The organism is uncultured Ruminococcus sp., assembly GCF_946415235.1.
Taxonomy (GTDB): Bacteria; Bacillota; Clostridia; order Oscillospirales; family Ruminococcaceae; genus Ruminococcus.
In genome coordinates, this window is the sequence record NZ_CAMKRR010000016.1 from 1 (window position 1) to 43,766 (window position 43,766).

General features: G+C 48.8%; 43 protein-coding genes, 3 tRNA genes and 1 pseudogene. 13 read left to right on the plus strand and 34 right to left on the minus strand.

Annotated elements, in window-relative coordinates; translation table 11 throughout:
• Positions 1-80: 80 nt before the first annotated feature.
• From Q0R37_RS05440 to Q0R37_RS05475, 8 genes are all read right to left on the minus strand, one after another.
• A tRNA-Phe gene (locus Q0R37_RS05440) sits at positions 81-156 on the minus strand.
• 3 nt (positions 157-159) lie between these two features.
• Positions 160-236 (minus strand) — tRNA-Asp (locus Q0R37_RS05445).
• Positions 237-239: 3 nt separating this feature from the next.
• Positions 240-315, minus strand: a tRNA-Val gene (locus Q0R37_RS05450).
• Between the two features lie 213 nt (positions 316-528).
• On the minus strand, positions 529-1,398 hold the full coding sequence (locus Q0R37_RS05455) for a type II CAAX endopeptidase family protein (RefSeq protein WP_294752263.1): 870 nt from the start codon (positions 1,396-1,398) through the stop codon (positions 529-531).
• On the minus strand, positions 1,388-2,119 hold the full coding sequence (locus tag Q0R37_RS05460) for an ABC-2 transporter permease (RefSeq protein ID WP_294752265.1): 732 nt from the start codon (positions 2,117-2,119) through the stop codon (positions 1,388-1,390). Before Q0R37_RS05460 ends, Q0R37_RS05455 begins: the two co-directional genes overlap by 11 nt.
• The gene (locus Q0R37_RS05465; RefSeq protein ID WP_294752267.1) at positions 2,119-2,874 is read right to left on the minus strand and encodes an ABC-2 transporter permease; all 756 of its coding nucleotides are present in this window, start codon (positions 2,872-2,874) and stop codon (positions 2,119-2,121) included. Before Q0R37_RS05465 ends, Q0R37_RS05460 begins: the two co-directional genes overlap by 1 nt.
• Complete coding sequence (locus Q0R37_RS05470) at positions 2,875-3,753, minus strand: ABC transporter ATP-binding protein (RefSeq protein ID WP_294752269.1); 879 nt, start codon at positions 3,751-3,753, stop codon at positions 2,875-2,877.
• On the minus strand, positions 3,746-4,129 hold the full coding sequence (locus Q0R37_RS05475; protein WP_294752270.1) for a GntR family transcriptional regulator: 384 nt from the start codon (positions 4,127-4,129) through the stop codon (positions 3,746-3,748). The genes Q0R37_RS05470 and Q0R37_RS05475 overlap by 8 nt, the downstream gene beginning before the upstream one ends.
• A gap of 531 nt (positions 4,130-4,660) precedes the next feature.
• Between Q0R37_RS05475 and rsmD the strand changes: the two genes are divergently transcribed.
• The 3 genes from rsmD to Q0R37_RS05490 are packed head-to-tail and all read left to right on the plus strand — an operon-like array spanning position 4,661 to position 6,203.
• Positions 4,661-5,218, plus strand: coding sequence for a 16S rRNA (guanine(966)-N(2))-methyltransferase RsmD (rsmD, locus tag Q0R37_RS05480; RefSeq protein WP_294752271.1), 558 nt, complete (start codon positions 4,661-4,663; stop codon positions 5,216-5,218).
• The gene (coaD, locus tag Q0R37_RS05485; RefSeq protein ID WP_294752273.1) at positions 5,215-5,706 is read left to right on the plus strand and encodes a pantetheine-phosphate adenylyltransferase; all 492 of its coding nucleotides are present in this window, start codon (positions 5,215-5,217) and stop codon (positions 5,704-5,706) included. Before rsmD ends, coaD begins: the two co-directional genes overlap by 4 nt.
• 5 nt (positions 5,707-5,711) lie before the next feature.
• Entirely contained in the window at positions 5,712-6,203 is a 492-nt protein-coding gene (locus Q0R37_RS05490; protein WP_294752274.1) for a vacuolar-type H+-ATPase subunit H, read from the plus strand.
• 157 nt (positions 6,204-6,360) lie between these two features.
• On the opposite strand, the gene Q0R37_RS05495 is transcribed toward Q0R37_RS05490, so the two are convergent.
• The 3 genes from Q0R37_RS05495 to Q0R37_RS05505 form a co-directional block, all read right to left on the minus strand.
• On the minus strand, positions 6,361-8,016 hold the full coding sequence (locus tag Q0R37_RS05495; RefSeq protein WP_294752275.1) for a DAK2 domain-containing protein: 1,656 nt from the start codon (positions 8,014-8,016) through the stop codon (positions 6,361-6,363).
• A gap of 43 nt (positions 8,017-8,059) precedes the next feature.
• Complete coding sequence (locus Q0R37_RS05500; RefSeq protein WP_294752276.1) at positions 8,060-8,419, minus strand: Asp23/Gls24 family envelope stress response protein; 360 nt, start codon at positions 8,417-8,419, stop codon at positions 8,060-8,062.
• A 166-nt stretch (positions 8,420-8,585) separates the two neighbouring features.
• A complete protein-coding gene (locus Q0R37_RS05505) occupies positions 8,586-10,226 on the minus strand; it encodes a DNA mismatch repair protein MutS (protein ID WP_294752277.1) in 1,641 nt (546 codons plus the stop codon).
• 253 nt (positions 10,227-10,479) lie between these two features.
• Between Q0R37_RS05505 and polA the strand changes: the two genes are divergently transcribed.
• The 7 genes from polA (at position 10,480) to recG (ending at position 18,020) form a co-directional block, all read left to right on the plus strand.
• On the plus strand, positions 10,480-13,017 hold the full coding sequence (polA, locus tag Q0R37_RS05510; protein WP_294752278.1) for a DNA polymerase I: 2,538 nt from the start codon (positions 10,480-10,482) through the stop codon (positions 13,015-13,017).
• 5 nt (positions 13,018-13,022) lie between these two features.
• On the plus strand, positions 13,023-13,481 hold the full coding sequence (locus Q0R37_RS05515; protein ID WP_294752279.1) for a GNAT family N-acetyltransferase: 459 nt from the start codon (positions 13,023-13,025) through the stop codon (positions 13,479-13,481).
• Positions 13,482-13,505: 24 nt separating this feature from the next.
• On the plus strand, positions 13,506-14,516 hold the full coding sequence (tsaD, locus tag Q0R37_RS05520; protein WP_294752281.1) for a tRNA (adenosine(37)-N6)-threonylcarbamoyltransferase complex transferase subunit TsaD: 1,011 nt from the start codon (positions 13,506-13,508) through the stop codon (positions 14,514-14,516).
• 19 nt (positions 14,517-14,535) lie between these two features.
• The gene (locus Q0R37_RS05525) at positions 14,536-14,745 is read left to right on the plus strand and encodes a DUF4236 domain-containing protein (protein ID WP_294752282.1); all 210 of its coding nucleotides are present in this window, start codon (positions 14,536-14,538) and stop codon (positions 14,743-14,745) included.
• A gap of 9 nt (positions 14,746-14,754) precedes the next feature.
• Positions 14,755-15,525, plus strand: a complete 771-nt coding sequence (locus Q0R37_RS05530; RefSeq protein WP_294752283.1) for a TIGR00282 family metallophosphoesterase — start codon at positions 14,755-14,757, stop codon at positions 15,523-15,525.
• Positions 15,526-15,648: 123 nt separating this feature from the next.
• Positions 15,649-15,909: a stage V sporulation protein S gene (locus Q0R37_RS05535; RefSeq protein WP_024861514.1), complete on the plus strand. Its 261-nt coding sequence runs from the start codon at positions 15,649-15,651 to the stop codon at positions 15,907-15,909.
• Positions 15,910-15,983: 74 nt separating this feature from the next.
• Positions 15,984-18,020: an ATP-dependent DNA helicase RecG gene (gene recG / locus Q0R37_RS05540; RefSeq protein WP_294752284.1), complete on the plus strand. Its 2,037-nt coding sequence runs from the start codon at positions 15,984-15,986 to the stop codon at positions 18,018-18,020.
• Here recG and Q0R37_RS05545 read toward each other — a convergent pair.
• From Q0R37_RS05545 to Q0R37_RS05560, 4 genes are read right to left on the minus strand one after another with little or no spacing between them, the layout of a single operon-like run.
• On the minus strand, positions 18,017-18,235 hold the full coding sequence (locus Q0R37_RS05545) for a helix-turn-helix transcriptional regulator (RefSeq protein ID WP_294752285.1): 219 nt from the start codon (positions 18,233-18,235) through the stop codon (positions 18,017-18,019). The two genes, recG and Q0R37_RS05545, sit on opposite strands and share 4 nt — an antisense overlap.
• Positions 18,236-18,242: 7 nt before the next feature.
• A complete protein-coding gene (locus tag Q0R37_RS05550) occupies positions 18,243-18,683 on the minus strand; it encodes a DUF2975 domain-containing protein (protein ID WP_294752287.1) in 441 nt (146 codons plus the stop codon).
• A gap of 30 nt (positions 18,684-18,713) precedes the next feature.
• On the minus strand, positions 18,714-19,172 hold the full coding sequence (locus Q0R37_RS05555; protein ID WP_294752288.1) for a hypothetical protein: 459 nt from the start codon (positions 19,170-19,172) through the stop codon (positions 18,714-18,716).
• A 19-nt stretch (positions 19,173-19,191) separates the two neighbouring features.
• A complete protein-coding gene (locus Q0R37_RS05560; RefSeq protein ID WP_294752290.1) occupies positions 19,192-19,671 on the minus strand; it encodes a DUF2975 domain-containing protein in 480 nt (159 codons plus the stop codon).
• A gap of 447 nt (positions 19,672-20,118) precedes the next feature.
• On the opposite strand from Q0R37_RS05560, the gene Q0R37_RS05565 reads away from it, so the two are divergent.
• Positions 20,119-21,714: an MBL fold metallo-hydrolase gene (locus Q0R37_RS05565; RefSeq protein WP_294752292.1), complete on the plus strand. Its 1,596-nt coding sequence runs from the start codon at positions 20,119-20,121 to the stop codon at positions 21,712-21,714.
• The gene (locus tag Q0R37_RS05570) at positions 21,714-22,439 is read left to right on the plus strand and encodes a zinc ribbon domain-containing protein (protein WP_294752293.1); all 726 of its coding nucleotides are present in this window, start codon (positions 21,714-21,716) and stop codon (positions 22,437-22,439) included. Before Q0R37_RS05565 ends, Q0R37_RS05570 begins: the two co-directional genes overlap by 1 nt.
• Before the next feature lie 119 nt (positions 22,440-22,558).
• Here Q0R37_RS05570 and Q0R37_RS05575 read toward each other — a convergent pair whose 3' ends face one another.
• From Q0R37_RS05575 to Q0R37_RS05665, 19 genes are all read right to left on the minus strand, one after another.
• A complete protein-coding gene (locus tag Q0R37_RS05575) occupies positions 22,559-26,005 on the minus strand; it encodes a glycoside hydrolase N-terminal domain-containing protein (RefSeq protein WP_294752294.1) in 3,447 nt (1,148 codons plus the stop codon).
• Positions 26,006-26,294: 289 nt separating this feature from the next.
• The gene (locus tag Q0R37_RS05580) at positions 26,295-26,576 is read right to left on the minus strand and encodes a hypothetical protein (protein ID WP_294752295.1); all 282 of its coding nucleotides are present in this window, start codon (positions 26,574-26,576) and stop codon (positions 26,295-26,297) included.
• A gap of 17 nt (positions 26,577-26,593) precedes the next feature.
• Entirely contained in the window at positions 26,594-28,108 is a 1,515-nt protein-coding gene (locus Q0R37_RS05585; protein ID WP_294752298.1) for a DUF4340 domain-containing protein, read from the minus strand.
• Positions 28,108-29,751 carry a GldG family protein gene (locus tag Q0R37_RS05590; protein ID WP_294752300.1) on the minus strand — a complete coding sequence of 548 codons (1,644 nt, stop codon included), beginning with the start codon at positions 29,749-29,751 and terminating at the stop codon, positions 28,108-28,110. The genes Q0R37_RS05585 and Q0R37_RS05590 overlap by 1 nt, the downstream gene beginning before the upstream one ends.
• A gap of 28 nt (positions 29,752-29,779) precedes the next feature.
• Positions 29,780-30,499, minus strand: coding sequence for an ABC transporter permease subunit (locus tag Q0R37_RS05595; RefSeq protein ID WP_294752301.1), 720 nt, complete (start codon positions 30,497-30,499; stop codon positions 29,780-29,782).
• On the minus strand, positions 30,499-31,620 hold the full coding sequence (locus tag Q0R37_RS05600) for an ATP-binding cassette domain-containing protein (RefSeq protein WP_294752303.1): 1,122 nt from the start codon (positions 31,618-31,620) through the stop codon (positions 30,499-30,501). Before Q0R37_RS05600 ends, Q0R37_RS05595 begins: the two co-directional genes overlap by 1 nt.
• A 123-nt stretch (positions 31,621-31,743) precedes the next feature.
• Positions 31,744-32,628 (minus strand): bifunctional riboflavin kinase/FAD synthetase, encoded by an 885-nt coding sequence (locus tag Q0R37_RS05605; protein WP_294752305.1) that lies wholly within the window; start codon positions 32,626-32,628, stop codon positions 31,744-31,746.
• A 4-nt stretch (positions 32,629-32,632) separates the two neighbouring features.
• Positions 32,633-33,526 (minus strand): tRNA pseudouridine(55) synthase TruB, encoded by an 894-nt coding sequence (gene truB / locus Q0R37_RS05610; RefSeq protein ID WP_294752307.1) that lies wholly within the window; start codon positions 33,524-33,526, stop codon positions 32,633-32,635.
• A complete protein-coding gene (locus Q0R37_RS05615) occupies positions 33,523-34,476 on the minus strand; it encodes a DHH family phosphoesterase (RefSeq protein WP_294752309.1) in 954 nt (317 codons plus the stop codon). Before Q0R37_RS05615 ends, truB begins: the two co-directional genes overlap by 4 nt.
• A 12-nt stretch (positions 34,477-34,488) precedes the next feature.
• On the minus strand, positions 34,489-34,827 hold the full coding sequence (rbfA, locus tag Q0R37_RS05620) for a 30S ribosome-binding factor RbfA (protein WP_294752312.1): 339 nt from the start codon (positions 34,825-34,827) through the stop codon (positions 34,489-34,491).
• 17 nt (positions 34,828-34,844) lie between these two features.
• Positions 34,845-35,432 carry a hypothetical protein gene (locus tag Q0R37_RS05625; RefSeq protein WP_294752313.1) on the minus strand — a complete coding sequence of 196 codons (588 nt, stop codon included), beginning with the start codon at positions 35,430-35,432 and terminating at the stop codon, positions 34,845-34,847.
• A 31-nt stretch (positions 35,433-35,463) separates the two neighbouring features.
• Positions 35,464-38,160, minus strand: coding sequence for a translation initiation factor IF-2 (gene infB / locus Q0R37_RS05630; RefSeq protein ID WP_294752315.1), 2,697 nt, complete (start codon positions 38,158-38,160; stop codon positions 35,464-35,466).
• Positions 38,161-38,244: 84 nt separating this feature from the next.
• A complete protein-coding gene (locus tag Q0R37_RS05635) occupies positions 38,245-38,568 on the minus strand; it encodes a ribosomal L7Ae/L30e/S12e/Gadd45 family protein (protein WP_294752317.1) in 324 nt (107 codons plus the stop codon).
• Positions 38,537-38,815: a YlxR family protein gene (locus tag Q0R37_RS05640; RefSeq protein ID WP_294752320.1), complete on the minus strand. Its 279-nt coding sequence runs from the start codon at positions 38,813-38,815 to the stop codon at positions 38,537-38,539. The genes Q0R37_RS05635 and Q0R37_RS05640 overlap by 32 nt, the downstream gene beginning before the upstream one ends.
• 2 nt (positions 38,816-38,817) lie before the next feature.
• A complete protein-coding gene (gene nusA / locus Q0R37_RS05645; protein WP_294752322.1) occupies positions 38,818-40,023 on the minus strand; it encodes a transcription termination factor NusA in 1,206 nt (401 codons plus the stop codon).
• Between the two features lie 44 nt (positions 40,024-40,067).
• Positions 40,068-40,541, minus strand: coding sequence for a ribosome maturation factor RimP (gene rimP, locus Q0R37_RS05650; protein ID WP_294752325.1), 474 nt, complete (start codon positions 40,539-40,541; stop codon positions 40,068-40,070).
• Positions 40,542-40,878: 337 nt separating this feature from the next.
• Positions 40,879-41,358 carry a hypothetical protein gene (locus Q0R37_RS05655; RefSeq protein WP_294752327.1) on the minus strand — a complete coding sequence of 160 codons (480 nt, stop codon included), beginning with the start codon at positions 41,356-41,358 and terminating at the stop codon, positions 40,879-40,881.
• Positions 41,359-41,598: 240 nt separating this feature from the next.
• On the minus strand, positions 41,599-42,420 hold the full coding sequence (locus tag Q0R37_RS05660) for a hypothetical protein (RefSeq protein WP_294752329.1): 822 nt from the start codon (positions 42,418-42,420) through the stop codon (positions 41,599-41,601).
• Positions 42,421-42,432: 12 nt separating this feature from the next.
• Positions 42,433-42,879 (minus strand): LytTR family DNA-binding domain-containing protein, encoded by a 447-nt coding sequence (locus Q0R37_RS05665; protein WP_294752331.1) that lies wholly within the window; start codon positions 42,877-42,879, stop codon positions 42,433-42,435.
• A gap of 373 nt (positions 42,880-43,252) precedes the next feature.
• Here Q0R37_RS05665 and Q0R37_RS05670 point away from each other — a divergent pair.
• Positions 43,253-43,766, plus strand: a pseudogene (locus Q0R37_RS05670) (N,N'-diacetylchitobiose phosphorylase); the annotation flags it as partial.

Consider the following 43,766-nt stretch of genomic DNA (forward strand, 5'->3'; position numbering starts at 1 on the left):
GCTACCTCCACCTTGGCAAGGTGGCGCTCTACCAGATGAGCTAAATCCGCATTATATATAGAACGCGGAAGCGTTCTATATGGTGCTTCCGGTCGGAATCGAACCAACGACACGGGGATTTTCAGTCCCCTGCTCTACCGACTGAGCTACAGAAGCGCATGGCGACCCCGAACAGATTCGAACTGTCGACCTCCTGCGTGACAGGCAGGCGTTCTAACCAACTGAACTACGAGGCCATTTGGTGGGGACTACAGGGCTCGAACCTGTGACCCTCTGCTTGTAAGGCAGATGCTCTCCCAGCTGAGCTAAACCCCCACTTCGCAGACGCCGTATCCTCGGCGACGAAAATAATTATATCACAGTATCTCAGGTTTGTCAAGCATTTTTTGAAAATTTTTTTGAGATTTTTTTGACAACTCTCGAAAACCGCTGAAAACAGCCGATAACAGGAAGAAAAAGTGAGCAGACCCGCTGCTCACTTTTTATATCTTTTATTTACCCCGTTTATATTATTTCCTTTGTCCCCTGTCAGGCTTTTGCCGTTTTTTTATTCTTTTTGCAGAGAAGCACCATGCATACAGCTCCGCATACTATTATCATTGGGAATACCGATATTATCAGCGTCCAGAACTCGTTGGTCCTGTACGTGAACTTCTCCCCGTCCGCGTTGTAAGCAAAGGGCAGCAATACACTTGTCGACACCGTATCTATGAGCATATGGCACAGCGCCGCAGGATATACCGAGCCCGTCCGCTTTGTCATCCATGTCAGCACAGCCGACCAGAATATGCACATGACTATCATTGCTATGAAGCCGCCGTAAGGGAAAAAGTCATAGTCCCTGCCGAAGTCGTAGCCGTATGCAAGGAGAGGTCCGTGCCACAGTGCCCATACGATACCCGTTACGACTATCGCCGCAGGAGTTGGCATGAGCTGCTCCAGCTTAGGCGTGAGATAGCCTCTCCAGCCGAGCTCCTCACCGAGTCCGTGAAAGGCAGTTGCGATGCCCGATATCACCGCTATCAGCAAAGTAGCCGCACCCATTACGATATCGCTTCCGAAGGCGCTCTCGGAGATGCTTCCGTTCTCCACTATAAAAAGATGAAGTATCAGAGCGCTCACAAAGGGCAGCAATACAGGATATATGACTGCTGCCGCGTAGTATTTTCCGCTGCCTCTTTTTCCGAAGCCCAGCATTGCGTCACGGAAGCCCTCTTTTGTGACAAGTCTCGTGATAATCGAAGCTATGGCAGGATAGAGCATGAGGGTAGCTCCCCAGAAAGCATTGGTCACGCTGCCCTGCTTGTCCGAGAATATCAGCTCTATCGCAAAAGCAGGAGCGAAAGCCAGTACAAGGTATATGAATATACGAAGGAGAGTTTTTTTCTTACTTGGCATAATTCTCAGCTCCTTTCAGGTACAGCTTCACGGATATCCTGTAGGAAATATAGTACAGCGGCAGTACAGCAAGTGTGCATATGCCTGTCCACAGCAGCAGCTTTTTCAGCTTGTCAGGATCTCCCACGAAGGCAAACATTCTTTCCCAGAAGGTATCCATGCTTGCAAAGGCGGAGGTATCGCCGAAAAGTATATACACTATAAAGCCGAGAATGGCAACGCATACCGCCGTTATCTTTACCATGCTTCCCATTTTCACCCCGAAGCGCACTATCAGCGGATACTCCACGGCTCTCATAAACAGCTGCACATAGAACATCGCCGCAATAAGCACGGAAAGTCCGCTCGTCTGTCCAGTGATCTCCTCAGCAAGTGACAATTTCAGCGTTTCGAGGGTCACGACAAACATGGCAAACAGCATTGTGAACAGGTACTTTGCGCCTATCTGTCCCTTTATCCCCGATGGGGTCGAGGTAACGAAGTAAGCCCACTTCTTTCTGTCGTCGCCGTTGAAAACTCCGCTCTGTATGCAGCCTGCCGTAATAAACACGAAAACGCAGAACACTCCCAGTATCATCGTCACCGCTTTGTCGGTAGTATCCTCATCTCTAGATATTACTACCGCAAAGATCGGGCATGCAGAAAAGAACAGATATGTCAGAAGAAAAAGAAGTACAAGGCGGATATTGAGTTTGAATTCCTTATAAAGATATCCCGTCATCAGTAACGCCTCCTTCTGTACTCCTTAAGCGCCCACACATAGAACAGCGCCACTACGCCGACAACAAAGAACGGTGCGGCGATAAAGCCTATATTTCGTGCTTTTTCAAAATAAGGCTCAAACACCTTCGCCATAGTCACGTCTGTCGCCTCTCCGTAAAGCCTTGTTGCTTCAGCCATACAGAACTTCGTGAATTTCCACGCGAAATATACGAAAGCCGCCAGAATCGGCGCACACGCGAGCAGCGTGATAATCGCTGCCTTGTTCTGATTTTTAAAGCGGAGCATAAGAGGTATCTCCGAAAAGCCCACAGTCATCAAAGCTCCGATGATAAGGATATTCTTGATATGATCCGTACTTACGGGCATTTTCGCCGCAGCAGCTATTATCACCTCTGCCAAAATTGCAAGCACAAGACCTGCAAGCAGCAATATACCGCGCACTATGAACTTTGACGCAATTATCTTCTTATCGCTTACGGGAAGAGTATAGGAAAAGAGCTGCCAGCGTGACTGATAGTCCTTCTGAATGATGTCGTTATGTCCGTAGCCCATACCGACAAGGGCGATACACGCCGCATAGAAGTATGCCTGCGGATAGAATATCTCTATCACGCCCTCTTCGCCTTTGAGATTGCCTGCATAAGTGCTTATGCATACCAAAGACATCATGGCGACAAATACGAAATAGACAAGAAGCGTGGTAACGGTCGTCTTGCGGATAAGGTATAACTCACGATAGATAAGACCTTTCATTCATCTCCACTCCTTTTTCTCCCGATTTACATAATATATCATTATATCCTCAAGAGTTGCGGGATCAATGACAGCTCCCGAGTATTTACGGCTGCATGAAGCCTTGTCGGACACCATTATCTCCGCGCCGAAATCGTTCAGCCTTGCGCTTACTATGTCCTCGGCGTCAATGTCCTTGTAGTCGTCCTTTGTGCATTTGAGTATACCGTGACTGTCAAGGATATCGTCCTTGTAGCCGCTTATGAGCACCTTTCCCTTGTCGATAAAGGTAACGCAGTCCGCTATCTTATCAAGGTCGGATGTGATATGTGAGGACATGAGTATGGAATGTTCCTCGTTTTGCAGATATTCAAGGAATATATCCAGTATCTCGTTCCTTACAACAGGATCAAGTCCCGTCGTAGCCTCGTCCATAATGAGAAGCCTGGCATTATGCGAAAGAGCTGCCGCAATTTGCAGCTTCATTTTCATACCCTTTGAGAACTTGCCGAACTTCTTCTTTCTCGGCAGCGCAAAGCGGTCAAGATAGCCAAAAAAGGTATCCGTGTTCCACTCCTCGTATATCTCCCGGAGTATCTTGTCGATAGCTATGGCATTGAGCCTGTCGTCAAAGGGCAGCTCGTCAAACACCGCGGCTATCTGCTTTTTTGCCTCGTATTGGTCCTTTTCATGGTCAAGTCCGAGGAGACGTATCTCGCCCTCGTCCTTTCGGACGATATTCAGCAGAGCATTGATAGTAGTGGTCTTGCCTGCGCCGTTCTGACCGATAAAGCCCATGATAGAGCCCTTCGGCACGCTGAAGCTCACCTTGTCGAGAGTAAAGCCGTCGTACCTTTTTGTCAGTTCCTTAATTTCAATAGCATTTTCATAGTCATTCATTTTCTTCCCCTCCATAAATCAGCTCGAGCATTTCCCTGAGCTCGTCAAGGCTGAGCTCGCACTGTCTCGCCTTATCGCATACCTGAGCGAGCAGAGCCTCGGTCTGGCGCAGATACTCCTCCCTGAGAAGCTCGGTGTTCTGACCTTTGACAAAGCTGCCCTTGCCCGTATAGGATTCGATAAAGCCGTCCCTTTCGAGGTCCTCATAAGCGCGTTTCGTAGTGATAACGCTTATGCGGAGCTGCTGTGCAAGTGTACGCATGGAAGGCAGAGCGTCCCCTGCTTTCAGCGTACCGTTGAGGATAAGCCCCTTTATCTGAGAAGATATCTGCTGATAGATAGGCTCACCCGATGAGTTGCTGATAATAATATCCATAGTCCACCTCATATTGTATATATACGTTATACACATTATAACATTTATATACACACTTGTCAATACCCCTGCCAAAATTTTTTTCACAAATTTTTTCAGGTATCAGTGCATAGTAGGGGCGGATATTATCTGCCCGCAGGTTTCTACGAAATTAAGATAGGCTGTAGGGGACGGCGTCCTCGCCCCCGTGCCTTTTCGTTAAAATTGTCGGGCTGATGCAGGCATCAGCCCCTGCACATTGCCATTTGATGTTTTACGGGCGCACAATGTGCGTCCCTACATGGGTTCATGTTAATTGTATTGTTAAGCGCGGGCGGCAGAACGCCGCCCCTACTCTCTATTCACTAATAACTTAAATGTGTATATGATAGACAATTAAAAACAGTCTTTTTTAGTAAAAATCGCCTATTTTTAAGAAATAATATAGACAAGCAACGAAAAATAATATATAATATAGTGTATATAATTCGGTATCCGTATACCGTAAATGCGGAAACCGCAGTCATTTCTGCGGCTTCGGAGCACTAAAACATGAGAGTTATCACAGGCATTGCAAGAGGCCGCAGGCTTGTCGCGCCCGAGGGTCTTGATGTAAGGCCTACAGCAGATAAAGTCAAGGAAGGCATCTTTTCAGCCGTTCAGTTCGAGCTTGAGGGAGCTAAAGTTCTCGACCTCTTCGCAGGAAGCGGTCAGATGGGTATAGAAGCCCTCAGCAGAGGCGCAGGACACGCCGTTTTTATAGACAATTCGCTGCGCTCCATAAGATGCGTGAACGAAAACCTGAGAAATACAGGCTTTGAACGTCAGTCAGAGGTCGTAAACCGTGACAGCTACGATTATATCAAGCTCACCGCCCAGACCTTCGACATCATTATCCTCGACCCGCCTTACCGCTATAACCATATCGCAAATATACTCCCCTTTGCAGCAAAAAAGCTCAACGACGGCGGATCTATAATATGCGAGTACGAAAGCGATGCGGAAGAGCCCGCAGCTCCCGAGGGAATGACGCTGAGAAAGACCTACCACTACGGAAAGATCAATGTAACCATATTCTGCAAACCGTCCGAGGAGGTGGCTGAGGAATGAGAAGGATCGCCGTCTGCCCGGGAAGCTTTGACCCCGTAACGCTCGGACATCTTGACATAATCACAAGAGCCTCAAAGCTCTTTGATAAGGTCATAGTCCTTATTTCCAGAAATGCGGGAAAGGCACAGCCAAGCTTCACGGCTACGGAGCGTATGCTTATGATAGAACAGGTCACACGCGACCTTGACAATGTTGTTATAGACATTCTCGACGGTCTCCTTGCGGATTACGTGAGAGACGTAGGCGCTGTCGCCATAGTAAAGGGCCTGAGAGCCGTCAGTGACTTTGAGTATGAATTCCAGATGGCTCTTGCCAATAAAAAACTGTATGCGGGAGCAGAAACAGTATTCCTTACTACAGCTACCGAGAATATGTATCTCAGCTCAAGTCTTGTAAAGCAGATAGCATACTTCGGCGGCGATATAAGTCATTTCGTTCCCAACGAGATACTCGATGATATAAAACAAAGACTAATTAAGGAGAGGTAATTACTATGAGCATTGATGAGATTTTAGAAGAAATGGATGAACTCCTCGATAAGGCAGGTTCAGTTCCGTTTGTAGCACATAAGAAGGTAATAGACGGAGAGCGCATGAGAGAGCTCATCAACGACGTCCGTCTGAATATGCCTCACGAGCTCAAAGAGGCTAAGAAGATCGAATTCGACTGCCAGCGTATCCTCAATGAAGCAAAGCTCAACGCAGAGTCTATAATAAGAAAGGCTGAGGAGCGTGCAGCTCAGATAGTATCAAGAGAGGCTATCGTTACAGAAGCAAAGAAGAAGGCGCTGGATATGCTCAACAAGGCTCAGACAGCCTCAAAGAACCTTCAGCAGAACGCAGCAGCATCAGTTGCAAAGATGCTCAACGATACAGAGAGCTACTACTCAAGAAATCTCCAGAGCATCAAGGTCGTAAAGAGCAAGCTGGGAAGCACTGTGTCATCAGGTCTCGGCATGGACGACAAGAAGAACGGAATTCAGTAAAAGAAGCGGCACTTGCAGTGTCCGCTGCCGATATAAAAGTTCAGCCCCGCGGCTTAGCCGCGGGGCTTGTTCGTTTTCTGATAAAGTAGGGGCGGATATTATCCACCCGGGATATAACGATAAAACCAAAGGGGCGATGCAGCATCGCCCCCTAATTTTATTCTATTGAAATAATGTAGTAGTAAACAGGCTGACCGCCGTTTACGAGCATTACCTCTATCTTGTCGCCCAGCTTGGACTGTATGAACTTCTGGAGCTCCTCGGCGTTTTCCTCAGATACGTCTGCGCCGTGGATAAGGGTTACATAGTTCACATCGCCCTTTGCGAGCTTCTTCACGAGCTTGTATGTAGCCTTGTTTATATCACGCTCGGTGAATGAGAGCTTGCCGTTATCGAGAGCAAGTATCTCGCCCTCTTTTATCTGATGGCCCTCAAATTCCGAATTCCTTGCGGCAAAGGTGATAAGTCCCGTCGAGACCTTCTCAAATGCCTTTGTCATATCCTTGCGGTTATCGTTAAGGCTGCGGCTGTCGTCAAATGCCAGCATTGCTGCTATACCCTGAGGTATAGTCCTTGTCTGGAGCACACAGACCTTTCTGTCCGTGAGCTTTACAGCCTGTTCTGCTGCCATGATTATGTTCTTGTTGTTCGGGAGCACGAATACCGTATTCGCGGGAGTTTTCAGTATAGCGCGGAGTATATCGTCTGTAGAGGGGTTCATGGTCTGACCGCCCTTGACTACAACATCTGCGCCGAGGTCCGTGAACATGGCTTCAAGACCGTGACCTGCCGCAACTGCAACAAAGCCGAATTCCTTCTCGGGCTCTGCGGGAGTAAGTCCCTCCTCGGCAGCTCTTGCGTCCTTGACCTTGTTTTCGTGCTGTATACGCATATTCTCTATCTTCGGGCGCGGATCGTTGGTGAAGTGGCCGAACTCAAGCCCCTTCTGTATAGCCTTGCCCGGATTGTCCGTATGTACGTGGACCTTGATTATCTTTTCATCGTCAACTACCACTACGCAGTCGCCGATAGTCTCAAGGTAAGCCCTGAGAATTGACGCATCGGGGCAGCCGCTCTCCTTTTCGAGCATGAATTCCGTACAGTATGTAAATGTGATATCGTCGTCGTACTCGCTTACGGCTGTTCTGAAGGAATCGGACGAGGTCTCCTGAGCAGCGGGAGCCTCCTCGGGCTCGGCTATCTTTCCGCCTGCGAATACATCGCACATAGCTCTGAATATTATGCACAGACCCTTTCCGCCTGCGTCAACGACTCCTGCCTTTTTGAGCTGCGGGAGCATATCCGTGGTCTTTGCAAGCGTAGCCTCAGCTTCATCGCAGACCTCTTCCCAGAATGCGACTTCATCATTGGTCTCGGCGCATATCTCGTTTGCCTTTGCTGCGGCAGCCTTGACTACCGTGAGGATAGTACCCTCAACAGGCTTCATCACAGCCTTGTATGCAGCCTCCACGCCGAATTGCAGAGCGTCGCTGAAGTTCTCGCTTTTGGCTTCCTTACAGTCTGCAAGTCCCTTTGAAAATCCTCTGAATATAAGTGAAAGTATAACGCCCGAGTTTCCTCTTGCGCCTCTCAGAAATGCCGAAGCTGCTGTGGAAGCTACCTCGGATACGGGAGCCTTTGAGTCAAGGCGCTTAAGCTCTGCTATAGAGTTGCCTATGGTCATTGACATATTAGTTCCTGTATCGCCGTCGGGAACGGGGTATACATTCAGCTCATCGACCTCGCGCTTTCTGTTTGCAATGGTAACAGCTGCGGAGATTATCGCATCTCTGAGTAAAGAACCGTTTATCACAGTTAAATCCTCCAATTCTGTAAACAGGTAAGACCTTTACGTATCAAGCGTTAAGATCGTCAACGTATACGTTGACCTTGTGGACATTTATTCCTGCCGCTTCCTCCAATGTGAAGCTGACCTTATGAGTAATGCTGTTTACGGCTGCAGTGATATTAGTACCATATGTCACTTTGATATGCAGGTCTACGATAAGACCTCCGTCCTTATCGGTGCGTATCAGTACTCCCTTGTTCTTTCTGAAAGCCTTTCCTGCTGTAAGAGCGGAAACGGCAGAACGGAAGGTGCTGACATTGCTCACGTCCGCAACGCCGAAGCAGTCGCTGACAGCGTGCTTTACCAGTTCTTTGAGATAATTCTCCGAAATAGTTATCTTTCCGATATGATTTTCAAAGTCTACCATGTGGTCATCACTCCTTTGGTAAAAATTCTGCGGCGCCAAAAAAGACCGCTATCTAAATAATTATATCACAAACTTATTTGATTTACAAGTCCCGAACGGAAGAATATTTTGAAAAAACTGCCGCAGCGCAGAAAATGCGTCACGGCAGGCGGTGATAGGCGGCATATCACAGCTCCGAAAGTGCTGAGCTGACTATCTCATCGGGGAAACCGATAACGCTCAGAAGCTTTATTGCGTTGCTTGAGCGGCATATGCCCTTGTGTATCCTGTAATCGAAAATTATGTCGTCTTCGTCCAGCTTTTCGCAGAAATAGCAGTTGTCATATATTCCCTCGAAGGCTTCCGCAAGCTCGATATCGTGGGTCGCTGCCATGAGTATGCAGTTCTCACTGTTGAAATAGCGGAGCACAGCCTTTGAAGCGGCTATCCTCTCCTTTGTGTTGGTGCCCTTGAGTATCTCGTCTATGGCAAGGAAAAGGAGCTTTCCCTGCTTTACGCACTCTGTCATACGTTTGAGGTACTTTATCTCGCGGATATAGTAGCTCTCCCCCGAGGCGAGGTCGTCACGCACAGCCATTGACGTTATGACGCCGTAGCGGGGCACACAGGCGGACTCCGCCGTGCAGGTGCATATGGTCTGTGCAAGTATAAGATTTATGGCAACCGACTTGATGAATGTGGATTTTCCCGAGGCATTCGAGCCCGTAAGTATCATATTCCTCTCCTGAGTGATGTCGTTTGCCACGGGATCGGAGAGCATCGGGTGGAAAACTCCCCTGAATTCAAGCTTCTTTCCTTCAACGATCTCGGGGACGCAGTATGCGTCAAGGCTCTTCCTGAACGAAGCTATTGCTATTGAGCAGTCGATATCCCCCACAAATCGGTGTACCTTAAGATAGTCCTCTTTTTTGTCCGAGATCTCGTCCAGACCTTTACTATATAGTATCATATCCAGCATAAGAGGTCCTGTGGCATAGGAAATGATCGTGGACAGCAGATCGTCTGAGCTCATCATGCTCTTTTGCATATTCAGCATATTCATGATGGCAGCAGCTTTTTTCAGCTTCTTAAGGCTGCCACTGACCTCTCCCGAGAGCTCGGGGACTATACTGCTTATGGAAAAGCCTGCGTTTATGGCAAGCCCCATTGAGAAAAGGGACTCCAGCCTTGTTTCAAAGCTTTGCCTGAGGAAAATATGTATCACAAGGTTAAGAAGATAGTTCCCGAGGCAGAGCATGAGCAGGAACGGACTTCTCAGGATCAGTCCGAGAACTCCGAGTGTGACAAGAGAAATGAGCAGAATGGGATACACCTGTCTGTACGGGAGCTGTCCCGTTCCCGCATCATCTGCTATATTTACGGAATAATAGCCGTTTATGGGCTTGCCGACGTTGTGGAGGAGCTTCCTCACACTTTGGCGCTTTTCCTCATTCTTGTCGAAAAACTCGGCGGTATCTCCGTAACTGACTGCATTTGGAGCGTTGTCGCTAAGTATATGCATGGACGAATAGAGGCACTGCTCCCCCGCAAAGCTGTCGGTATGGTCGGCGCGGACAAAGACCGACTTCATATCGAGGTCGTCCCATGTGACCCCGTCCACAAGCTCCGAGGAGCTGTAATTTTTCTTTTCGATTTCGTAAAGCAGTGCTATGGCTTCCATTCTGTCAAGAACGTCGTCCTTTACGCGCTTTCTGTCACCGTAGGAATGACGAAGATAGTATTCCACGGCTTTTTTGTTCCTGATGCTGATAATTGCCGTAATGAGTATGACTGCTGCAATTACGGCAGGTATCAAGATGATCTTCATATTTTACCACTCCCGATATATCATTTTATTTATTATATCATCTGTAGAAAATAATTTCAAGTTTTCGTCAATTTTGACTATTTGTTGCACAAATAAACAAAAAAATTCAAAAATTTTATACGTCATTACACAAAAAAATCTATCTTCCGTATTGATTATTATAAAAAATTATGGTATCATAGTAACTAAGCAATCAAAAATAACGATATACGGTTCAAATGTCGGACCAATACACTTACTCACGGAGGTCACAATGAAGCTTCTCGCAATAGACGGCAACAGCATTCTCAACAGAGCTTTCTACGGAATAAAGCTGCTCACAAACAAGAAAGGGCAATTTACCAACGCAATTTTCGGTTTCATGAACATCTATCTGCGTAACACAGAGGATGTGAAGCCTGACGCGGTGGCGGTCGCATTTGACCTGCGGACGCCTACCTTCCGCCATAAGGCTGTCTCCTACTACAAGGCGAACCGAAAGGGTATGCCCCCCGAACTTGCAGAGCAGCTCCCGAAAGTCAAAGAGCTGCTGACGCTAATGGGCGTAAAGGTCGTGGAATGTGAGGGCTACGAGGCGGACGACGTTCTCGGCACTCTCTCAAAGCTGTGCTCCGACAGCGGCAACGAGTGCTACGTGCTCACGGGCGACCGTGACAGCTTGCAGCTTATCGACGACAAGGTCACTGTCATACTTGCAACGAACAAGGAGAATATCTGCTATACTCCCGAAAGATTTAAGGAGGACTACGGCTTTGAGCCCATAAAGCTCATCGACCTTAAGGCTCTCATGGGAGACAGCTCGGATAATATCCCCGGTGTTGCAGGTATCGGCGAAAAGACCGCTTCGGCGCTCATAAAGGAGTACGGCTGCATTGAGGCCCTCTATGAGAAGTATGAGGAGTCCTCCCTCACAAAGGGCGTAAAAGCCAAGCTTGCGGCAGGAGCTGAGTCCGCAAAGGAGAGCAAATGGCTGGCGACTATAGTCCGTGATGCTCCCATCGACAAGGAGCTCGGAGATTACAGGCTCGGTGAACCCGATAAGGCTGCCATAGGACGTATGCTCACAGAGCTGGAAATGTTCAAGCTCCTTGATAAGCTGGGCATAAACGCCGCCGAGAGCACCAATTCCGCTCCCGAGGCAAGGGCTGAGGAAGCAGAGGCGATAAACGCAGAGGTAAGCGCTCTCACAGAGGATATCATAAAAGGACTCGACCAATGCGAGTACCTTTTCCGCGAAGGGAAGCTGTCTGTCCGCAGCGGCAGCAGCGTTTATGAGACAGAGGACGAAAAGCTCATACTGGCATTTTTTTCATCGGACTGCGGCAAATCCACAGATGACGCAAAGGCACATTACCGCTGGGCTATGTCTCGTGGGGGCGAGCTGAAAAACCTGCGTAATGACGCTTCCATATGCGGCTATCTGCTGAACACTTCAGCCTCGGATTACGCCGTGGATAAGCTCTGCGCCGAGTACGGAACGCACTACTACAGCGAAAACGGCGAGCTTGCGGAGCTGCTGTCACTGCACGGACTTATCGGTAAACTGAGAGCCGAGATAGAGTCCGAGGGCATGACAGAGCTTCTCGAAAAGGTGGAGCTCCCGCTGACAGAGGTGCTCGCTTCCATGGAGGACAGCGGCATACTCATCGACAGGAAAGGCGTTGAGGACTTCGGAGTATATCTTTCGGAGATGATCGAGGAAACTCAGCAGATGATATACGACGAGGCAGGACACGAGTTCAATATTTCTTCTCCAAAGCAGCTGGGAACAGTGCTTTTTGAGGAAATGGGACTGCCTGCAAAGAAAAAGACCAAAAGCGGCTATTCCACAAATGCGGAGGTGCTTGAGGAGCTGAGAAATTACGCTCCCATTGTCGACAACGTGCTCAAGTACAGACAGTACACAAAGCTGAATTCCACATATGTTGCGGGACTTCTCGACAAAACAGCACCTGACGGACGCATACACACATGGTTCAGACAGACCGAAACAAGGACGGGACGAATCAGCTCCACAGAGCCGAATATGCAGAATATCCCCGTCCGCACAGAGCTGGGAGCGCAGATGAGAAAGTTCTTCACTGCCGATGAAGGGAAGGTACTTATCGACGCCGATTACAGTCAGATCGAGCTGCGCGTCATGGCTCACCTATGCGGTGACGAGAATATGGCGGAAGCCTTCAATTCGGGTGAGGATATACACGCCTCAACTGCGGCACAGGTATTCGATATGCCGCTGTTCATGGTGACTCCCGAGATGCGAAGCGCCGCAAAAGCCGTAAACTTCGGTATCATCTACGGTATCGGAGCATTCTCCCTTGCAAAGGATATCGGTACCTCTGTACAGAAGGCAAAGAAATATATCGCCGATTACCTTGCAAAATACCCTAAAGTAAACAGCTTCATGGAAACCACAGTGGACAATGCATTCAGGGACGGCTATGTTACTACTATGTTCGGCAGAAAACGCCGTATCCCCGAGCTTTCATCGTCCAACAAAATGTTACAGGCGGCAGGCAAGCGTATCGCAATGAATACGCCCGTTCAGGGTACAGCCGCAGATCTCATAAAAATAGCAATGATAAACGTATATAACCGCCTCAAAGCCGAAAAACTCAACGCTAAGCTCATACTGCAGGTACACGACGAGCTTATCATCGAGTCAGACATCGCCTGCGCCGACAGGTGTGCGGAGCTTCTCAGGGAGGAAATGCAGGGCGTTTACGATATGAGAGTTCCCCTCGCAGTCGATGTTCATCAGGGCAAGAGCTGGTACGACGCAAAGGGCTGATAATTATGTTTAAATTTAATCTTAAGAGGATCACAGAAGACTTTCCGTTATGTATATTTGAAGAGCTCTCCGAGCTCGATCACGAGTGCTTTGACTCGGAAAACTGGTCGGCACAGGATTTTATCTCGGAGGCCGCTATGCCTACCGGCATAGTTATCGCAGTATACTGTATGTCAGAGCCCGCAGGTGTACTTGCAGGCTTCAATTCGTCCGATACGGGCGAGATACTGACACTTGCGATCGCCAAGAAGTTTCGCAGAAAGGGCATCGCAACAATGCTCCTCAACGACTTTTTCTCAGGTCTCCCGAAAGAGGTTGAGACAATAGCTCTTGAGGTAAGACATTCAAATGAAGCCGCTATATCCCTTTATGAGGGCTTCGGCTTTAAAAAGGCGGGGATCCGCAAGAGATTTTACAGCGATCCCGTCGAGGATGCGGATGTAATGGTCCGCAAACTTGCTTAAAACACTAAAAGAAGGAATTATTTTATGCTTATACTCGGAATAGAAAGCTCCTGCGACGAGACCGCCGCAAGCGTGGTAAAGGACTGCCGTGAGATACTCTCGTCGGTCATATCCACTCAGATAGAGGAGCACAGGAAATACGGCGGAGTTGTGCCCGAGATCGCTTCACGGCGGCACTGCGAGAATATACTCGGAGTGGTAAGGCAGGCTCTTGATGAGGCGCAGGTGACCCTTGCGGACCTTGACGGTATCGCCGTTACCTATGCACCCGGTCTTATCGGAGCTCTTCTGGTCGGAGTCAGCTTTGCAAAGGCACTCGCCATGTCCTCGGGAAAACCGCTCATACCCGTACACCATATCGCAGGTCACATAGCCACAAACTATCTGACCTTCCCCGAGCTTGAACCGCCGTACCTCTGCCTTGTGGCAAGCGGCGGCCACAGCCATATAATCGAGGTGCTGAGCTATACCAAATTCCGCGTTGCGGGAAGAACTCACGACGACGCGGCAGGAGAGTGCTTTGACAAGTGCGCCCGTGCAATGGGATTTCCATATCCCGGCGGTGTGCATATCGACAATGCCGCGCAGTCGGGCGACAGGAACGCTTTTAAACTCCCACACCCTGCTGTGGCGGGAAGCGAGTTCGATTTCAGCTTTTCGGGTCTGAAAACGAACGTGATAAATCTGCTCCACAATGCAGAGCAGAAAGGCATTGACATAAACAGGAACGACCTTGCCGCAAGCCTGCAGGCGACTATCGCGGATATCCTCACGGACAAGACCATCCGTGCCGCCGAAGCTCTCGGCTATAAAAAGGTCGCTCTCGCAGGAGGCGTTTCAGCCAATACGGGAGTACGCGCTGCTCTTGCGGAAGCCTGCAATGAGCACTGCTTTGAGTTCTATATGCCCGAAAAGAAGCTCTGCGGCGACAACGGCGCCATGATAGCCTGTCAGGGAAGCTATAACCTGCTTGCGGGCATCACCGCCGACGAGAGCCTCAACGCAGTGGCTACACTTTCTATGGAAGATATATGATGATAAAGGAGAAGCTGTCATGGGATTTCATTTCAAAAAAAGCTTTAAAATAGGCAAGCTGTTCAAATTCAACAAGAATAAGAAGGGCGGCAGCATCACTGTTGACGGCCCTACTATAGCGGGCAAAAAGGTTAAGTTCACCGTCAACGACAAGAAAAAAGCCACTGTCAGCCTTCAGGGTACAGGTATCTCATACGATACCAACTTGGGCGGAAAAAAGAAAAAGTGACGGAATAATATGAAAAATCTGCTATTTATCGGTGATGTCGTGGGAAAGGCAGGCTGCGAGTTCCTCACGGAGAAGCTCGGCGCTCTGAAAAAGGCTCACGATATCGACATTACTATCGTTAACGGTGAAAATTCAGCACAGGGAAACGGAATCAACCGTGCCTCTGCGGATATGCTCGTAAGTGCGGGAGCTGACGTCATAACCACGGGAAATCACTCCTTCCGCCACAAGGACGCTATGGAGATATTTGAGTATGACTATATCGTGCGCCCCGCAAACTATCCCGAGGGCGGCTGCGTCGGCAGCGGCATCCGCATCATGGACATGGGGGCTTACTCCGTTGCAGTCGTCAACCTCATGGGAACTGTATATATGGACCCCCTTGACAATCCCTTCAGCACTATGGACAGGCTTCTTGAGGAGATAGATACACCAAATATCTTTGTGGACTTCCACGCGGAGGCTACCTCCGAGAAAAAGGCTATGGGACATTACCTTACGGGAAAGGTCAGCGGAGTTTTCGGAACTCATACCCATGTACAGACAGCGGATGAATGTATACTCGGCAGCCATACTGCATATATTACCGATGTGGGAATGGTCGGTCCCGAGCTGTCCTGTCTCGGTGTGGACATCAACTCTGCGGTGGACAGGCTGAGGTTCAGGATGCCCGTGAAATTCCAGGTGGCAGAGGGAGACTGCTTCCTTTGTGGAACTATAGTTAATTTTGATGAAAAATGTGGCAAATCGCACAAAATAGAAAGAATAATTATAAGATAGTCTACAAAGTTTGCTAAAAACTATTGCATTTTTCTTTATAATAAGTTATAATACAATTGTACAATAGCCTAAAGGCATTTGACAATAAACGTACAAATATTTATATCAGGAGGGTTATTTGTAATGGAAATTCTGAAAGTATCATCACACTCATCACCGAATTCTGTAGCTGGTGCTATTGCCGGCGTTATAAGAGAACAGAAGGCTGTTGAGGTTCAGGCAGTCGGTGCTGGTGCAGCAAATCAGGCAGTAAAAGCCATAGCTATAGCAAGAGGTTATCTTGCTCCTATCGGCATTGACCTTATCTGCATTCCTGCTTTTGCCAATATCCAGATCGACGGTGAAGAGAGAACCGCTATCAAGCTTATCTGCGAGCAGAGATAATCGGTAAAACACACTGGGCGGACAAAATGTCCGCCCTTTTTAATGTCTTAGAATAAGAGAACCAAGGAGTATTTATGGCGACTACACTTTTCAGCGAGATAGAATACCTTAAGGGCGTGGGAAAGGCTCGTGGCGAGAAATACCGCAGGCTCGGCGTGAACACCCCCTATGAGCTGATATATCATATCCCCCGCGATTATCTCGACTTCCGCACCCATGTGCCTGTCAGACAGGCTGTGCCCGGCGAGTACAGCGTGCTGAAGCTGACTGTATTCAAAAAAATGCCTCCCCAGCGCATCAAGGGAGGTCTTGTCATATGCAAGGCAGCCGCTACGGACGGCATGGACGATATCCTTATAGTTGTGTACAACAATGTGTACTATTTTCAGACGCTGAAAGAGGGCGCGGAGTACTATATGTACGGCAAGGTCACAGGTACTTTGCTGCGTAAGGAGATAAGCTCCCCTGTGTATATAAGTGCGGAGGAAAAAGTGCTCATACAGCCGAAATACCACCTTACACAGGGGCTTTCCGTGAATATGATACGCACAAATATGCGTCAGGCTCTTGAAATAATGCGTAACGAGCCCTTTGAGACGCTTTCGGACGATATCATGCGGAGATACGACCTCTGTCCCCTCATGTGGGCTCTGGAGAATATACACTTCCCCGAAAGTGAGCTTGCCGCCGAGACCGCAAGGCGCAGACTCGCCTTTGACGAGCTCCTTAAATTGCAGATAGGTATGTCCGTTATGAAGTCCCGAAGCCGCCGCAGCACTGCTTTTAAAATGAGCTGCCCCGAACAGGCGGAGGAGTTTATGAAAGGGCTTCCCTTCGAGCTCACGGACGACCAGAAAAAGGCTGTCTCGGAGATAACCGCCGACCTGTGCAGAAGCGTTCCCATGAACAGGCTCTTGCAGGGCGACGTTGGAAGCGGAAAGACCGCCGTTGCAGCCGCAGCCTGCTGGTTTGCCGCAAAAAACGGCGTACAGTCGGCACTTATGGCTCCTACGGAGATACTTGCTTCACAGCATTTCCGCACACTCAGCGACTTTCTTGAGCCCTTCGGCGTGAACGTATGTCTGCTCACAGGCTCGACCACCGCAAAGAAAAAGGCTCAGATACGCGAAAAAATAGCTGCGGGAGAGATAGACGTCATTGTAGGTACTCACGCTATCATACAAAAGGACGTAGAGTACAGCTCCCTCGGCCTTGTTATAACAGACGAGCAGCACCGCTTCGGCGTTGCCCAGCGTGCTGCTCTTGCAGAAAAAGGCGATTCTCCGCACAAGCTCGTAATGTCCGCGACCCCAATACCGAGGACACTGGCACTCATAATCTACGGAGATCTTGATATATCGGCAATAACTCAGCTCCCAAAGGGCAGGAAGCCCGTAAAGACCTATGCGGTCACGGGAAAGCTGCGAAGCCGTGCGTTCGGCTTCGTCAGGGAACGCCTTGACGAGGGCAGACAGGCTTATGTGGTCTGCCCAATGATAGAGGAAAGCGAGAGCGAGCTCTTCGCTGTAAAGACCTATGCGGAAAACGCTGTCCAAGGCGATCTTAAGGGCTATACCACTGCTCTTCTCCACGGAAAGATGAGAGCTGCCGAAAAGGATAAGGTAATGCAGAAGTTCCGTGACGGCGAGATACAGGTGCTTATATGCACTACAGTTGTGGAAGTGGGAGTTGACGTCCCGAACGCAGCTGTTATGGTAATCGAAAACGCCGAGCGCTTCGGACTTTCCCAGCTGCATCAGCTCCGCGGCCGTGTGGGCAGAGGAAGCTTCGAGAGCACCTGCATACTCATTACGGACAATACCTCCGACGAATGTGTAAAGAGAATGAAGATAATGTCGTCGACCTCGGACGGCTTCAAAATATCGGAAGAGGACCTTAAAATGCGCGGCCCGGGAGACTTCTTCGGCAATGCACAGCACGGTCTGCCGCCGCTTAAAATAGCGGATATCGCCTGCAATATGGAGCTCATGAACCGCGCTCAGAACTGTGCGAAGGAGCTCCTTGCGGAGGATCCGATGCTGGAAAAGCCGCAGAACCGTGCACTGAAAATGGATGTAATGCGGCTTTTCAGCAGAGATATAATAGGTTAGCCGTTTTCGCCGTCGTCGATGAATTCCAGTATATCTCCCGGCTGGCAGCCGAGAGCCTTGCATATGGCATTCAGCGTTGAAAAGCGTATGGCACTCACCTTGCCTGTTTTGAGCTTTGAAAGATTAACATTGCTTACCCCAACACGTTCGCTAAGCTCGTTCAGGCTCATTTTTCTGTCCGCCATAACGCGGTCAAGTCTTAAAATTATTGACATACTCACCTCATAACGTCTCGTCGGATTCTGTCTGGAGAAGCCTGCCGTAGCGCAGTATCTCAGCGATCACCAGAAACAGAACAGCAAAAAAGATAGAATCTCCTCCTGCTATGACTGCCTTGAATATGCCAAGATCTTTTCCTTCAAGCACTGCCTGTATCAGACATTTAACTATAAAAAATCCTGCAATGCCTCTTACCGCCCAGATATTTCCGCGGGTAAAAGGTCTGCCGCTTCGGAATATCCTGAAAAAGATCAGCGCTGCAACAGCCAGAGCTGCGGCATTGATAAAATAGCCTATTCCAACTGCGGAAATATAATTCCGCAGCAGTGTGGCAGACATTCTTTCCACACTGATACCCGCTACAACATACATAGCCGCACCCAGAAGCGATAATATGGCGATCACAAGGCTGCTCCTTTTGATGATTGAGATGTTTTTATTCATTTTAAACTCTCCCTTGTTCTTTCTTTTTATTTATAATGTTTCGTCGGACTGCTTCTGCAAGCGTTTTCCGTGGCGGAATACCAGCGAAAATGCGTAGAGTACAAGTCCCGCGAACCAAAACAGCTCTATCCTTATCTCTCTGCTGACTATAAAAACGAACACTGCCGATGCTATCTCGTCAATAATGAAGTATACACCGAGATTACGCAGTAAATTACATATCCTCAGGGTAAAGGGAGTGCGCTTTTTACTAAGGTCGTTCAGCAGCATGAAAGCTGATACAAATTCTGCTACTGCACAGAAAACTACAGCTGCCATTGAAATACCGCCGATAATGTTCTCGGGGAGCGAGTGTTCGCTGAAATTCAGCTCATATGAGCGCTTTGCGGGGAAAAATCCGAAAGTATCCAACACAACATATACCACCATAGCGATCAGGCTTATATGACTTATACACTTTATTTTTCGTGAAAGCTGTTTTTTATCCATACACTTGCCGCCTTTCTGCTCACAGTGTCTCGTCGGATTCTTTCTGCAATGCGGTGCCGTAGCGGAACACCAGTGAAAATGCATACAGCACCATTCCTGCCAGCCAGAGCATTCCAAGCTCGATGCGTTCTTCCGAAATGTACAGGAATGCCGCTCTTGTAAGCTCAAAAACTATAAGACCTACGCCCATATTCTTTATCGCGCGGCTTGACTTTTCGGTAAAGGGCGAAGCTCCGCGGCTCATGCCAAAGAGAAGCTGCAAGCCGGCAACTATTGTAATAACAAGAGCCGTTATCATTGCTGCGGAGCAGATGAATCCAAGCAATGCAGCCCAAACCTCCACCTCAGCTTCGTCGTCAACAGAGTTCCAGCCGTCTATGAAACCGGACTTTGCGTCAGGGAAAGAGCTGTATACCGCAATCGCAAGATATGCTATTACTCCTGCTACCGATATTCTGCTGATCGTTTTGATCTTTGATGTTAATTTTGTGTTGTCCATGATCCTTCTCCTATTCATTTATTTTTACTTCGGAGCTGTTCTCCGTCTGTGAGTATATGATACCACGGCAATTAATGTTTGTCAATAGCTTTTTATCGTTTATCATTAAATATTGTATGTTTAAACATAAAACGGATACTATGCTTGGTACTCGGCTGTGCAAATTTCACGATAAAAATTTATCGTTTATCGTTAAACGTCAAGCGGAAGATTTTGGGTTTCGGTCATTTTTCACAGTTTTATTATGGACAAAGACAATGAAATGTGATATAATATAAGTAAGATAAAACTTAATTTTGCGGAGCAAAATTATGTTTTATAATGCGTGATTCGTAATTATTGGTGTCCGCCATTTAGCAGAGAGGATTGAAATTATTTTAAATCCGTCGGCGTAAGCCGACACAATTAATTACGCATTATGAATTATGATTAAAGGGAGGTTTTTCAATGAAAATGACTTTTATCGGCGCTACCCATGAGGTCACGGGAAGCTGCACCTTTATAGAAGCCTGCGGAAAGAAATTCCTTGTGGATTTCGGTATGCAGCAGGGCGAGGATATTTTTGAAAATGTTCAGATACCTGTCTCTCCTTCAAATATAGATTTCGTTCTTCTTACTCACGCACATATAGACCACTCGGGACTTCTCCCGCTGCTGTATTCGGGAGGCTTTCAGGGTGAGATACACGCTACGGAGGCAACCTCTAACCTCTGCTCCGTAATGCTCCGTGACAGCGCTCACATACAGGAATTTGAAGCCGAATGGCGCAGCCGTAAGGCTGCCCGCCGCGGCGAGCCCGACTATGAGCCCCTTTACACTATGGACGACGCTATCGGCGCTATCGAGCTCTTTGTGCCTCACCGCTATGAGAAGGAATTCGAGGTCTGCGAGGGTATAAAGGTGCTCTTCCGCGACGCAGGTCATCTTCTCGGCTCGTCGAGCATACTCCTCACCCTCACTGAGGACGGAGTTACCAAAACTATTGCCTTTTCGGGCGATATCGGCAATACCCAGCAGCCTCTCATACGAAATCCGCAGTATATAGCTTCTGCCGATTACGTTGTTATGGAGTCCACCTACGGAAACCGCGTTCACGACCGCCCCACGGACTATACAGCTTCTCTTGCTAAAGTATTGCAGGAGACCTTTGACCGCGGCGGAAGCGTTATCATACCGTCCTTTGCAGTGGGCAGAACGCAGGAAATGCTGTACTTCATACGCCATATCAAGTCCGAGGGACTTGTAAACAAGCATGACGGCTTCCCCGTTTATGTGGACAGCCCCCTTGCAAATGAAGCTACGGATATATTCATAAGCAACCGCGAAAGCTGTTATGACGAGGAAGCTCTTGAGTTCGTCCGCAAGGGCATCAACCCCATAAGCTTCGACGACCTTATAAGAACGGTCAGCAGCGACGACTCCCGAACCATTAACGACGACCCCCGCCCGAAGGTCATCATCTCCGCCAGCGGTATGTGCGAGGCAGGACGTATCAAGCACCACCTCAAGCATAACCTGTGGAAAAAGGAGAATACCATACTCTTTGTCGGCTATCAGGCAAGCAATACCCTCGGCAGAGCCCTCGTTGACGGCGCAAAGCGCGTAAAGCTCTTCGGCGAGACAGTAAAGGTCGCCGCACGTATAACACAGCTCCCCGGTATAAGCGGTCACGCCGATATGAACGGGCTCCTTGACTGGGCTAAGTCCGTATCGGGAGTTCAGAGATTCTTTATCAACCACGGCGAGGCAAACTCCTCGGAAAGCTTTGCACAGCGTCTGCGGGACGAGCTGGGCGCTGAGGTATACGCTCCTTTCAGCGGTGCGGAATTCGACATAGCCGAAAATATCATAACTGTTGATGCTGAGCCTATACCGATACCCAAGCGCAAAAACAGCGCGAACTTCAACATTGCCTACAGCGATCTTGTGGCAGCTTCCGACCGACTTGCAGCTCTTATCAGAGACTCCGACGGCAGGACAAATGCAGATATGAGGCAGCTCACAGAAGCAATACACAAGCTCTGTGATGACTGGAAGCTGTAATGCGCGCCTGCCCGAAATGCGGAAGCAGAATAGACGATAATGCAGAAAAATGTCCTTTTTGTGAGGAGATGAGCGAGTCTGACCGCCGCTCCTACAAACATTCAAGCAAATCCCTATATTACGTATTACTTGTATTGACTTTCATTTACGCAGTTATCTGTGCAGTAAACGGCATAAAAAACATTCTGGATATAAGATCAAATATCCGATCATTTGACGACAGTTATTTCGGCATGGTGGAGAACAGCCACACCTCCACCGTGATATATACTGTTTCAGCAGGTCTGCTGCCGCTTATATTCATACTATTCATTGCCATACTTATGGTCAGTGAAAGATCACCTCTGCTGATGATCTTCCCCGCTGCGGGGATATTGGTGGAGCTTGCCCAGATAGTTAAGGAGTATAAAAACTATTCGTATATAATCAGGAGCTATATGTCCTATCTCTACGGTATCATCGCAATGGATATCTTCTCGGCGCTGCTCGTTACAGTATTCTTTGCGGTCATGATACGCATGATACTGAAGGACTTCACTATCTCCCAGAGCCGTATGCTCGTAGTTTTCGGATTTATACTCGTGGCGTCCCGTGTTCTCCTGAAGATAAATATGTCGGAAGACCCCGAGATACTCCGATTCGTATCCAATACCAAGTCATACATCTTTCTTTCGGCACTTCTGATGAATGTCAGACGAAGATATTCCAACAGCAAAAAAATGTAAAGCCATGGAGCAGCTGCATACTGCTTCATGGCTTTACTGTTGTCAATAAGGCTTCAAGCCCCTGTGACCATTGGGTCACAGGGGCTTTGGGATGAATGTATACGGGGAAATGATCGCATTTATAAAACTTTACCGAGCAGCTGCTTCTGAAGCATCACCGCGTCTGCAATGCCTGTTTCGCTGTCGCCGTTGATGTCAGCGTTTGAAAGCGAAAGACCTGTGAGCTTCACCTGTTCCGTGAGAGCTTTCCTGTAACGCAGCATATCGAATACATCAACACGCCTGTCGCCGTTTATATCCCCTTTTATGCCATAGAAGCCGAAGTCCTCAACATTGAACAGATAGCCGTCGCCGCCCCTGAATACAAGGTAAACGTCCTGAGCTCCCGTACACTGTCCTGTCTTGCAGCTCAATTTCTTATACTTGTCCCAGCCGTCAGTTCCGGGAACATCGCACTTGCCTATGAGCTCGCCGTCTGAAGCGCCGATGCGTATCTCGATAGCTCCGCCCTCTGTAGCGCTTGCCGCACTTACGCGGAAACCCTCCGCGCCACTCTCAAAGTCGAGATCACGGAAAACTATATACGAACCGTCGGTAATGTAGCCTATTGCGCTGCTGCCGCTGTCGTCCTTTCGGATACCGCCGTACATGAAATTGTATCCTCTGCCGTTATAGGTCCTGTAAGCGGTGCGCGGAACAGGCGGTTTGCCGTCCCTGCCCCATATTTCCAGCTCATAGACCGAAGCTCCTCCATCGTTGGTCTGAGTTGATGTTATCATTTCCAGTCTGATGTACCTTGCCGAAAATCCGCTGACATTCCGTCCGCAGGAGCTCTTTGTATTGCCGTAGACAGCGGCTATATCAGTCCAGCTTTTGCCGTCTTCACTGGCCTGTATCCTGAAATCGCGGGGGTTGAATTTTATATCCTCCTTTACGCCTGCGAACCTTGCGTTCCAGCGCTGTATATCATAGCTCTCGCCGAGGTCTGTCTGCACCCATTCGCCGCCGAGCCCGTCATTGTGACTCCATTTGGTATTGTCGCTTCCGTCGCATATGAAAGAAGCGTCGGCGTTCTTCTCGGAGCCCGATGCTGTGACCTCCTTATTGAGAGCAAGATTTTGCAGAGCGCTTGAAGCGCTGTCAAGCTGCAATTCGCCGCTGAGCCTGTACTCCTTACCCTTTTCGGTGTCAAAGCTTATCGTCGTGCCGTTGTATCTTACGGTACAGGTGCCGCCCGACTTTGATAGTATAGCCGCTTTTTCAAGCATACCGTTCTTCCAGCTCATCTCTGTTACCTCAAAGTTGCCGCGGGCACAGAGACCGTTAGCGTGCCCGTCCGACCACTGCTTCGGAAGTGCGGGGAGAAGGGTTATAACGTCGTTCTGACTTTGCAGGAGCATTTCCGCGATACCCGATGTGAAGCCGAAGTTTCCGTCTATCTGGAATGGCGGATGTGCGTCCCACAGATTATCGTAAAGCCTGCCGTAGTTGTTTACGGGAGAAATAAGCAGCTTTACGAGGTTGTAAGCATGAGCGCCGTCCTCCAGCCTTGCCCAGCAGTTGAGCTTCCATGCCTCGGACCAGCCCGTACCGTCGTCGCCGCGTCCGTTGAGAGATGCGGCAGCTGCCTTTGCGGTAGCGGGATTGTCCTCGGGAGTTATCTCAAATCCGGGGTAAAGTGCATACATATGGGAGATATGGCGGTGCTTTTCGTTGGGATCGTCCCAATCCTGAGCCCATTCCTGTATCTGTCCCCATTTGCCTATAGTCTCGGGGCGGATAAGGGTGAGCTTTGAGTTGAGCTGACTGCGGAGCTCCGCGTCAGTGCCAAGTATCTCCGAAGCCTCCGCAACGTCCTTGAACAGCTCACGGGCTATGCCGTTGTCCATGGTAATGCTCTGGTCTATGCAGGCGTCGGGATATGCGGGGAGATTTATCTCGGGAGAGGTACTCGGACTTATGACCGCATACTCCTGACCGTTTATATCGGCAGTTGTCATGAGCTCATTGAGAAACTCCGCACTGCCTTTGATAACGGGGTAAATGTCTGCGAGGTATTCCTCGTCCTGATTGAAGCGGTAAGCGTCATAGAGCATATTTGACACCCATGCGCCTCCTGTGGGCCACTGTCCCCACGCGCCGTCGATAGCGCCCGTCCTGTTCCACAGGTCGGTATTGTGGTGGAGCACCCAGCCCTTGTTTATGCCGTAGTTTGCCTTTGCAGTCTTACTGCCTGCCTCTGCCAGTCCCTTTGCCTTCTCTGCGAACGGAGCGAAGCATTCGGCAAGATTTGTGGTGAATGCAGGCCAGTAATTCATTTCGTAATTTATATTTGTGGTCGCCTTGCTTCCCCATGCGGGAGAGGAGTATTTATTCCATATGCCCTGTAAATTCATCGGCTGCGCGTCACGTGAAGCGCTTATCATGAGGTATCTGCCGTACTGGAAGAGGGTCTTGACCATTTTCGGGTCATCTGAACGGCCGAAGTCCGCTATGCGCTGCGGAGCAGTCATTTTAAGCACATTTGCGGTATCTCCGCCGAGGTCAACGTCCACACGCTTGAAGAGCTCCTGATAATCAGCCTTGTGGTTTTCGTAGAGGGTCTCGTATGAGAGCTTTGAAGCTCTTTCGATATCTGCCGCAGCGCCGCCTTTTTCGTCGCCGTTACAGGTCTTGTAGTCAACGAAATTAGTACGGACAGATGTGAGTATTATAAGCGAATTTGCATCAGATACCGTTACCTTGCCGCTGCCTGCGCTCACCCTTCCGCCGTCGGGTATGAACCTGCTGCGTGATGAGAAATAAACAGCGCCCCTGATCCACAGATCCTCGTCACCGTGACCGTTTGCAACGAGAGTATCGTTCCCGTCGGTGGTCACTCCGCCGTTTAGTACGCCGTCATAGCCTGCTGTCAGCGATACGGAGTTCGGGCTGTCGCAGGTTATGCGTGTTACCATTACCTGATTGGGATGGCTCACGAAGGTCTCGCGGGTGTATTTCTTGCCGCCGAAGGTGTAAGTCGTTCTTGAAACAGCGTCGTTCATGTCGAGCTCACGGGAATAATCCCCCACTCTCTCATGTCCGAAGCTGAGCTTTAATGCACCTACTTTCTGATATTTTGCTTCACCGCCGCCGATCATATACCGTCCGACGATGCCGTTTGCGTCGTTGTACTTTCCGTTTTTGAGGAGCTCCTGCACCTCCTTGATATGTGAGGCAGCATCGCTTCTGTTGTTGTCGCCGGGACCCGAGCTCCAAACGTTACACTCATTGATGTCGATCAGCTCATCGGGGCAATTGCCGTAAACCATTGCGCCGATACGTCCGTTTCCCAGCGGAAGCGCCTTGTAGAACGACTCGTCGTTGTTGAAGGCGTTGTCGGTATTGACAAAGCCTGCCATGCTGTCATAGCGGAGAACGAGGTCGTCATCATGCGGATAGACCGCAGCTGCCGCCGCATCTGTGTTTTTCAGCCGCATGGTCGGACTTCCGCCGTATATGGGCGGTATTGCCATACAGGCTGAAAGGAAAACGGAAATGAGCCTTTTTGTCTTTTTAAGTTTCATTCCTTACCAACTCCCTGATGGATACCCTGCCTGTATATCCCCTGACAGACAGGTACTGTTTGTCTCTTTATATATTAAATATTACCACCTGTGCAACAAAATGTCAATAAAATATATACAGTTTCCACAAAGTCAATACATTTAAGGTGATAATTTTGCGAAAACGATACATAAGAGGGCAAGATTTAAGTAATTTTTAAGGAGCAGTATAAGAAAACAAACACCTGCAGGAACAGCTCTTCCGAACTGTCTCACAGGTGTCTGATAATTATATTGTTTATTGAGTATTTCAGCCTTTCAATGCCTTTTCAAGCCAGACATTGGCAATATCGAGAGCTTCATAAAGACCGCACTCGCGCTCTGCGTTCTTGACAAAAGCCTTGAGAGGGTCAGGCTCGTTGGTATCCATCTGTACAACTCTTACCTTTGAAGTCATCTGCTCACCGTTCTCCTCTTCCGTTTCGAGAATCTGGATAAAAATAACATAAGGATCTGACATATAGCCGTAGTATATCTGATTGCCGCTTCTTACCAGCGGATAACCCTTGTATGTGTTGAATTTCTCGATCATTATATACCTCCTTGAAATTACCATGTCGTGACGAAATCTTCATCCGACTCCAATCTGCGTATGTTGTCCAAAAGGACGCTGACAAATGACTTTGTGCAGTAATACTTGCTCTCGCCGTCAACGACTATGAGTGAACGCATTACCGAATCATCATAGAAATCATATGTCTCAGTCTTTCCTCTGTATGAATCATAATACTTTATTGTTGCCTGCGGCTCTCCCTCGGGTACGGGAACACCCAGCGCGAATTCCTCCGCATTGGAGCTGTTGATGAATGCATAGAGCTTTCTGTATCTCTCGGAATCGAACTCGCTGCCGTTGAGAGTTACCTTGAAATCCTCGGATTTGGGATTTTCGGGGATATTCTCGGGATCTGACGGCTTTATGACGAATTCCGCCTTCTCGCCGCCTCCGCTTACGGTCATATCCGTGATGTTCCATACATATGAGGTTATAAGCATCCTTGTTGCGATATCTATTGGCTGAACACCGAGCCACGGAGCTTTGCCCTCGGGAATGATATATATAACATTGCCTCCCTCAAGCATTCCGTAGCAGCACTTCGTGCCCGAATTATCCGCAAACACTTCGCTGAGGAGCAGCACATGGCTGCTGCCGTCCTTGCACTCAACAGAGACCCTGCAGAAAGGCTCGCTGAGACCTGCGTTCTTGATATCCTCCTCTGTGCAGTGGAGCACATATATCTCCGAAGCATTAAGTCCGAACATACCCGTTATAACAGTTGTGGAGCCCTCAACAGTAAGATAGCTCTCCGTAGGAGTTATCATCTTGAAGGACGATGAAGTACCGCCCGAATGAGCGCCCTCGCTGTCCTTGTCGTACTCTATGAGGATATTTGTGTCCATATCGCTGCGCTCGATCTCGACGCGCTCTACATCGGGCTCCGAGCCGTCCTCAGGCTTTGCGAGCACGGTAGTCTTTATGAAATCCTTCAATTCTCTGGTATAGGAGGCGACATTTGACGGCTCAACAGCGTAAACGTCATTGCTGCCGTCCACCATTACGTATATCGACTCCTTTGAGGGAGCTGTATCGCCCAAGAAAAATTTTACGACTTTTCCCGATTCGTATGTGATCTCTACTGTTGCGTGAGGGTCGTCAAAGCCGTATTTTGAAGTATCCTCACAGCCTCTTGCAACGACGGACTTTGCAGTAAGGCCGTTGCCGTTATTTGCCAGTGTTGATACCATAGCTTCGTCGATATCAAGGTCCGAGTATCCCTCAAGGGTATATGCCGCAGACTCCCCTTCTGCTGTGGGAGCTGTCTTTATCAGAGCGGTCATTTTACCGCTTTTGTTGGTGACTGCGGCTTTTTTCACAACTCCTTCATCGCCGTCGCTTACAAGGACAGTACCCTCACCGTCGGCTGTAGTCGCCAGCAGTTCAAGATTACTGGAGCTGCCGCCCTTATCGGTATCATCGGGCGTGAGCTTCATATAAGCATATCCTCCGCCCAGCAGCGCTGCAAGAACAGCGCTGAGAGCAATTATTCCCTTTGCCTGCTTTTTCATTACTTATTTCTTCTCCTTAACAGTACGAATACGCCGACAGCAGCAATAATGAAAGGTATTATCCACATAACGATGATGCGGATATTCCTTACCTGCTTCGCGGTAGGAGCTATGAACGAGCTCTGGAGGCTCTTGTCGGGGATGACAGTGCCGTTCTCCTTGCCTGTCATATTATTGATAGTATTGATAAGCACATTTGCGTTGTTGAACGTATTATTCTGCTGGATATATGTGCTTCCTGTCATAAGAGGACTTCCTATTACGAGAAGCTGGCTCGCCAGGAGCTTGAATTCCTCGGAGCGCTCCTTTCTTGAGAGCATGATTACAGGTCTTGCACCGTTTTCTCCGAACTTTCCGTCCTTTTCTTTAATATCGGCTGTATAAGAAGTGTCAAATGAGCTGAGCACTTCCTTGACGATATCCTCGTTGTTCTTCTTGATCTGAGAGAGCTCTCTTGAACGGTCTGCAACTATAGGGAGCTTTTCGTTAGGCAGAGCACCAACGGCTTCTGTATCGCTTACATTGAGCAATACCATAGTATTGTACATGATAGCGTTTTTGTCGTCATATACAAGATTATCCTCTACCTTTATGCTCCAGTCCGCAAGGAAGCTGTCGATATTCGTCAGCCCCGACTTGCTGAAATCGGGAGTATATATCATGTTCTTGCCGTAATTTCCGCCGTTGTAGAGGAAATCGCTGAGCTTCTTGATTATATCCTCGGTAAAGTCAACGGAGGGAGCAAAAACTACTACCATATCATAATCGGCAGGAGATAACTCGTCCTTTGCGATATCTATTTCCGTGCAGTCATAGCCGTTCTTTGAAAGGAGCTCATTCTCGAATGTATGAGCTGCATCGCTGTAGAACTGAGCGTCATAGAGAGAAGCTCCGTTCATTGTATTGGCAAATGCCACCTTTACGATATCGTCGTCCGTAACGCTCCTGATAGCCGATGTGAGCATACTTTCGCCTGCGAAGTTGAATATGAGCTGCTGGTTTTTCAGCGCATTCTCATCATATGCCAGCATATTCATTACATCGCTCTCGGAGAGCACCTTAACTCTGCCGCCCGAGCTTACGATGATGCTGCCGCTGCCGATATCGCCGTTGTAGTTTTCCTTATATTTGTTTATGATATCGGGGTCGATATCCATATTAACGTATTTTACGCTTACGCTGCCGCTGCCCTGCTGTGCATATACCGAATACTTATCGAGTATCTCGGGTATCATGTCATAGGGGATATCAGAGGGAACTCCGTAATTCTGAGCGTAGTAATTCTCTCTGTACTGTCTGAGAGCCTCAAAATAATCCTTTGTTGAGGTAACTGTTATCTCAACATCCTTGGTGAGATTTTTCATTGCATTTATTGACTCTTCGCTGAGATCGTACCTGTTATCGGGAGAAATGTCTATCTTCAGCGGAGACCTCTTTGCCACCATGCTCACCATGATGTTGATGACTACTACTATAGCAAGAACGAGTGCGATGATGATATAGAACATCGAACCGTACTTTATTCTTCTGCTGTTCCACTTGCTGATCTTTTCCTCAGCAGCTTCACCGATCTCCTCAGCAGCTTCTGCTGCTGCATCGGCAGTCTCTTTGATTTCCTTTTCATCGAGATCTTTTTTACTCATCTGTATCAAAACCTTCCTTTCCTGTAGCTCAGCTCCAGCGTCTCTTTTCCAGACCCTTGACGGTCAGGAAATTAAAGATGAAAGCTGTGCTGACAAAGAATAATACACTCGGAAGGCTGAATACTCCCCTTGTGAATTCAACATATCTTGAATAGAAGGCTATATTTGATACTGCCTTATAAACAAGTCTCTTGGCAAAATTGCCGTTCTCGAAGGAAGCGACAAGGTTTTCCGAAAGGTAGATGACCACCAGAACCACGAGGCATACTACCGCGGAAGCCATCTGATTTTCGGTAAGAGAGGATATGAACAGTCCAACTGCTATGAATGCGGCTCCGAGGAACAGCATAGCAAAATAGTTGCCCAGCAGTGACGGCCATATCACATCACCGAGATAATTGATTATGAATGCATACACAAATATTATTGACTCGGCAATGATATACAGTGTAAGAGCTGCAAAGTATTTGCCGAGGACGATGTCCCAAAGGCTTATTGGAGCGGTCAGGAGCCCCTGATCCGTCTTGTTCTTTTTCTCCTCACTGATGAGCTTCATCGTGAGTATGGGAATGAGGAACAGTACAATGATGAACATTGACTGGAAAAGACTTGAAGTATCCGCATTTCCCGCAAGTATTACAGTATTATAGAAGAATATTCCCGAAACGAGCCAGAAGACGGCAAGAAATACATATGCAACGCCCGATGTAAAGAATGAGCCCATTTCACGTCTGTAGATCGCCAGCATTATTCCTCACCTCCGTTGCTTTCTTCATTTTCTGCTTCCTTTTCGGGTACAGCCGTTTCTTCCTCTTCGGAGCTGTCATCCTTAACGGCGCTGAGCCTGCCTTTTTCGTCGACTTTAAGGTCTATTTTCGGAGAAGCAGATTTTTTCTTCCTGTTGGCTCCGGTGTCTATGCCCTCGTCCATGGTTATCTTAAGGAAGATGTCCTCGAGAGTGAGATCTGAAAGCTGGAGCATAAGGATATTCCAGCCGTTTTCGCTGCATACCCTGTTTATCTCGCGTCTTACGTCTGTCTGACCGTCGGTCTCCACGTCGTAGTCGTATATGCCCTTTTCGCGCTCCATATCGGCACGGATATACTTGATGCCGTTTATAGCCTTGATAGCGTCCGTTATAAGGCGCTTGTCATCTGCGGTATGGGTAGGACCTTCGATACGAAGCGTCATTTTATGCTCGTTGGTGATATTGTGGGCGATCTCGTCCGCAGTACCGTCAGCGGCGACCTCTCCCTTGTTGATAATGATTATCCTGTCGCAGACAGCCTGTATCTCGGGGAGAATATGTGATGAAAGTATAACAGTGTGTCTTTTGCCGAGCTTCTTGATAAGGCTTCTTATCTCGATGATCTGGTTCGGGTCGAGACCGACTGTAGGCTCGTCAAGGATAAGCACGGGCGGATTGTTTATGAGCGCCTGAGCAAGACCTACTCTCTGACGATATCCCTTTGACAGGTTCTTGATTATCCTGTGTCTTACATCCTCTATCTTGCAGAGATTGCAGACATCCTTCAGGTGAGCTTTTCTCGGGAGCTTACACTTTTTCAGATCGTATATGAAGCTGAGATAAGCCTCAACGGTCATATCCACATAAATAGGCGGTATCTCGGGAAGATAGCCTATATTTGCCTTGGCTTTCTTAGGCTCTTCAAGAATATCCGTGCCGTCTATGAGGACCTGTCCCGAAGTGGACGAGATATATCCCGTAAGCATATTCATAGTAGTTGATTTTCCCGCACCGTTCGGCCCGAGAAATCCGAGTATCTCACCCTTTTCGACCTTGAAACTTATATTCTTTACAGCGACCTTGTCACCGTACTTCTTAGTAAGGTTCCTGACCTCTATCATTGGGTTTTACCCTCCTTATTGCGTATGTTGCTGCGGCACAGCCAAAGCAGTGCCGCTATATTTTACAGCCTTTACTATGTTAATACCTTTATGTGATAACAGAGTGAAAGCAGTGCGAATTTTTTACAATATATTCATGGCAGACTTTATATCCGCATTTATCTGCCTTTTCAGCTCGTCAAGAGAGCCGAATTTCCTTTCGGGGCGTATAAAGCTGTGAAAGCTGACGCTGACGGTCATTCCGTAAAGGTCGCCTCTGAAGCCGATGATATGCGTCTCCGCAAGTGGTCTGCGAACTCCCTCTATGGTAGGCTTCACTCCCACATCGGTCACGGAGCTGTACATTTTTCCGTTTATTTCGGTGCTTGTAGCGTAAACGCCGTACCTCGGCACGAGCTGACCGTCACCGAAGTCCTGATTTATAGTAGGGAAGTCGATAGTCCTGCCTATGTGGTTACCGTCCGCTACCTCTGCATTTATGAAATAATCCGAGCCCAGCAGGCAGTTTGCCGCAGGGATATCCCCTGCCAGCAGGATCTCTCTTATACGGCTTGACGACACGATGCTGCCGCCGTATTCAACTGCGCCGACTACCTCGACCTCAAAGCCGAAGCGTTCTCCGAAGCCCTTAAGCTCCTCAGCGCCGCAGGAAGCCTTTCTGCCGAACCTGAAATCCCCGCCGCAGCACACATGAGCAGCGCCCATGCGCTCCGCAAGGATATCCCGTGCGAATTCCTCGCCCGAAAGTCCGCAGAGGCTCTCAAAGGACGGACTGAAAACAATGTCCACGCCCAGCTGCTCCCGCAGTATCATGTCCTTTTCCGCTTCCGTATAGATATACCCCGAAGAGCCCCCTGCCTTACGCAGAGCGCACTCGGGCCCGAAGGTGAATACCGCTGCCGCAAGCCCCTTTTCCCTCTGAGCCAGCGCAGCGTTTATGACCGCGCGGTGTCCGAGGTGTACACCGTCAAATATCCCGAGAGCGACCGATGAAAGCTTTTTTTCCATACAGTCACCCTAAATTCTTTCCGATACGGAGCTCGCCGCTTTCAAAGTCGGCAAAGGCAGTACCTATAAAGCCCCCGTCAAAGCCGTACACTCCGTAGCTCTCAACTCCGCTGCGAATGTCTCTGAGCCTTGATATATCGAGCTTTACGCCGTTTCTGTACATTTTTGTCTGAGCCTCACCCAGCCTCAGCTTCGGGAGCTTCTCAAAAACACGCTCTATAGGCAGTATGAGCCCCTCAAGCCTGTCCTCGTCTCTTGCCTGCTGTATCTCCTCAAGAGTATGGCAGTCCGCAAGTGTAAAGCCGCCCGACGACGTTCTAACAAGTGAGGTCATTATGCCGCCGCAGCCTATTTTTTCGCCGATATCACTGATAATAGTCCTTATATAGGTGCCCTTGCCGCAGGATATGGACAAAACGCCCTCACGGGTGCTGATGTCATACTCCTCCAGCACAAGGCTGCTGACCTCTGTCTCACGCGCCTGACGCTCCACCTCTATACCCTGCCTTGCAAGGTCGTAAAGGCGCTGACCGTTCACCTGAACAGCCGAATACATCGGCGGGAGCTGCATTATCCTGCCGGTGAAATCGGGGATAACAGCTTCTATCTGTCCGCGGCTCACAGCCATATCCGAGCTTTCGCGCACCTCGCCCCATACATCCTGAGTATCCGACACAGCTCCCAGACGGAAGCCCGCACGGTAGCTCTTGGTATTGTCGGGCATTATATCGCAGGCTTTGGTGGCATTTCCGACGAACACCGGCAGTACTCCCGTAGCCATAGGGTCGAGAGTGCCGCCGTGACCGAGACGCTTTATACGCAGTATCCCGCGGAGCTTCGCAACAACGTCAAATGATGTGAAGTCCTGCGGCTTGTCAACGCAGAGTATCCCGTTCATTCACCAAGCGCCTTTCCGACAGCCTCGATGAGCTGTTTCTTTGCGTCCTCAAGAGGGCCGCTTATAGTGCAGCCCGCAGCCTTTGCGTGACCGCCGCCGCCTATTGACTGGCATATCTTCGATACGTTGACATCATTTGCGGAACGGAGCGAGCACTTGAATACGCCGTCCTCACGCTCGCGCATGAGTATTCCCACCTCTGTGTTCTCAAGCTGGATAGTGAGCGGAGCGAAGCCCTCGAGCTCCTCCATTGATACGCCCATATCCTTCATCATTTCCTGAGTTACCGCAGCAATGGCGATCTTTCCGCCGAGACAGTACTCCATGAGCTCGTTTACCTTTGCCTCGAGCTTGAGTCTGCCCATTGACTTTACGTCGAACATATAGCGGTTTATACGTGCAAAATTGATATCGAAGCTCTTCATCATCTCCGCAGCTATCTCATGGGCACGGGGAGTTGTGCAGTCGTACTTGAAGCAGCCCGAATCCGTAGCTATGCCAGTATACAGGCACATAGCGCAGTGCTTCGTTATCTTGATATGCATATACTGTGCAAGGTCATAGATGATCTCGCAGGCAGCGGTAGCATCACCGCGGAGAAGAGTTTTCTCCGCATAGTTGTTGTTTGAGATATGATGGTCGATACAGAGCTGTACTCTTCCTCCGTAGATCTCCTTATAATTGCCCATAAGGGTCTCATCGGCTATATCCACCGCGATAATGGTCTTAGGCTCAAAATCCTCGCCTGCGCCCCCTTCCGTGAGGAAGCTGTAGCGTGACGGGAATACATCGTGGCATACTACCCTGCTTCGGATACCCATCTGTGCAAGCAGATCCTTCATTGCAAAGCCCGCGCCTATACAGTCTCCGTCAGGATTGCGATGAGTAATTATAACTGCGTCCTCGCAGTTTCTGAGAAAGAGCTCAGCCTCACTGAATCCAATGAACATACAAAGCCCTCCTTACAGCAAGTCGTGGAGCTTCTTGCTTATCTCCGCACTTCTCTCGATGGAGTTGTCGGCGATAAAAGTAAGCTCGGGCGACTTACGCATCTTAAGTCTGTGAAAAAGCTCGCGCTTGATGAAGCCTGCGCCGCTTTTTAATCCCTCAACCGATTCCTTAGCCCTCTCTATACCGTCAAAGCTGGAAACGTATATCTTGCAGCTCGACATATCGCCCGAGAGGTCAGCTCTTACGATCGTGAGCATCTTGTCTATCCTCGGATCCTTTAACTCGCGGAGGATAGCTGTCATCTCACGTTTTATATCTTCAGCCATACGGCTGTTCTTGAAATTAGGCATTTTATTCCTTTCTGTCGTTACAGTTTGACGGTAAAGCCGCCTCCTGCTGTCTCTTCATGCTTATCGGACTCGGCAGATTTTTCCTTCTTTGCAGAAGCTTTTTTCGCAGCGGGCTTCTTTGCGGCAGGCTTTTTTGCTGCCGTTTTCTTTGCTGCGGGTTTCTTTGCGGCAGGCTTCTTTGAAGTCTTTGCCGCTGCCTTTTCCTCGGGCTTTTTCACGGCTGCCTCAGCCTCCGCCTCAGCAGCTTCCACAGCCGCTGTGCCCTCGGGATCATTGAAAAATCCGCCTTTGAACATATCTGCCGAAAAAGCCTGATCCTCAGCTGTTGCGCTGTAATCGGGAATATCGTCGTCGCCCTCTTCGCCGTAGTATATATCGGCATATTTTCCGTACTCGGGCTCGAGCTCCGTGTCGCTTACGGGACGCTCGATGCCCATGAGGTCTCCGAGATCTTCCTCAGGCTCTTCCATTGCACTGCACTGGCCGAGAAGAATCTTCTTTACCGACTGGAAGAAGAAAATATCTATCGGTCCGAAATCGTCCCATGCCAGTGCCTCGTCGCAGTACTGCAGCATATCCGCAGTACTCATTCTGCTGTTATCCATCAGAAACTCCCCCTTATATCATAATATAATATCAGTCCTCGCGGTATTCCTCAACGATATACGTCTCGAAGATATCGCCCTCCTTGACGTCTGCGAACTTTTCAAGGCTGATACCGCACTCATAGCCCTCGGCAACTTCCTTTGCGTCGTCCTTGAAGCGCTTGAGGCCTGCGATCTTGTCATCTGCAATGATGATTCCGTCACGCACAACACGCACCTGACTTCCTCTTGTAACCTTGCCGCTGAGAACGTAGCTTCCCGCTACCATTCCCACATTGGATATCTTGTATACCTGACGCACCTCGACTCTTCCCTGCTCTACGTCGCGGTACTTCGGAGCGAGCATCCCCTTCATGGCGGTGGATATCTCCTCGATAGCGTCGTAGATGATGCGGTAAAGTCTGATGTCTACTCCGTCACGTGCGGCACTGTCCGCTGCAACGGGATCTGGTCTTACATTGAAGCCGACGATGATAGCGTTTGAAGCATTTGCCAGCATTACGTCGCTCTCCTTGACAGCTCCTACAGCTCCGTGGATGACTCTTACTCTTACCTCGTCGTTGGAGAGCTTTTCAAGCGACTGCTTTACAGCTTCAACAGATCCCTGAACGTCTGCCTTTACAACGATAGGCAGCTCCTTGATCTCGCCCTCTGCGATCTGACTGAACAGATTGTCGAGAGTTACCTTGCGGTAAGCGTTGAACTGCTCCTGCTTAGCCTCGTGCTTTCTCTGCTCAACGAGCTCTCTTGCAAGTCTTTCGTCCTCAACTGCATTGAAGATATCACCTGCACTGGGGACCTCTGCAAGACCTGTTATCTCAACAGGCACTGACGGACCTGCCGCCTTAACGGTCCTTCCCTTGTCGTTTGTCATTACACGTACACGTCCCACAGCTGTTCCTGCAATGAGGACATCGCCCTGTCTGAGCGTACCGTTCTGTACGAGAAGTGTTGCGATAGGACCTCTGCCCTTGTCGAGACGTGCTTCGATAACAGTACCCTTTGCAAGTCTGTCGGGGTTAGCCTTGAGCTCCTTGACCTCGGCAACGAGGAGAACATTTTCAAGGAGCTCGTCAATTCCCTCGCCTGTCTTGGCTGAAACGGGTACGCATATTACATCGCCGCCCCAGTCCTCGCATACGAGGTCGTACTTTGTGAGCTCTTCCTTGATACGGTCGGGATTTGCGCCCTCCTTATCCATTTTGTTGATAGCAACGATAATGGAAACTCCCGCAGCCTTCGCGTGGTTGATGGACTCGATGGTCTGCGGCATGATGCCGTCGTCTGCGGCAACTACGAGGATAGCGATATCTGTGATATTCGCACCTCTTGCACGCATTGATGTGAACGCCTCATGTCCCGGAGTATCGAGGAAGGTGATGTCCTGTCCGTTGATATTTACCTGATAAGCACCGATATGCTGCGTGATTCCGCCTGCCTCGCCTGCTGCGACATGAGCGTTTCTGATACGGTCAAGGATAGAAGTCTTACCGTGGTCTACGTGTCCCATTACTACTACAACAGGGCAGCGCGGCTGAAGGTTGGTATCGTCATCGTCTGTATCGTCGATAAGACGCTCCTCAATGGTAACGATGACCTCCTTTTCTACCTTTGCACCCATTTCGTCCGCAACGATAGCGGCAGTATCAAAGTCTATCTCCTGATTTATGGAAGCCATTACGCCCAGCTTCATGAGCTGCTTGATAACGTCCGTAGCTGTAGCCTTGAGGCGGGATGCAAGCTCGCCGACTGTGATATTGTCGGGGATGAGCACCTTGAGCTGCTGCTTTCTTGCTCTTTCCAGCTCCAGTCTCTTGAGCTTCTCTGTCTCGGACTCCTTCTTTGAGAACTGCTGACGGTTCCTCTGAGCAGACTTCTGATTGATCTTCTGCTTCTTTGAGGAGTAGTTGTCATTCTTGTGCTTGTTGGAGGTAGCCATCTGGTCGTATCTCTCGTTGTACTTATCGAGGTCTACATAGCTTCCTCTTGTATCTACTGTACGGCGCTGGGTCGAAGTCTGAGCTGTCTCTGAGCTGAAAGCAGCATTGAACTTTGTACGCTCGCCTCTGTCCTGAGCCTTTGCCTGCTCCTTCTTCTTGTCCTTTTTCTTGTCGGGCTTCTTCTCCTGAACGGAAGCGGCAGGCTTGGGAGCTTCCTTTGCGGGAGCTGCTTCCTGCTTCTTTTCGGGCTCTGCCTTTGGAGCTTCCTGAGCCTTTACAGGCTCTGCCTTGGACTCTTCGGTCTTTGCCTCAGCCTTGGGAGCTTCCTTCACGTGAGCTGTTTCCTGCTTCTTCTCGGGCTCTGCCTTTTTCGCGGGAGCAGCAGCCTTCTTCTCGGCGGGCTTTTCGGCGGGCTTTGTCTCAGCCTTTCTGGGAGCGTTCTTATGCTCCTCCTTCTTCTCAGCCTTGGGAGCAGCTGCCTTTTTCTCTTCCTTCTTGGGCTCGGCAGCCTTCTTCTCGGCAGGCTTCTTTGCGGCCTTTTTCTCTTCCTTGGGCTCTTCCGCCTTAGCAGGGCGGGGATCGCTCTTTGAATTGAAGTAGTCGTTGAAGGAGTTTACCGAATAGCGGTCCTTCGTGTAGTGCTCAAGCACCGTATTCATTTCCTCCTCAGTAAGTGAGGAGCCTGTTTTCTTCTTGTTGTCACCTTTCTCCGCAAAGAGATCAATGATCTCCTGTGCAGGGATATTAAGATCTTTTGCAGCGTCGCTTAACTTTATCTTTTTTGCCATAGGCTTGATTACCTCCATAATCTCTGCCGCGCGGATATGCGGCATCAGTATAAAATGTTTTCCATAAACATCTATATAAACGCATTAATGCGATATCTCGGATATTATCTTTTCAAAGCCGTCCGAAAAGCCCTTGTCGGTCACTGCTATGACCCCTGTTTCCTTGCCGCAGAGCCGTCCTATCTCGGACTTGCTCACGTCGGCAGGCAGGTGCTTTATCCCGAACTTTTCGCAGTAGAATCCGACTTCCTTCCTTGTCTTTTCGGAAGTGTCCGAAGCTGTAAGTATACAATGAGCCAAACCGTTTTTCGCAGCCTCAACAGCGCTGTCGAAGCCCTTTACCGCCTTGCCCGCTCTCAGGCATATGCCCAGCAGATTAATCGTCCTGCGGCTCTTTTCCGAGCTCATCCATCATCACCTCGTATACGCTTTCCTCTATCCTGCATGAGAACGACTTCTCGAAGCGTCTTGCTTTTCTTGCTTTTTCAAGACATTCGGTGCTGCGGCAGATATAAGCTCCTCTGCCTGCTGCCTTTCCCTTGAAGTCAAGACTTATCTCGCCCTCGGGAGACTTCACCACACGTATGAGCTCCATTTGGGGCTTCATCTCATTGCAGCCGAGACACATTCTCATAGGTATTTTCTTCGGCTTCATAATTATTCCTCGTCAGCAGCAGCTTCCGTGCTTTCCTCTGCCTCTGCGGGAGCTGTCTCCTCAGCCTGAGCAGTTTCCTCGCTCTCCTCTGCGGGAGGAGCAGCTTCAAATACAGGTGCTACGAAATCGGGGCTCAGCTCTGGAGCTTCCTCGTTGGTAACTGTATCGAACTGGGGCTTGATGTCGATCTTGAAGCCTGTGAGCTTTGCAGCAAGCTTTGCGTTCTGACCCTTGTTGCCGATCGCAAGTGAGAGCTGATTGTTGGGAACTATCACAGTACAGGACTTCTCTTCCATGGAAGTGATGACAGTCTTGAGCACCTCTGCGGGAGCAAGAGCTCTTGCGATGAATTCCTCGGGGACCTCGCTCCACGGGATAATGTCTATCTTCTCGCCGCTGAGCTCGTTCACAACTGCCGTTATTCTCGAACGCTTCGGACCGATGCAGGCGCCGACTGCGTCAACATTCTCGTCCTTTGACCATACAGCTATCTTTGTTCTCGAACCTGCCTCACGGGATATTGACTTCACCTCAACAGTGCCGTCGTATATCTCGGGGACTTCCTGCTCAAAGAGTCTCTTAACGAGGTCCTTGTGAGTACGTGAGATCTTGACTACAGGCTTCTTGTTCTTGCCGATGATGCCTGTGATGTACACCTTTACCATTTTGCCCTCTTCGAGGTTCTCACCTGGTATCTGCTCGTTGCGGAAGAGGTAGAGCTCAGTGCCGTCATATACGACTGTAACTGTTCCTCTGCCGGGTTCTACCTGTGATACCTTTGCAGTGATGCATTCATGCTCCTTCTGCTCGAACTTGCTGAGCATCTGCTCGCGGTTGATCTCTCTGAGGTCGCCCTTGATGGACTGCTTTGCGGAGAGAGCAGCCATTCTTCCGAGCTTGGATATGTCAAGCTCCTTCATGATAGTGCCGCCCACCATAGCGTTGGGGTCCATAGTCCTTGCGACGTCGATATTTACCTCGTTCTCGTCGATAGGCTCATCGTCGATGATGTCCTGTCTGATGTACATTTCGAACTTCTTCGTTTTCGGATCGATCTCCACCGTAATTCTTTCCTCGCTGTGAGGATAAGCTCTTCTTGCCGCCTTCAGCATAGCTGACTTTACTTTTTCGATAAGAAGATCAGTTTCCACGCTGTTTTCTTCGCCGAGAGCTTCAAGCGCCCTGAAAAAGTCCTTATTCATGTTCATGTCTGTAAATTCCTCCAATATATTTTATTTTGTTTTTTCACATTTCAGAAATCGAGATACAGCTTTACAAAAGCTATATCCGCTAGCGGGAACTTCTTTTCCTCACCGCTGCCGAGCATGACTGTCACGCCCTCTTTGTCCGCGCTCACGAGCTGAGCCACGATCTCCTTTTCACCGTCGGTCTCTCTTATGAAGCGTACCCTTACGGTATCGCCCTGACAGACCTCGAAGTGCTCCTCTTTTACGAGCTCGCGCTCCAGACCTGCCGAGCCGACCTCGAGCATATAGCTCTGTGCAATTGGGTCCTTCTCGTCAAGGATATCGCTTATGGGAGCGTTTGCGCGTTCACAGTCCGCAATGGTTATCCCCTCGTCCTGATCTATGAACACCCGCAGGTACCACATAGCGCCTTCCTTTTCGTAGCACACGTCCCATAGGTAGTAGCCGAGCTCGTCGGTTATGGGCTTGATAAGATCGTATACCTTTTGTTCCGTACCGCCGAATTTTTTAAATTTCATAGGCAGTTTTTCCCGATATATCGGTTTTCTCCTTTCTCTGAAAAGTAATAGTAGCGATATAAATACTAAAGACCGGAAGGGTTCCGGTCTTTGGGTTTACTATCATCATAAAATATTATACCACGGTTTTTCGCAAAAATCAAGTGCTTTTCGGAATTTTTTTCAAAAAACCGAAGATTTTTCCGCAAAGCGAGTTCTGAACTGCGTTTGCCGCGCAAAAAAGCTCCCCTCAGAGCCTTGCGGCGGCTTCAAGGAGAGCTTCTTATCTATTATTTGATCCCTTTGTTCCCATATCATTTTTCAAAGCGTAAAGCTTCTGCGTTTCACCCCCGCAGCATCACTTCACAGCTGCCATGTTTACTTTCGTAGTCGTAGTCCTGATATTGCTCTGCATATAGTAATGGTCGACCTCAAGGAACCTCTTGTCGATACCGTCAATATCGAATTTTTCAGGGCCTATTGGATCTGTACAGGGGTCTATCCATGTTTCGGGCATAGGCTTTGTGAAAGTCGGCATAGGCTTAGTAAAAGTAGGCATGGGCTTAGTATATGTCGGCATAGGCTTTGTAAGCGTAGGCATGGGCTTTGTATATGTCGGTATAGGCTTAGTATACGTAGGCATAGGTTTTGTAAGCGTAGACATGGGCTTTGTGTATACGGGCATCTGTGTCACTATTGACATTTCAGGCTCGTTTATTCCGCCGAAATTCCTGCTCTTTTCATAAGTGTCTGCATTTGCGGTAATGCTCAGCATTGAAGCTGAAAACATTGCTGTCGCTGCGATGGCTGTTAAAGTCTTCTTAAAATTAGCTTTCATAATGATTCTCCTTTACAAATAGAAATATTTTTCACCCTTATTTTTTGTTTTGTGTTACTCGTTTATTTTGTTCCTGATGTTGATGTTCGTTCGTTTTAGGTGTCGCGCAACCCTATGCTTTTATTATACTCGGAAAACGGCTTTTGAAAAGGTGATGTTTGTCACTTTGTGAGTGACAAATGTATCCTTCTCAGTGACAAATGTAACAGGCGGCTGTAAAAGCCGCCTGTTTCCTGTGTATCAGTCAAAATAAAACATTATCCCCAGCTGCGGAGAAGATATGCCTGCACCTCTGCCGAAAAGCTCTTCCGCCTTGAAGTCTATATTGCAGCTTGTATCGGCATCATGACTGTCCATATATTCCCACCTTTTAGAAATATAATCATTATCTGTGAGAGTGAGCCCGATTTTTTCGCCCATATCTTTATACACCTCAAAGGAATAAGTAAATTCACCTCTGTATCCTCCCACATCTATTACTGTCAGCTGATCCGAAGATAAACCTGTATAGCTCCAGTTGCTTTGCGATACGCCAAAGTCTGCTTTCTGTCTGACAACAACATTGTCCTTATCGCCTGCATAATCAGCGGCTACAAGAACATTAGGCATTATACTGCTCAATGTATTGTTCAGAATATAGAATTCAACTTTGAGGTCTCCGTACTGTTTTGAGACATGATCGTATCCCTTTATCTCGTCGCCGAACTTGTATCCCCCAAAGGGAGAATTTTCCAGCCCTTCATCGTTCAGCTCAAATGCAGCGGGATATACAGCCATATCCCTTTCCTGCTTGTTGTTCTTCAGATAGAAGAACGCCAATGCCGCACACCACAGCGCAGTTATTGAAAAAATAACTATACAAACCGTCAGTGCTATAAATTTGCGCGGCGGCATCATGGGCTTGATATTCGCTTCCATGCCCTCGGCAAGGCGCTTGTTCAGCTTGCGCATGTACGACGCTTTATATATCAGCAGTGACACTCCTGCTATAATGAGCGGAATAATTATAAATATCACAATTGCAACTACGCTCACGCCTATCAATCTTCCTGATTCCGACATATCTATCCCTCCTTAAATCCCTAAGAATTCCTTGAATATGTAGTAATACGTCCTCGTCACGTCCACCTTCGCGCCGTTCTTCATAGTCAGCAGGAACTTCTGCGACAGCGCGGGACGTATACTCTTTATGTGCGACACTGACACTATGACAGAGTTGCTCACGCGGATAAACTCCTTGGGGTCAAGTATCTCTTCAAGTCTGCGGAGAGTTTCCGAGAGCCTGTACTCCTCCTCGCCGCAGTATGCTACTATATCATGTGCAAAGCTCTCGATATGGGAGATATCCTTTGTCCCGAGCCTGTATATCTCGTCATTGCGCCGCGCTATAAGGTGCGAGACCGTCACGTTCTGCTCGGAGAGTATGAGCTCCGCATCGTCGTCGATATCTATACCCTTTTTTATGAGCTCAGCCGCTATGGAGTCGTAGTGTTCATCGCTTACAAGCAATCTTATTTTCATTGTCGGCTGTCCGCCTCCTTTTTCCCTGTATCATTGATAAGCTTATCTGTTATTATTATAAATTGAGCATAAGAAAAAATCAATACTCTCCGCACACCTTGCACTCACGGCTTCACAGCTTGCATACGGGTGTGCATATCGGTCAAGCTAAAACGAAATGTATAAACATCCGCACCGATCTGATAACAAACAGCAAATTCGTAGTATTATATTACAAAATGTAGTAAAATATATGCCATTTTTTGCTGTTGTTCACGATATATTCATTTTTACCCCCTTGTCAAATTATACTTTACATGGTATACTTAGAATGATATTTCCTGCCCGAGGAAAGCACTGTCCAACGGCAGAATGATAAGGAGAATGGTTTTATATGCAGTACGGACACTTTGATCTTGAGAACAAAGAATACGTCATCACTAACCCCGCGACCCCCGCACCATGGGCAAACTACCTCGGAGACCCCGAGTACGGCGCTATGATATCCAATAACGCAGCCGGCTACAGCTTCGTTAAATCGGGAGCTAACGGCAGACTTTCACGTTTCCGCTTCAATTCGGATATGGCGCTCCCCGGCCGCTATATTTATATAAGAGACAATGATACCGCCGATTACTGGTCGGCTTCATGGCAGCCAGTGGGTAAGCCCCTTGACAAGTACAAGAGCGAATGTCGCCACGGTACTGCCTATACGGTTATTTCAGCCGAGTACGCTGATATAAAGTCCGAGACTACATACTATGTTCCCTACGGCAAGACCTATGAGGTATGGAGAGCAAAGGTAACGAATAACTCCGCAAAGGAGAGAAAGCTCTCCGTGTTCGGCTTCATTGAGTTTACAAACGAGCCAAACTACGAGCAGGATCAGGTAAACCTCCAGTACACAC

Bases quoted from the DNA above. Each gene is read 5' to 3' on its own strand.
- nusA (WP_294752322.1), bottom strand. From the start codon at position 40,023: ATGAACATGAATAAGGACTTTTTCAGGGCGCTTGAAGCTCTCGGCGAA.
- tsaD (WP_294752281.1), top strand. From the start codon at position 13,506: ATGCTTATACTCGGAATAGAAAGCTCCTGCGACGAGACCGCCGCAAGC.
- Q0R37_RS05500 (WP_294752276.1), bottom strand. From the start codon at position 8,419: ATGGTAGACTTTGAAAATCATATCGGAAAGATAACTATTTCGGAGAAT.
- recG (WP_294752284.1), top strand. From the start codon at position 15,984: ATGGCGACTACACTTTTCAGCGAGATAGAATACCTTAAGGGCGTGGGA.
- infB (WP_294752315.1), bottom strand. From the start codon at position 38,160: ATGGCAAAAAAGATAAAGTTAAGCGACGCTGCAAAAGATCTTAATATC.
- Q0R37_RS05660 (WP_294752329.1), bottom strand. From the start codon at position 42,420: ATGTCGGAATCAGGAAGATTGATAGGCGTGAGCGTAGTTGCAATTGTG.
- Q0R37_RS05535 (WP_024861514.1), top strand. From the start codon at position 15,649: ATGGAAATTCTGAAAGTATCATCACACTCATCACCGAATTCTGTAGCT.
- Q0R37_RS05640 (WP_294752320.1), bottom strand. From the start codon at position 38,815: ATGAAGCCGAAGAAAATACCTATGAGAATGTGTCTCGGCTGCAATGAG.
- Q0R37_RS05560 (WP_294752290.1), bottom strand. From the start codon at position 19,671: ATGGACAACACAAAATTAACATCAAAGATCAAAACGATCAGCAGAATA.
- Q0R37_RS05605 (WP_294752305.1), bottom strand. From the start codon at position 32,628: ATGGAAAAAAAGCTTTCATCGGTCGCTCTCGGGATATTTGACGGTGTA.
- Q0R37_RS05555 (WP_294752288.1), bottom strand. From the start codon at position 19,172: ATGGATAAAAAACAGCTTTCACGAAAAATAAAGTGTATAAGTCATATA.
- Q0R37_RS05515 (WP_294752279.1), top strand. From the start codon at position 13,023: ATGTTTAAATTTAATCTTAAGAGGATCACAGAAGACTTTCCGTTATGT.
- Q0R37_RS05530 (WP_294752283.1), top strand. From the start codon at position 14,755: ATGAAAAATCTGCTATTTATCGGTGATGTCGTGGGAAAGGCAGGCTGC.
- rimP (WP_294752325.1), bottom strand. From the start codon at position 40,541: ATGAAATTTAAAAAATTCGGCGGTACGGAACAAAAGGTATACGATCTT.
- Q0R37_RS05470 (WP_294752269.1), bottom strand. From the start codon at position 3,753: ATGAATGACTATGAAAATGCTATTGAAATTAAGGAACTGACAAAAAGG.
- Q0R37_RS05490 (WP_294752274.1), top strand. From the start codon at position 5,712: ATGAGCATTGATGAGATTTTAGAAGAAATGGATGAACTCCTCGATAAG.
- Q0R37_RS05635 (WP_294752317.1), bottom strand. From the start codon at position 38,568: ATGAGCTCGGAAAAGAGCCGCAGGACGATTAATCTGCTGGGCATATGC.
- Q0R37_RS05580 (WP_294752295.1), bottom strand. From the start codon at position 26,576: ATGATCGAGAAATTCAACACATACAAGGGTTATCCGCTGGTAAGAAGC.
- Q0R37_RS05575 (WP_294752294.1), bottom strand. From the start codon at position 26,005: ATGAAACTTAAAAAGACAAAAAGGCTCATTTCCGTTTTCCTTTCAGCC.
- Q0R37_RS05665 (WP_294752331.1), bottom strand. From the start codon at position 42,879: ATGAAAATAAGATTGCTTGTAAGCGATGAACACTACGACTCCATAGCG.
- Q0R37_RS05525 (WP_294752282.1), top strand. From the start codon at position 14,536: ATGGGATTTCATTTCAAAAAAAGCTTTAAAATAGGCAAGCTGTTCAAA.
- Q0R37_RS05505 (WP_294752277.1), bottom strand. From the start codon at position 10,226: ATGAAGATCATCTTGATACCTGCCGTAATTGCAGCAGTCATACTCATT.
- coaD (WP_294752273.1), top strand. From the start codon at position 5,215: ATGAGAAGGATCGCCGTCTGCCCGGGAAGCTTTGACCCCGTAACGCTC.
- Q0R37_RS05460 (WP_294752265.1), bottom strand. From the start codon at position 2,119: ATGACGGGATATCTTTATAAGGAATTCAAACTCAATATCCGCCTTGTA.
- Q0R37_RS05590 (WP_294752300.1), bottom strand. From the start codon at position 29,751: ATGAGTAAAAAAGATCTCGATGAAAAGGAAATCAAAGAGACTGCCGAT.
- Q0R37_RS05455 (WP_294752263.1), bottom strand. From the start codon at position 1,398: ATGCCAAGTAAGAAAAAAACTCTCCTTCGTATATTCATATACCTTGTA.
- Q0R37_RS05595 (WP_294752301.1), bottom strand. From the start codon at position 30,499: ATGCTGGCGATCTACAGACGTGAAATGGGCTCATTCTTTACATCGGGC.
- Q0R37_RS05570 (WP_294752293.1), top strand. From the start codon at position 21,714: ATGCGCGCCTGCCCGAAATGCGGAAGCAGAATAGACGATAATGCAGAA.
- Q0R37_RS05615 (WP_294752309.1), bottom strand. From the start codon at position 34,476: ATGTTCATTGGATTCAGTGAGGCTGAGCTCTTTCTCAGAAACTGCGAG.
- Q0R37_RS05655 (WP_294752327.1), bottom strand. From the start codon at position 41,358: ATGAAAGCTAATTTTAAGAAGACTTTAACAGCCATCGCAGCGACAGCA.
- polA (WP_294752278.1), top strand. From the start codon at position 10,480: ATGAAGCTTCTCGCAATAGACGGCAACAGCATTCTCAACAGAGCTTTC.
- Q0R37_RS05550 (WP_294752287.1), bottom strand. From the start codon at position 18,683: ATGAATAAAAACATCTCAATCATCAAAAGGAGCAGCCTTGTGATCGCC.
- truB (WP_294752307.1), bottom strand. From the start codon at position 33,526: ATGAACGGGATACTCTGCGTTGACAAGCCGCAGGACTTCACATCATTT.
- Q0R37_RS05600 (WP_294752303.1), bottom strand. From the start codon at position 31,620: ATGATAGAGGTCAGGAACCTTACTAAGAAGTACGGTGACAAGGTCGCT.
- Q0R37_RS05545 (WP_294752285.1), bottom strand. From the start codon at position 18,235: ATGTCAATAATTTTAAGACTTGACCGCGTTATGGCGGACAGAAAAATG.
- Q0R37_RS05585 (WP_294752298.1), bottom strand. From the start codon at position 28,108: ATGAAAAAGCAGGCAAAGGGAATAATTGCTCTCAGCGCTGTTCTTGCA.
- rbfA (WP_294752312.1), bottom strand. From the start codon at position 34,827: ATGCCTAATTTCAAGAACAGCCGTATGGCTGAAGATATAAAACGTGAG.
- Q0R37_RS05565 (WP_294752292.1), top strand. From the start codon at position 20,119: ATGAAAATGACTTTTATCGGCGCTACCCATGAGGTCACGGGAAGCTGC.
- Q0R37_RS05465 (WP_294752267.1), bottom strand. From the start codon at position 2,874: ATGAAAGGTCTTATCTATCGTGAGTTATACCTTATCCGCAAGACGACC.
- rsmD (WP_294752271.1), top strand. From the start codon at position 4,661: ATGAGAGTTATCACAGGCATTGCAAGAGGCCGCAGGCTTGTCGCGCCC.
- Q0R37_RS05475 (WP_294752270.1), bottom strand. From the start codon at position 4,129: ATGGATATTATTATCAGCAACTCATCGGGTGAGCCTATCTATCAGCAG.
- Q0R37_RS05625 (WP_294752313.1), bottom strand. From the start codon at position 35,432: ATGGATAACAGCAGAATGAGTACTGCGGATATGCTGCAGTACTGCGAC.